We start from the raw sequence: 57,671 nt of genomic DNA on the forward strand, positions 1-57,671 counted from the left end.
GATCAGGCTAGCCAGCTCAGGATTTTCCATCAGCTTCTCGCTGATCTCGTTGACCCTCGCCGGGTCATGGCCTTTCTTCGGTGACACAGTAGTCATTATCGGTGACACTCCCTCTAGATCAGAGCCTCACACACAAACTTCCTGACACCCTCACCTACGGCAAGACCTGACTAGCCTAGCAACCAGCTAAAACATGTCCAAATCCCTGCTCAGAAGCATAGAGCTGAGGTGTAGGGTCGGCGCCATTCAGGGCCGACCGACCTCACTAGCCGCACCTGCTGGCTCACACACTCACCTGCACAGCTCCACAATCCCTCCTTGTAGTACTTTGATTAGGCTTACCTTGTTCATATAAGCTTGCTCCCGTTAAGATCATGTACTTTCACGCGTCAAGGAGGGATGCATGGCTATCTCTACCCCGCATGCGCAATCCCCTTCTCAATCACACCTGGGGTCTCGCGCGGACGCTACTGCGGACGCTTCTGCCAGCGCTCCATCAGGTAAAATCCCGCGTCGCCTCGTCGGCCTCGGCGTCCTTTTCCTCCTATTGCTCGCCAGCATCGTTGCCAGCATCGTGTTTGGATCACGGCAGATCCCTTTTGGAGAAGTGTCCGCCGTGTTCCGCGATCTCGGCACGGCGTTCGACCACGCGGAGGGGCTGAATGTGGATCAGCGCGTGATCGTCGAGCTCCGCATTCCCCGCACCCTGTTGGGCCTAGTCGCCGGTGCTGCCCTTGGCGCCTCCGGTGCATTGATCCAAGGGCACACGCGCAACCCTCTCGCGGACACGGGCATTCTCGGCATCAACTACGGTGCGTCCCTGGCCGTGGTTGCCAGCTTCTCCTTGCTGGGTGTGACGTCCGTGTGGGCTACCAGCATGTGGGCGTTCGGTGGGGCCATCGCTGCTACTGCGTTGGTGTTTAGTTTGGCGTCCATAGGAGGAGGACAGGCCAATCCAATGACGCTGGTCCTCGGCGGCGCGGCTTTGTCCGCGGTCCTCAGCGCCATCATCAGCGGTTTTATCCTCACTGACGATGCCAATCTGGATCGCATGCGCTTCTGGACCGTCGGCTCCATCGCGGGCCGGGATCTCACCGTGTTCTACGGCGTGCTGCCGTTTATCCTGGTGGGCCTCCTGCTGGCGTTCATCACGGCACCGCAGCTAAACCTCCTGAATCTGGGCGATGACATCGCCTCCGGACTGGGCATCAACACCCAGCGCGCCCGCCTGATTGGCATGGCTCTGATCGCACTGCTGGCCGGTGCCGCGACAGCTGCCGTCGGCCCCATCACCTTCATCGGCCTGGTGGTCCCGCACCTCGTGCGCGCCATCACGGGCCCTGATTACCGCTGGATCCTCCCTTACTCTGCCCTGACGGGTGCGGTGATGATGCTGTTCGCAGACGTGGTGGGCCGTCTGATCGCTCGTCCGGGCGAGTTGCAAGTAGGCATCATCCTCGCGTTCGTGGGCGCGCCGTTCTTCATCGCCCTTATTTATCGACGCCGGGTGGTGGCCATTTAATGAGTTCCCTCCTTGCCCGCCCTACCTCTTCCACTATCCCTGGGCGCCCGCCATTCCGCGTGGGCTCATTTTCTGTGGTCTGGCGCCCTCGCGCGTTGACGGTGTCTCTATTGCTGCTCGTGGCGATCGTCTTGCTAGCGGCGGTCTCCATCGGCCTGGGTGACTATGCTGTGTCCCCGGCTCGTGTGCTGGAGGTGCTGTTCACCGGCCAGGGCACCCGCATTGAGCGTCTGGTGGTTTTGGATTGGCGCATGCCTCGTGCGCTGACGGCCATTCTGGTGGGCTGTGCGCTGGGATTATCCGGAGCCCTCACTCAGTCCGTGACTCGCAATGCGCTGGCCAGCCCGGATATCTTGGGATTCACTACGGGCGCGTCCGCGGCCGCGGTCACCGTCATCACTCTGGGTGGTGGCGCTGGTGGTTTCCTCGGCTGGCTCAGCAGCATCGGCATTCCCTTGGCCGCGGTGCTTGGTGCGGCTGTCACCGCAACGGTGATGTGGGCTCTGGCGTGGAGGAGATCGACTGATTCCTTCCGGCTAGTGCTGTTCGGCATCATCATCTCTGCTCTGTTGACCTCGTATATCAACTTCCTGATGATCCGCACGGAGTTGCGCGATGCCGCGGCCGCGCAGTTCTGGCTTACTGGCTCCCTGAGCACTGCGGACTGGTCCAAGATGTGGCCCATCGCCATTGTTGTGTTGGTGTTTACACCGCTGCTGGCCTGGATTGGTCACCAACTTTTAGCCACCTTGCTGGGCTCGGATACTGCACGGGCTTTGGGACAAAACGTCCAGGGTGTGCAGGTGCTTCTGCTCGCCGCTGCCGTGGCTTTGGCAGCAGTGGCGGTCTCGGCCGCTGGCCCCATCGGGTTCGTCGCCTTCGTGGCCCCACAGGTGGCGCTGCGCTTGTGCAACTGCTCTGCACCACCGCTTCTGGCCTCTGCGCTGACCGGCGCTGCGCTACTCCTGCTGGCAGATATCAGCACCCAAACTCTTCTGCCCGTAGAGCTGCCGGTGGGCATTCTCACCTCGGCAATCGGCGGTGCGTTCCTTATTTATTTGCTGGTCCAACGGAATAGGTCAACCACGGCATGAGAAAAGATCCCACCCTGGAAGTTAGCAGTGCCGCGAACAAAGAAGGACACATGACTCAGAAGCACAGCATGAGCGCACGCGGCCTCGCCGTGGGCTACGGCGACCGGACGGTCATCGAAGGCTTGGACGTGGACTTTCCTCGCGGGCAGATCACCACAATCATCGGCCCCAATGGCTGCGGCAAATCCACGTTGTTGCGAGCCATGTCTCGTCTCCTTCCGGCGAATGAGGGCGAAGTGCTGTTAGACGGCGCCGATATCTCATCCATCAGGCGCAAGGACCTCGCACGGACCATCAGCGTGCTGCCACAAACCCCTACCGCCCCGGAGGGACTCAACGTGGCTGATCTCGTCTCGCGCGGTCGGCACCCACACCAATCGTGGATCCGTCAGTGGTCGTCCACGGACGAAGCCGAGGTGCACAAGGCGCTGGAAATGACTGGCTCGATGGGGCTGGCGGAGCGCACCCTGGATTCTCTGTCCGGAGGGCAGCGGCAGCGTGTGTGGATCTCCATGGTTCTTGCGCAGAACACGGACATCCTGTTCCTGGACGAGCCCACCACCTACCTGGATCTGGCCACGTCGGTAGAGATTTTGGAGCTGGTGCAGCGTCTACGCCGAGAGCTGGATCGGACTGTGGTGATGGTGCTGCACGATCTCAACTTGGCTGTACGCTACAGCGATAATCTCGTGGTGATGAAGGATGGACAGGTCCTCGCCACCGGGCGTCCCAGCGAGGTCATTACCCCAGAGCTACTGCTCGAGGCGTTTGCCCTCAACGCGCTAGTCATCGAGGATCCTGTCACCGGCGGTCCGCTGATCGTCCCCAAGTGACGATCAGGGCTTAGTCCTCCATCAGCTCCTGGGCGGGAGTCTTCTTGGACTTCCGCCAGTTGATCATCGCGGAAATCACCACCGGAGTCACAGACACCAGCACGATGACGATGGCGATCATGTCGATGCGATCCGCAATGCCCGGGATATCCCCCAGCAGCACGCCAATGCCGACCATGCTGACAATCCACAGCACTGCACCCGTGACGTTCCATCCCACGAACTTCTTGTACGGCATCTCCGCGGTACCAGCGGCCACGGGAATGTAGGTACGCACGATCGGGATGAAGCGCCCCAGTACCAGAGCCAACGGCCCGTACTTCAGGAAGAAAGCCTCGGCTTGTTCGAGGTGCTCGGTTATGAGGATCTTGGCGTCGGGCTTAAACAACTTGCGGCCAAAGCGGTGGCCGAGCCAGAAACCTACCTGGTCGCCCAAGAACGCCGCGACGATGGCCACGCCCACCAGAATCGGAACGTTCAAGCCCAGCTGATCGCGCAAGATTGCCGCGGTGACCAGCATGGAATCGCCGGGGAGGAACGGGAAGAGCACGCCGGATTCAATAAAGATAATCAGCGCAATGCCGCCGAGCGCCCAGCCGCCAAAGTTCTGGAGCAGGGTGGTGGCGTCCATGAGGTCGCTTAAGTGCACAGGGAATCCCTTGTAGAAAACAACTGGTCTATTCTTACCGCACGGGGTGTCTGCGGAAGATGTCCACTCCACCTCCGGCCCAGGGCTCTCGTGGTGTTTGTCCGCACAGCCGGGCGACCCTGCTGGCTTGTGGACTTGCCAAGGCCTGCGGCATCGCGAGCACCGCACACAACTACTGGTGGCAGATCCCACCTCCCTGCCTTCCATGCGCGCGATCCTAGAGTACCTCGCCACGCTCTATCCCGAACAGCTCGCTTCCACGCACGTCATCGCGGTCACCAGTACCGATTCCGATTCAGAGCCCCACCTGGAAGATTGGCGCAACCGTCTAAGCAGCCTCACCCGGATCTCCGCACCTTCTGACGGTTATGCGCAGGCCATCGCCGAGCATCTCGCCAACATTGACGTTGAGTCCTCGCGCAATCGACAGCACAAGCCCCACCCAGACGTGGACTATGTGTGGGTCGCCGGGGAGGGGGATTTCTGCAAGGTGGTGCGCTCCCACGCCATCAAGACTTGGCAGCTCAACAAGGACAACATCCTGTGGTGCCCTTATTGGTTCGTCGGCAAGGCTCGCCCCTAGCGTGCATCCGTTATCCCCGTGAGTGCCCGTCCCCTAGCCAGCAACAGCAAAACCGCCCCAGCACGTTCATGCGGGGCGGTTCGGCGGTTGATTCAGACTACTTCGTGGCGTCTGCCAACGGCTGCTCGATCTTGTCCAGCAGGTAGTTCAGGCTCAGCACGGTCTGCCATCCGAAGGCCTTTTCCAGGTCGCCTTCCAGGTAGACACTGTGTCCGTCCTTCACGGCGGGCAGCTTGCCCACGATCGGATCCTCGGTCACAGAAGCCTTGCTCTGCTTCGGAGAGTAAGACAGTTGATCCCACACCAGCACGTCAGAGTTGATCTGGTCTGCGTTTTCCTTGGAGACCTCACCGTAGAACTTGTCCTTGGTGATGCCCGCGTAGGCCGGGTTGATCTTGAATCCCAGCTCGGTGAAGAAGCGGCTACGCGGATCGCCCTCGGCAAAGACAGCCAGGCTCTCGTCGGAGACAGTGGCCACGCCGAGTTCCTTTTCGGCCCATTCTGGGTGGCGGCCCTTGAGCTCTGCGAACTTCTCCTTGACCTGCTCCACCTGGCGCTTTGCCTCTTCAGGCTTGCCCACGGCCTGCCCGATCTCTTCCGTGGTCACGTCCCATGGTTGCTGTAGTTCTTCGTATTCGCCCTTTTGTACGACGACAGGGGCGATCTCAGACAGCTTCTTGTACGTGTCTTCATCGATGTCCGAGTACACGGCCACGATGAGGTCTGGATTGTCCTTGGCGATGGCTTCCGCGTTGACTTCTGTGTCCTTGTCGATCCGAGGAGTGTCGCCCTCGATCTTGTCATTGGACCAGTTGCCCGCAGCCTGACCATCCGGGGTCATTCCGTCCCAGTACTTCACGGAGACAGGAGTAACTCCCAGCGCCAGCAGTGCGTCCTGATCCGTGTAGCCCAAGGAGACCACGCGCTGCGGGGCTTCCTTGATTTCGGTGGAGCCGTAGCGGTGCTCGATGGTGGTGGGGAATGCGCCCTGCTCGGCGTTGACTGCCTGGGAGTCCCCGGAATTTCCGGACTGGTCATCAGTCGAGCAAGCGGTCAGTGCCGCGCCCAAGGTCAGCACAGCAGCGGTGCTAACGAGAATCTTCTTGAGTGTCATTTTTCTCCGTTGTTACTGGTGACGGATTTCCGCGCGAGGCGTGGGCCGTACACAAAAGGGAAAGGTCAAACCTTTGGTTGGATATATCCAGCCCTATGTCCAAAGAATTCGGTGGCGGTCAGTTCCGAGTTGTCGTCGAGACGAACACGATCCAGAACAATCGCCGGCGCCGGCACGTTGGCACGGGGCGATCCACAGACCACCGCGATTCCTCCCTCGTGAGGGATGGTGACTCGGCCGGGGGTTCCGCCGAAGCGGCCCAGCGAGACGTGCGCGGAAAGCACGCGGACGCGCTGGCCTCGGAATTCAAAGTAAGCATTGGGGTACGGGTCGGACTGCGCCCTGACCAGCAAGGCGATATCTTCCGCAGGTTGGGTGAAATCTATGCGAGATTCCTGCTCGCCGCGCTTGTGGAAGTACGTAGCGCGGGTGGGATCTTGAGGTTGCGCAGTGGCGGTGCCTTGGGCGACGTCACTCAATGCGCGTTCCACGAGGGGCTCGATGAGGTCGATGGTCTTGGCCACGAGATCCGTGGTGGTGTCCTGCGGACCCACGGGGATCGCGCGCTGGGCAACGATGGGTCCGCCGTCCAGCACTTCATCCATCTCGTGCACAGTGACGCCCACGTGAGTTTCCCGGTTCAACAGCGCCCACAGGATGGGCGAAAATCCGGCGTACTCGGGCAGGAGACCATCGTGGACATTCAATGCGCCGTGCTTGGCCAGGCTGAAAACCTCGGGAGGAAGCCAGGTTCGCCAATTGTTGGCCACGATGATGTCTGGTGCAGCATCGCGCAACGCCTCAATGACGTCTTGACCCACGCGCTCAGTGACACACACCTGGAGCTCATGTTCGCTGGCGAGCTCCTCAACGGAGTCTGCCCACATTTGCTCATAAGGGTGATCGCTGGCAGGGTGCGTAACTACCAAAACTACTTCATGACCAGCATTGATGACCGCAGACAACGTCCGGTGCCCCCACGACTGATAGCCGAAAACAGCAACTCGCATGCAGGGGATGTTAGCTTAGGTTTACCTATGTAGTCAATGATGAAAGTGGCGCAATTTTCATGCCAGACTCCCCGGACGTGACCACCCTTCACCGAATCTCGGTGCCCGCGGATGCGGAAGCCCTCGTTTTCCCGGACCCCTACCGCTCGAACGTCGAGCTCACCGAATCGATGTCCACCGTCGATGTGCGCATCCCGGCGCACTCAGCAGTGACCTATAGCTTTCAATCCGGCGAGCTGAAATATCCCGATCCACATAACGCACACGGCGCAGGCCCACAGGCGAGCCTATTGAGCGGCGATTCTGTGGACCAGACACTCTGGCCGCCTCGCTCCCCAGAAGTCATCGCGGACTTGCCCGGCGCACGCCTGTCCATCGACCGGAAGGTATTCGGCAGGCGCTGCACCGCGCGCCTCGATGACCGCGGTGCGGATACCACCGTGGTGTTTTTGGATGGCGATGACTGGATCCATCTGCATGACCTCACGGGCGCACTGGACCGGGCAGTCACGGCAGGGCTTATCCCCCAGATCAACCGCGTCTTCCTGCCGGCAGCCAAAGACCGCAGCGAGGAGTACACCTCCCAAACATTCGCCAGCGCACTGGCCACCGAGCTTCCGCCGATCATCAACAGCAGCCACATAGTCCTGGTGGGGCAAAGCTTCGGCGGTCTCTCCGCCCTGCGCGCAGCTCTTACGGCTTCCACCGAAACCACGCCTGCAATCAAAGGAGCCATCGCCCAGTCCCCTGCCGTCTGGTGGTCCGCTGACCGTTCTGCAGAGCTCGCGGACACGCTCTCGGACGGGCCCGCAGGAGGCGACATTGCCGCACAGCTCACTGGCCCCTCACTCGAAAATCCTGCGGCTCACAGTGGCTCCGGTCTGGCACGCATCGTACTGACGTGCGGTGCAGAAGAGCCGCCCATGCAACGACACGTGGATGCAGTGGCCGATGCCCTGACACGCCGCGGCTTTCCCACCACCAATCACCGCACGCCCGGTGGCCACGACCCTGCGATGTGGCGCCACGGGATCATCCCGGCACTCGCCGAATTGCTGGGCTGAATCTACGAGCGCGCCTCCACAAACTCCGCCACGCGCTCGACTGTCCGCAGACCGTAGAATTCGCGCACGCCAACCTCCACTCCCAGCTCTCCACGCAGCAGTGCGCAGAGCTTGATGACCGCCATGGAGTGCCCACCCATGTCAAAGTAATCAGCATCCACCGGCACGTCCTCGGGCTCAATATCTAGCGATTCGGCAAACAGCTCCGCCGTGATCTCCTCGGTTTCGTTCGCCGGTTCGCGGCCCTTCTCCGTGATCCTTTCTCCCTCACCCAGTGCAGCAAGGTCGGTCTTTCCATTCGACGTCACCGGCAACTCATCCACGATCGACCATCGATCCGGGATCATGTAGCTGGGCAGTTCCTCGCGTAATGCATTACGCACGCCAGTCAGGAAACTCTGCCGCTCCCCCTGGTCCGCATCGCGCAGTTGTGGGGCCACGAGGTGACAGGCCAGGAGTGTGGCGTCGGATATACGAACAGGAACGGTCACGCAGTGGAGGATGCGGGGATCAACGCCGCGGGACACGGCGGCCGAGACGTCGCCGGGATCCACGCGGTGACCACGAATTTTCACCTGATCGTCGCTGCGTCCGAGGTACTCGAACATGCCATCCGCACGCACGCGGACGATGTCTCCCGTGCGATACATCCGCTCACCCGGGGCGCCCCACGGGCAGGCGACCATGGAGCTGGCGGTGCGCGCCGCGAGCCCATGATACTCCTGCGCTAAGCCGCTGCCCGCGAGGTAGAGCTCACCCGGCGCTCCTGTAGGAACGGGGCGCAACCACGGGTCCAAAACGAACGCCGCCGTGCGATCCACCGGCATTCCGATCACGGGCGTGGCGCTCTCATCCGTGCCAGCACCCAGGGCGTTGATGGTGTACTCGGTGGGTCCATAGAGGTTGTATCCGCGCACGTCATCGGCCTTTCGCAAGGTCTCCCACACGCCGTGCGAGACAGCCTCGCCGCCCAAGAGCACCAGCCGCGGGCGATGCGCGCCGGATTCCAGCATCCCCTCCGCGAGCAGCTGCTCGGCAACGGTCGGGGTGACGTTGATGACATCCACCTGATGCGCGCGAATGGCCTCAACCATGGCCGCAGCATCGCGTCGCAAATCCTCGGAGAAGATCCGCACCTCGTGGCCTTCCACCAGCCAAAACAGCTCTTCCCACGACATATCGAAGGCGAAGCTGATGGCATGCGCGATCCGCAACGTCCGCCCATCGGCAGCAGCTGGGGCGAAGATCTTGCGCCGGTGATTGTCCAGCATGTTGTGCAGCCCGCGATGCTTGATCACCACGCCCTTGGGCTTGCCGGTCGATCCGGAGGTGTACATCAGGTAGGCATCGTCCCCGGGCACCGCCGCAGGCGTGTGGGTGGTGGCGTGGGAATCGGCAGTGGTGACGTCGACGCAAGGAAGCGCACCGATCCGCTCCATGCGCTCCCGAGAACTCGAGTCCACCAGCGCGGCTGCGGGCTGGCTGTCCTCCACGAGGACCCGGAGCCGCCCATCGGGGTGCGTCAGATCAAGCGGCGCGTAGCGCACCCCTGCCCACAGGGCTCCCAGCAGAGCCACCACCGAATGCGCGGAGCGCTCCACCGCAATGGCGACAGTATCGCCGCTGGTCACGCCGCAATTCTTGATCTTTTCCGCAATGTCGGAACAGCGAGCAATCAGCTCACCGAACGTCCACTGCTGTGCGTCATCCGCTAGCGCGATGCGATCTGGGAAGCGCTGGGCGGTGTCCTTGAGCTCATCCGCAATGGTGCGGTCAATGCCTTCGGCCTTCTGCCAGGAAGCCATCTGCTCCGTCGTGCTTTGCGGGGAAGAATCCTCCGCTCGGGCTGGCGCCAACTGGGCCAGCTGAGCGAGCGGGACCTCTGGTGTGTCCACAAACGCGGTCAGGACTTCGGTCGCGGCCTTGAGCACGGAATGTGCGAGGGACTCGTCCACCACGTCGTGGCGGAATTCCAGCTTGATGCCCAGCTTCGGCCCCGGAGTGAATACCCAGGTCAGAGGGAAGTGCGTGGAATCTTCCGCGCGCTCCTCCACAACCCCGTGGCGTTCCCGAAGTTCCGCTGCTGCCTGCGGATCGAGGAAGTTCTGCACCACCACCATGGAATCGAACAGCGTGCCTACCCCCAGCTGCCGCTGGATGGCGCCGAGGTCCGCGGAATCGTGGTCCATATCCTCGATGCGCTGGCGATAAACATCCTGGACCAGTTCTTCTATGCTCTGGCCGGGCCGAGCTGTCACTCGCACTGGCACTGTGTTGAGCAGCACTCCCACCACATCAGACATGGCGGGGTCGCTCAAGGCATCGCGGCCACTGACAGACTGACCAAACACCACATCCGAATCCCCTGTGACAGCACCCAAGGCCACGGCCACGGCTGCGTTGACCACGGAGGTCAACGTCACGGCCTGCGCCCGGATCTTTTCCTGCAGTGCGCCGGTCAGCTGCTCGCTGACCTCGGCAAACACCTGGCGAGGCAACTCGCTACCAGCGTGCTCTGAAGAGATATCCGCGGCCTGCGGGGCAACGAGCGTGGACTGAGACAACGTCTCTAGGCGATGTACCCAATAGTCGCTATCTGCCTGCTCTTTGCGAGTGTCAACGGACTCGAGCAGGGCGTCAGCAATAGAACAACCGCGAGGAACCAACTCTCCCGCACCCTGCGTGCGGGCCTGGCCGGACCTCAACGTCAGCCTCTCGAGGAAGGTTTGCAGCATCACTGCACGCGACCAACCATCGACCAGAACCAGGTGGTAGGTAAGAAGCAGCGTGTCGCCAGGCTGTCCGTCACTTCGGCCGGTGACGATGGTTGCCTTCGCCAGCGGCACGGATGCGAGATCGATGCCCGCGCTGCGATCAGCGTGCATGATCGCCTCGAGATCCCCTTCGGTGGTCTCGACGGGGAGGTCAATGCCCTGTCCACTCCACGGCAAGTTCTGCACGGGTTGGCCGGAAGCATCGGTGTGGAACTCCGCGCCCATGGCTGGATGCACGGTCACTGTGTCCCGGAAGGCTTCCACCACGGCCTCGGCATCCAGTCTCCGGTCAAACGTCAACGCAGTCTGTGCAACGTAGGCACCCGGTGCTGCCACCTGTGACTGGAACCAGATTCCGCGCTGCAGCACGCTCAGCGGAGCGCGGCGTCCTGAGGATTGCTCGCGGCTGACGTGCTCCTGCAACTCGCGAGCAACCTCGCCGATGGCGCTGCGCAAACGCTCGGCGGAAATCACCGCATTCACCACGGACAGCTCCATGCTTACGGCCCGCTCGCTAGACCACACATCGGCCTCCACCAGGTAATCCGTCCACTGGCAGGCGGCATCGCCCGGCGCGTGGAGGACAGCGCCAGTCTCTCCCCGTCCGAGGTAGTTGACCAGGATCTGTGCCCCATGGGCCAGGGTTCGCTGCCCTTGCGGGTGTGTGTATCGCAGTGCCTGATAAGTGCGGCGGTCCGGGGCTGTGCCGTCCTCGTGGAGCGCGCGCATTTCCGCTGCGGCACGTGCTGCATCCGCTGGATCAGCCAACGGGATTTCCACCGGCGCGATGGTGGTAAACCATCCGAGGGTTCGACCATAGGAATGATCAGCCGGACGTCCGTGGCCTTCTACGTCCACGGCCCAGCTCCGCGCGTCCGTGCCCATTGTTCGAGCCACCGCGACGGTCACCAGTCCTGCCACGAGGTCCTGAACGTCCACACCCATCACGTCGGGTGCAACGCTCTGCAGGACCTGCGCGGTCTGTCCGTCAATGTTCACTTCGAGCGTGCTCACATGATCCGTACTCCACTGGTTCGAGTCCTCGACGGGCCGTGGCAGCGTAGCCAGTTCACTCCAGTGCAGGGCATCCTGAGCTGCTGCGGTGTGAGCATCGTGCAGTTCTTGCAGGCAAAGATCCTTGTAGCTCGCCTGCCCGGAGAGAATCCTGCGCCCTGCGAGCGCATCGCGCAGATCGTCTTCCAGAATCATCCAACTGGCGCTATCGATCACCGCGTGATGAGCAACGGCCTTGACGTACCCATCCACACACCCGAGCACCACGCTACGACCAGCAGCAATATCGATGTGATCGATCAATGCATCCACGTCCAAAGCCCGCACAACCATAGGGCCGTCTCCCTCGGCACCAACAAAGTGCGCGAACGCAGAACTGGTGTCCACGCGCGTACGAAGCATCGGATGTGCCTGCGCTACCTGCTGCAGGGCCTGTTCCAAGTCCTCCACAGCGACTGGCCCCAGATCCAAGCGGCGCGCCTGCACAAAGCGGTCGCTCATGCCTCTTTCCATCTGCCTGCGCAGCATCGCCGGGATGGGGAAAGCCCCCGAGATCTCCTGGTGCCCGTCCTTGGGCAGGGCTTCTTCCTGGCTCTGCCTTGTTTCCTGGATTTTCTGCTGGGTGGCCTGCGGCGTGACCCGCTCGGCAATCTTGCGTGGCGTGCGGCCCAAGAAGAAGTCCCGCGGAGTCACGTTGAGATCAGCGCGCGCCAGCGCGTGAGTAACGCGGATGGCAAGAATACTGTCTCCACCTAAGCGGAAGAAGTCCGAGTCCGGCTCCACCTCGGCGCGGTCCAAGCGAAGTGCATCAGCAATTGCCTGCGAGATCGCCTCCACCAGATCCGAGGTGCCCGAAGCCTCCTGAGCAGCAGGAATCTCACCCAGAAGGCCCAGGATCGCGCGCTCATCCCGCTTGCCATTGATGGTCTGCGGCACCTGCGTACTCACCGCGAATAGCTGCGGAACCATGTAGGCAGGGAGCGCGTCTCGGGCCGCTGCGGCAGCTCGGGAGGTGATCGCCTTTGCGTCGGCACGAGAATCCGTAATCAACAACGCACCCGGCACCTGGCCTTCGGGCAGATCGACGACCACCACGGTGGCCTCCCGCACACCGCTGACCTTCTCCAGCGCGCTCTCGATCTCCCCCAGCTCCACGCGATAACCGCGCAGCTGCACCTGCCTATCGGCGCGGCCCACGTAATCCAGATGACCGTTGTTCAGCACCTTTGCCATGTCATTGCTGCAGTACATCCGCGCGCCGCCGCCAACGAAAGGATCGGCCACGAAGCGGGAGGCCGTGGTAGAAGCAAGCCCCCAATAACCCGCGGTGACCTGCGGCCCGGCAACGTACATCATGCCGGTCTCTCCAGGCTGCACCGGCTGTAATTGCGCGTCCAGAACATAGGTACGCAACCCGTCCATCGGGCGGCCGATCGGGCTGCGGGCCTCCCCTGCATTCTCGGAGCATTCGTGTGCTGTGACGTGCACTGTCGTCTCCGTGATGCCATACATGTTGATAAACCGAACATTCGGATGAGCACTGCAGTAGGCAGCCTCTGCGCGGGCCTCCAAGGCCTCGCCGCCGAAGATCACCGTGCGCACCGCAGAGTCCTGCCCGAGGTGCGGCTCCAACGCGGCAAAGGCGGTTGGGGTCTGGCTCAGCACCGTGATGGCTTCGGCACGCAACACCTCTGCGGCATCCTCGGGCGAGCGCATCAGCGCATACGGCATCACCACGGCACGCCCGCCGGAGCTCAGCGCTGCCCACATCTCCCACACCGAAAAGTCAAAGGCGAAGCTGTGGCTGATCGACCACACGTCCTCCTGCGAAAACTCCACGTGGCTGCGAGCATTGCCCAGCATCGCGGTCACGTTGGCGTGTGTGACGGCCACGCCCTTCGGCCGCCCTGTGGAGCCGGAGGTGTAGATCACGTAGGCGATGTCATTGGCACGGGCCACGCTTGCCGACCGGCCCGCAGGCGGCTTCGCTTCCCCGCTCATCGTCTGTTCACTGACCACGAGGACGGGACAATCTACCAGCTCAGAGACCATTTTTTCCGCGCTGGGAGACACCAGCACGGCATCGGGCTGGCAATCCTCCAGGATCAATTCCACCCGCGCTTGCGGGGACAACGGATCCACGGGAACGTAGGTGCCGGCGGACATCGTGGTCGCCAGAATGGCCGCAACCTGCCACGCATCGCGCTCCATGAGCAGGGCTACTCTCGGGGTGTGGATGGCAACCTTCCGGTCCAGCACAGCGCGTATACGCTGAGCGGCGTCGTCTAGTTCTTCGTAGGTCCAATGCTCCGCAGCACCGTCTTCTCCGATGCTGGTCAGGGCGGGCCGGTCGCGGAAATGTTCGAAGCTGCGTCGCCACAAAGAAGGAAGCGTGTCCACACCAGATACCGCACCCAACGCCTCTGCAACCTCACCCACGGTCGCCACCGCACCGGATTCAGACAGCAAAGAATCCACACTCACCGCGAGCATCTGCGCGATCCTTTCGGCACGTACCTCGGTGATTCGCTGCGGATCGTAGATCAGGCGCAGTGGGTGCTCAGCGGAAGGGTTAACCACGACGGACAGGGGAAAGTGCGGCGCGCCATTGTTGCGCACGTCAGCAACCTGTAGTGGCGAGCCGGGGCAGCCCACGTCCTGTGGAGATAGCGGCACCTCCACCACCATCAACGTATCCAGCAGTTCGCTGGCGTTGGTTCCCAGGTCGCGGGCAATATCAGCCAGGCTGACGTGCTGCACATCGCGGACCTGATTGTTGTGATGGACCATGGCGTGCAGCATGCTGGTCACCGGCAGGGTGGGATCAGATTGCCCCGGCGCGACCACCGGGATGGTGTTGAGCTGCATGCCCACGGCATCGGCCACGCCAGGAACGGGAATGTCGCGGCCGGAAACGGAAGTGGCAAACACCACGTCAGCCCCAGGTTCGCAGCCCACCAAGGTGCGAAGGACCAGCCCCCACGCCGCGTGCACCACATCCGGCAGGCCCACACCCGCTGCCCGAGCACGCTCAGACAAGCCAACAGTCCGCGGATCGTCTACCAGCAACTCCCGGCGCTCGAGCGAACTCGAAGGATTAGGGCACAGCACCGTGGGGCGTACCTCGCGCATTTCCTCGCGCCAGACGGACATATCGGCTTCCGCGTCTCTGCGCGCCACCCATCGCACGCTGCCGGCCATTCCGGCGTCCGGGTCGTAGCGCGGGATCCGGGCATCGTCATCCCGGTAGATCTCCAGGAGATCCCGCAGCATGATGGGCACGGACCATCCGTCGGCGATCAGGTGATGCACCGTCTGGATCACGGCGATGTCCTGGCCACACACCGCACCATCGACACTGGTCGGGAGCACAACGGTCCATCGCATGAGCGGCTCGGGCGCGGCATCACCGGGCGGCTGCAAGGAGATTCCCCGCGAGATGTCGTCAGCGGCAATCTCCTCCGCACGCTGCGCGAGCCAACCCTCCAATCCAGCCTCAGCCAACTCAGCAGGCACCGTCACCTCCCGAAAGTCCACCCGCAGATGCTCGGCAATCCCCGGATCAATCACGGCAACCACATCGCCACCGTCAGTTTCCCAAGGGCGGGTGCTCAGTGCGGGGTGGCGTCGGATCAAATTACGCGCAGCGCGAGCGAATCGCTCCCGGTCAAACGGTTCGCTGCATTCCACCCGCAAGACCTGTTGCTCCACATACGAACTGGCCGATTCCTCGAATAGCGAGTGGAAGTACATGCCGTGCTGCAGCGGGGTCAGCGGCAGCACGTCCTGCAGCTCCGCGGAGCTCTGTGCAGTGATTCGTGCCAGGTCCGCAGAGTTCACGGTTGCGGGGGCAACGTCGCCCACGGACAACACGCCGTGATCGGCAAGCGCTGCCACCTCGCGCAATGCCACATCCCAGTGCGCGACCAATTCGTCGATCCGTTCGGGGGAGATCCTGCCGCGCGCCCAGGAGATCGTGGTGCGCAGGACGTATCCCTCGCCGGTGTCTTCGGCGATCGCGTTGAACTCCAGCTCGCGGACCAACGGCTGGTCCGGGTCGCGTTGCTCGCCGAGTTGGCCGGTGGAACCCGCGGGAGCGAAATCTTGTGCTCCTGCGGATACGCGCCCCAAGTAGTTGAACAGCACCTGTGCCTGCGGAGGGGTCTTCGCGGACTGATGCAACCAGGTGTGGGCCTGGTAAGGAACGCCGTTGCCGGGGATGGCCGCGAGCTGGTCTTTCACTGCATTGAGTGCCAGCGCTAGCGGCGCGATGTGGCCCTCGGTCGCCGCGGAAGCCTCCTGCACTGCCGCCCGGGTGGGGTCGATCAGCATGGGATATAGGCAGGTGAACCAGCCCACGGTGCGTGAGAGGTCCGCTTCCCTGCCCTGTGGCCCGGGTACGAATCGGGTTTCGCGGCCGTGCCCCTCCATCTCCACCAGGGTCCATGTTTGTTTGTTTCGACGCCAACGCGCCAACGCCACGCTCAATGCCGTAAGCAATACGGAATTCGCCCCCGTGCGGAAAGCGTGGGGCACCGCACCCAGTAATTCGTCCGTGATCTGCACTGATGCCTCATGTACCACGCTGCGCTCCTCACGGACTATGGGCGCTTTCTCGGGACTATCAGCAAGCGCTGGCACCTGCGGGTCCCGCAGAGGTTCATCCGCACTCGGCAATGGGGGCAGGGAACTATTGGCATCCTCCGCGAATTCGCCAGTATCAACGGCCTGTTGCAGCAGCTGCGTCCATCGGCGCAGGGACGTCCGCTCCGGCGCGAGCTGTTCCCCGCGATACGCCGCGGCGAGGTCCTCGCCGATAATGTTCCATGACACGCCATCGACCACCAGGTGATGCACCACCAGGCGCAATCTTCCGGGCACCAGCCCAGCCGCTACCACCACTCCGACTGCCGGATCCAGCAGTTCAGAAAGCGCAGCGATGTCCGTGGTGGGGTGGATCGCCACCGCTTCTTCGCCAGGACCCTCCGGGAGTTCCAGCCGCAAGGGATTCCGCTGCACACGGGCCCGCAGTGCAGGGTGCGCCTGCAGCACGTCAGCCACCATTCGCCCGGCCAGCTGCGCATCCACATCTTCTGGAACTGAAAACTCCACGGACTGAATGAAGCCGTCCACGTGATCAGTAATGGAATCGAACCAGCGCAGAATCGGCAGCGACTGCACCTCACCGGTTGGTTCATCGTCTGGATCCTGCACGAAGGTTCCGCGCTCTTCGGCGCACCGAGCCAGTTGCTGTGGAGTGCGCGCAGAGAAAATATCTCCCACACTCACCTCCACCCCGCGCCGTCCCAGAGCCGAGACCAGGGTGATGGCCCGCAGGCTATCGCCACCGATATCGAAGAAGTCCGTCTCCGCACCCACCGCGCTAACCCCCAATGCTTCAGCCATTGCCTCCGCGAGCAGAGCAACGGTTTCCCCGTCACGTTCAGCATCGGCCGGGGCATCAGTGAGCGAGCTCCAATCAGGTTCCGGCAGTGCCTTCCGATCCACTTTTCCGTTGGCCGTCCGCGGCAACTCATCCATGACGGTGATAATCGCGGGCACCATGTATTCGGGCAGTACCTCGGCACACCAACTACGGATCGCAGCACCCACGAGGCCCGCAGTCACCGTCACGTAGCCCAGCAGTCGCCCCTCCCGAGCAATCACGCTCGCCGCCTCCACATCTGGGTGTCCCACCAGCGCAGATTCCACGTCCTCTAACTCCAGACGCATGCCACGGATTTTCACCTGATTATCGGCCCGCCCCACGAATTCCAGCGAGCCGTCGTTGTGCCGGCGCACCAGGTCTCCCGTGCGGTACATCCGGGTTCCGTCCGACGCAAACACATCCGCAACAAAGCGGCTGGCCGTGAGTCCTGGGGCATTGATATACCCCTTGGCCAGCAGGAATCCGGCCACATAGAGTTCACCAATTTCTTGGTCTGGAACCACCCGCAGGTGCTCATCGAGCACATAGAGCCGACAGTTGGGATTGGCCACACCGATGCTCGTGTTGAGGCGATCCTCGTCGTCACGGTAGATGACGTGGGAGACACCGATGGTAGCTTCCGCTGGCCCGTACCCGTGGTACAGCGGGATGGCCAGCTGCTGGCGAAAGCGACGGAACAGCGCCTGGGTGAGCATCTCTCCGCCACACCAGACATGCCGCAATCTGTCTAATAGATTCGTGCCTTCGGCCTGTTTGAGCATGACGTCGAGAACACTCGAAACCAGATACGCAAACGTCACGCCCTCGCGATGGATGAGGCGGGCCAAGCGTTGGGGGTCTTGCTCCACGCCCGGCGCGGCCACCACCACGCGGCCCCCGCAAACCAGCGGCAGGAAGATCTCATTGATGGAGATATCAAAGGCCAGCGGTGCCTTGAACAGGGAGGCATCATCGCGGCCGAAGAACAGGATCTGATCGCGCTGCCAGAGCAAGCGCTCCACGATCGCACCGTGGCGGATCATTGCGCCCTTTGGGCGGCCGGTGCTGCCAGAGGTAAAGATGACGTACGCAACGCTGTCCGTGGACGGCGGGGTGAACAGCTCGCGGGTGGCATCGAGGTCGAATAGCGCGTCTTCGGTGAGCGCGCAGTTGTCCGGCGTGAGTACGAAGCTCAGGCTGGCATCGTGGGTGACGGATTCCCGGCGCGCCTGCGGCCACGAGGGGTCTAGCGGGACAAAACTGCCACCGGCGAGCAACGTGGCGACGATACCCACCACCATCTCCGCGCTGCGCGGCAGGGAGATTCCCACACTCTGACCAGCGTCAATACCGTGTTCCCGCAAATTTCGCGCTACAGCAGTTGCATGGGCGACGAGCTGCGCATAGGTCAGTCTGTGCCGGTCATCCACCACTGCGAGCGCATCCGGGGTCTCCTGCGCATGCTGCAGGAGCAGGCTAATCAGGTCCGGGCGATCGCGATCCTGATCCGTGTCATTCCATATGCGCTGCTGGGCGATCCGATCCTGTTCACTGCGGCCATGACCGATGACGGCGCCGCCATCTCGAGAAGCAAGCGTATCGCCAGAGGAAAACGGAGTGTGAGCAGACGATCGGGTGGGCACAAAGAGCCTTTCGGTTGATGGGAAAACAGGGAATCAGACGCGGATGGCGGACGTCGGGCTAGGTGTCAGCCAACCTCGCGCGGAGCACGGCTCGGGAAAATCAGCCTGCGATCAGGTGCGAAGAATCCCGATGTTGCTCGGAGCGGAGATCTTCATCCGCCGGCGCACGATGCGTGCGTTGCTGTCCCGTGATGGCCTCCACCAGTTCCCCGGAGCGGGTCGCGATGTTGGAGAGCAACGTGGAACCGAGTCCATGCGTGGCCTCAGTTGCTCCCTGCACGAAGAGTCCTGGCACGCGCTCGCCATTGAGCACGGCGCCGTAATCCCTAGTGACGGTGAATTCTTCACTGCCGTGACTATCAGCGTGAATCCCCGCAAGACCGCGAGATCGGAAGCCCGTGGCGCACACCACCACGTCAAAGTTTTCTGTCACCACGTCTCCGGTTACTCGGTGGCGAATGTCCACGTCGACGCTGCCGTCGGAACAATTACGCGCACCGAGCACCTCCGTGGTCCGGCGAATATCGAGCCGCTGACGCCCGGTGACGCTTTCCCGATACTGACGGTCGTGGAGCTCATCGAGGAGCTCAGATTCCACGCAGGCGTAATTGGTGTACCGGTGGCGGATCAACAGCTCGTTGCGGATCGCATCGGGCGCATGGAAGAAGTCATCAACGGCCTCCGGGTCGAACACCCGATTGGCGAAGGGGCTGTCATCGGCGGGGATGAAGCCGTAGCTGTTCAAGCTGCCCGTGACGGTATCGATATGCGGGCAATCGTGGAAGTACCGGATGGCCTCGGCTGCGGACTGGCCCGCGCCGATCACCAAAGCTCGGCGGATATCCCACCCACTGTTCAGCAGCTTCTTGGTGCGCGGGAGCAAATCGATGTTGTGGAAGATGCGCGAGGTGTCCAAGGAGCTGTCCTCTGCCCACGCAGGCATCTTGGCTTCCAGACCGCGGGCAACCACCACGTTGCGGCAGCGAATGGACTCCGACTGCTGAGCTCGCTGCCCTTCGGACTCACCGCTTCCTAACTTCCTGCGGACGTGCACCACAAAACGAGCTCCGTCTGCGGCCGGTTCCGGAAGCGTCTCGATGGACGTCACGGTGGTGTTGTACTGCGTGTCCACGGTGATGTGATCCGCGATCCATCGGAGGTAATCGGCGAATTCCACGCGTTCCGGGGTGAAGGTTTGGCGGTTAATGAAATCAATCAAGCGGTCGCTGTGATGCAAGTAGTTGATGAAGCTGAAGCGGCTCTGCGGATTGCGCACCGTAACCAGGTCTTTAAGGAAGCTGATCTGCATGTTGGATCCTTCGAGGAGCATGCCTGGGTGCCAGTTGAATTCCGGGCGGGCTTCCACAAAGAGTGCATCGAGTTCTGGAGCTTGCTCTTCGATAGCTACCGCGAGCCCGAGGTTTCCGGGGCCGATGCCGATCCCGACGATGTCGCGGACGGAATTTTCGTGGGTACTGCGCTCTGCGGATGTCTGAGCTTGACGATCGATGATGGTCACTATGGCCTCTCTGTAGGATGCGCCAACCAACTTCTTAGGGTAGGCAATGCAAAGGGTAGGCTAACCTATCTTCTATTGCTCAACAATCCCCTAGCGGGAATTGCTCACCCCGCGTCCGCAAACTCCCAGCTAGAGGCTTCACATCAACTACGTCCTCGGCTACCGACTGGAAGGCCCTCCCCACACACAGGACCACCGTGGTACGCCCGCGGCGAATATCTCTCACCGCACGCGCCACTTTCATGCCCGTCATTGAATCCACTGACGAGACCGGATCAACCATCACCAACATCTCCGGCTCAGCCAGTAGCGCTCGTGCCAATCCCAGCCGCTGCCGCTGACCACCGGAAAGATTGCGCGCACCTTCGGTCAGCTCGTGATCCAATACCCCGGCTGAATGAGCCGCCCCCGGCGCCAGTTCATCGAGCCCTAAGGCGTTAAGAATGTCTACTGCATCCTCCGCCCTGCCCTCTCCAGAGCTCCGCAGCACCGCCTGCCCCACTGTGTCCCCAAACAATGCCGGCTTCCGAGGCTCGGCAAGCACAGCGGAACGCACATCGTCTACCGAGATCTCGCAAATATCGCGCCCCCGGATCCACAGTTGTTGAGTTTGTGGCCTAGTCAGGGAGCCAAGCTCCATCGACTCCCCCGCGACCAACGCATCCACCAGAGCATCTGCCCATGCGGCTGAACAGTGCACCACCGTCAGTCGCCCCTCTGCGAACGCCACGGAAGCCTGCTCTGATCCCTCGACCTCGCCGTCTCCTTCGGCCTCACCGTCTCCACCGCGCATGGAAATGGCAGGCGTGCCAATCTGAGCAGATGGCACGCCCTGCCCCTCACGCAGCCGCTGAGCTTCCGCCACGCGCTGCAGCCTCCGAACGGAAGCCCTCGCCAATCCAATGAAGCGCGGCATTCTGCTGCACTGCCGCATCGGCTCCGCGATAAATTGTGACAGCGCCACCACGGTGACCAACTCCCCCAACGTCACATCGCCGGAAATGGTTCGATAGCCCGCGTACAGGCCCACCGCACTCAGCAACAGCACATTGCTGCCCATCGCCACGGCTTCATAACCTCCGCTGACCCACGCGAGCTTCCGAGCATCCGCACACGCCTCTTCAGATTTACGCGCATATCCACGGTAGGCCGGATGCGCGCCAGCCACTCCCGAGATCACCGGCAGCCCCTGCAGAATGTCGGTCATGCGCGCGGTCACTCGCGCGAGCAGAGTTTGTTGCCGCTCCGCGCGGCGTTCAATGATCTGAGACAGCCGGTGCAGGACTATCAACACCACCGCGCTGAGCACCAACACCACCACTCCCAGTGGCAGATCAATCAGCGCCAGAACAATCGTGCAGAAAATGGCTCCCACCAGCGCACTGATCCCCACCGGGACCACTTCGATGATGTCTACCGCCTGCACCACGTCTTCACCCACCACCGTGGGCAATTCCTGGCGAGGCAGACTGTCCGCATCGTCGGAATACCCACCATGGCTCACCACCTGCGAGGTGATGCCTGCCCGCAATTCACATACGTTCCGAGCCGACGTAGCCTGCAGTATCCGGAACCCTGTCTGCCAGCTCACAGACACCGTCGCCAGCGTAGCGCCTAAGGCTGCGATTCCACCCACCAGGTGCCACACATTCTCGCTAGCGATAAGACTGTGCGCCAACCATCCCAGTAACACCGCAATCATGGCTTCTGCCACGTGGTAGATGCTCAGCAACAAGCCACTCAGAGCCATCGCGCGAGAATTTTTTCTGACCAGCCCGCGCAGCGTCACCACCTTGTTGTCAGACACGCGCCTGCCTCCCCTGCTCATTCCAGGCGGTCCACATATCGGCATATGTTCCGTTTCTTGCTGCCAGCTCCTCGTGCGTACCTGTTTCCACCACGCGCCCGCGCTCCATCACCACCACGCTATCGGCGGAGGTTGCTTGGCTGAGCCGGTGCGCAATCACCATCGCCGTCCGTCCGCGGATCGCCGCGCGGGCAGCGTCCTCCAAGGACATCGAAAAGGCCTCGTGTGATTGCTGTGTTTCCTCGAGGTCACCGTCATCTTCGGCCGTTGATTCGTCAAGAATGACGACGCCAGCCCGAGACAATGCCACCCTGGCCAGCGCCAGACGCTGTGCCGCCACCGCATCTACGTGCAGGCCCCCTTCGCCCAGCATTGTGTCTAAGCCCTGCTTGTCGCCATGGGACAAGGATGTGCACCAATCTTCCGCACCGGTTCGGCGCAGCGCATCCCATATTTCTGCGTCGCTGGCACCTTCGGCTGCCAGCAGGAGATTATCGCGCAAACTCATCGCGAAGACGTAGTTTTCCTGGGAGGCAACGCAAAAGATCGAGCTTCTTTCTTGCGCACTCATTCCCACCACGTCGCACCCCCCAACGGTGATCACACCCGGCTCTGCCATCTCGAGGGTTCCAGAGACAATTTCCGCAACCGTGGACTTGCCAGCTCCCGATCCGCCGACCACGCATACCGTGCACCCCGCAGGGATGTGGAACGCCAAGTCATGCAAGATCTCTGGGCCATCCTCGTACCGATAATTCAGGCCCTTGACCTCTACAGCTGGACTCTGCCGATGCGAGGAGTAGTCATCAATCGGCTGTGGCGTATCCGCACCCGCGGAGCGAATGAGTCCCACGATGCGCCCCAAGGCCGCCCCGCTGCGCTGCAGTTCATCAAAGGTGAACAGAATCGTGCCGATCGGCACGAACTGACGGTGGAACAGAATCAACGCTGCCGAGATCTCGCCCACCGTCACCGCATCTTCGCGGAAGAGCAACCAGCCTACGACAGACAGGGCTGACAACCCCATGAACTCCGCGAAGTTCTCCCGCGCCACCAGCCCGGAAAACACACGAAACGCAGCGATTGATTCGTCCCGCGAAGCCTGCGCGTAGCGCCTGGTGAGACCTTGGCGGCTATCCACCAGCCGATGCGAACGAACCGAACGAATGCCCTCCATAGAACCTTGCAAGGAACCGATGACACCGGCTTCTAATTCGCGTTGGCGTCGATACAAAGGGGCAGAACGAGGAAGATACCATCGCAACCCCAGCGCATAGAACGGAATCCCGCACAGCCCCGCCAACGCGAGGCGCCAATCCAACCCCGCTATTCCAGCGCTGGCCACCACGACCATCACCAGCGCGCTGAGGGTCGATGGAACCGACTTGCGGGCACTGCTCACCAGCGCGGCGACATCCGCACCAACTCGGCCCAGCACCTCTCCCCGGCCCAGGGACTCCACCGTGGTGGAAGGCAGATTCAGCACCGCGGCGACGGCGCGCTCACGCAACTTCGCAACTACCTGGGCAATCGTCACACCCGTCAGCGCCTCCGCAAGGCCAGCGACAACGGCAGTACCAACACACGCCACGGCAGCCCACACAATCACCTTCAGCACGCCAGACTTGCCGTCACCGGCGGCTACCGCATCGATGACGCTGGCCAGCAGATAAATGGGCACCAGAGAGCAAGGCACCGGCGAAAGTGAACAGCACCGCACTAATTGCTGGAGTTGCGGTGCGACGGAGCAGGCGGCCAATCTCCGCAGCGGACTCACCAGGCGAAGCAGTGGGAAGTGCGGCACTCACTTAAGCGTGAGACTTTCCTGCCGGTTGCAAGGTGGTCCACTCGCGGTCGATGAACTCCATCGCCTCGTCCCGCGATACCCCGCCGTCTACGCCACGGGAAGGGTCTCCCAGAGCCACGGTCCATCCGTCTGGCACGGCGGCGAACGTAGGCCACAACGAGTACTGTCCCTCGTCGTTGATAAGGGCGAAGAAGCTGCCCTGTTCGTCATCAAACGGGTTGCTAGACAACATGCGCTCCTTGTCTCATGATGCGGAAATAACGGGTTTATGGGCTGCGTTGGCCAAAGTGGTGGCACAAGTGCAGCAAGCGTGAATTAACTTAGCGTAACCTAATATGCAGCTTTTGAGAAGGGGCGTGGATAGCAAAAGACCCGCCATAGGCGGTTGCCTACGGCGGGTATATAGTGCGAATTTCCACCTTACCACGACTGACTTACATCAGCACACCGGCAAAGACCGGAAAGTCTTAGAGAAAACTAGCGAGCCTTCTCTACGATGTCCAGGAGACGGAAGTGCTTGTCCTTGGACAGCGGGCGGGTCTCCTCGATGCGGACGCGGTCGCCGACACCGGCGAGGCCTTCCTCATCGTGAGCCTTCACGCGAGAGTTACGGCGCATGATCTTGCCGTACAGTGCGTGCTGCTTGCGGTCCTCCAGCTCGACGACGATGGTCTTAGCCATCTTGTCGGAGACCACGTAGCCGGTGCGGACCTTCTTCTGGCCCTTTTCCTTCTTGTTCACGTTAGCCTCACTCATGCTGCGTCACCACCAGGGTTGGTCGACAGCCCGAGCTCGCGCTCGCGCAGGACCGTGTAGATGCGAGCGATGTCCTTCTTGACAACGCCCAGACGACGGTTGTTGGTCAGCTGGCCGGTCGCCATCTGGAAGCGAAGGTTGAACAGCTCTTCCTTGCTCTCCTTCAGGCGGGTGGTCAGCTCCTCGTTGCTGAGCTCGCGGAGCTCAGAGGCTGGGATACCAGTAGCCATTAGAACTGATCCTCCTTCTTCACGATGCGCACCTTGCATGGCAGCTTCGCGCCGGCGCGGCGCAGAGCCTCCAACGCGGTCTGCTCATCTGGGTACGACATCTCGAACAGGATGCGGCCAGGCTTGACGTTGGCGACCCACTTCTCGACCGGGCCCTTACCGGAACCCATACGCACGCCAAGCGGCTTCTGGGTCAGCGGACGGTCCGGGAAGATGTTGATCCACACCTTGCCACCACGCTTGATGTGGCGGTTGATGGCAATACGTGCAGCCTCGATCTGACGGTTCGTGATGTAGGTCGGCTCCAGGGCCTGCAGGCCGTAGTCGCCGAAGGTCACACGGTTGCCGCCCTTGGACAAACCGCTACGGTTCGGGCGGTGCTGGCGGCGGAACTTAACGCGCTTGGGGATAAGCATTTGTTCTTAGCCCTCCTGCTTCTTCTCGGCGCGCTGGCGGCGTGCACCACCGCGGCGCGGGCGCTCACGGCGACCACCGCGGGACGGGCGCTCGTCGCGAGCGTTCATCAGGGACTCGCGGCGACCGCCGACGACGTCACCCTTGTAGATCCACACCTTGACGCCGATGCGGCCGAAGGTGGTGTGGGCCTCGTGGGTGCCGTAGTCGATCTCGGCACGGAGGGTGTGCAGCGGAACGCGACCCTCGTGGTAGCGCTCGGTGCGACCCATCTCCGCGCCGCCCAGGCGACCGGAGCAGACAACCTTGATGCCCTTGACCTGTGGCTGACGCATTGCACCCTGGATTGCCTTGCGCATAGCGCGGCGGAATGCAACACGGTTGACCAGCTGCTCGGCGATGGACTGAGCCACCAGCTGAGCGTTGGCATCAACGTTCTTGACTTCGAGGATGTTGAGCTGGACCTGCTTGCCGGTGAGCTTCTCGAGCTTGCCGCGGATGCGGTCAGCCTCGGAGCCACGACGGCCGATCACGATGCCCGGACGTGCGGTGTGGATGTCGACGCGCACACGGTCGTGCGTGCGCTCGATGACCACGTTCGCGATGCCGGCGCGCTCGAGGCCCTCGGAGAGGAACTCGCGGATCTTGATGTCTTCGGCAAGGTAGTCAGCGTACTGCTTGTCGGCGTACCAGCGGGACCGCCAATCGGAGGTGATACCCAGCCGGAGGCCGTGGGGTTGAATCTTCTGGCCCACTACTGAGCACTTCCCTTCTGGCTCTCGACTACCACGGTGATGTGGCTGCTGCGCTTACGGATGTGGAAAGCACGACCCTGAGCGCGCGGACGGAAACGACGCATGGTCGGGCCCTCGTCGGCGTATGCCTCGGAGATGACCAGGGTGCGCGGATCCAGACCAAAGTTGTTCTCTGCGTTAGCCGCTGCGGAGGCAACAACCTTGGCGACGTCCTCGGAAGCAGCCTGCGGGGCGTACTTCAGGATTGCCAGGGCGTCCTCGACGGACTTACCGCGGACCAGGTCGATCACGCGGCGTGCCTTCATCGGGCTGACGCGCACGAAACGCGCGGTGGCGCGTGCGGAATTCACAGTTTCAGTCATGATTATCGACGACCCTTCATGTCGTCCTTGACGTGACCCTTAAAGGTCTTCGTCGGTGCGAACTCGCCCAGCTTGTGACCAACCATCGAGTCATCGATGAACACCGGCACGTGCTTGCGGCCGTCGTGGACGGCGAAGGTGTGACCGATGAAGTCGGGCAAGATAGTCGAGCGGCGGGACCAGGTCTTGATGACCTGCTTGGTGCCCTTCTCGTTCTGAGCATCCACCTTGTTGAGGAGGTGCTCGTCAACGAATGGGCCCTTCTTAAGGCTGCGTGGCATTCTCTGCTACCTCCTCTTAGCGCTTCTTGTTGGGACGGCGACGGCGGACAATCATCTTGTCGCTCGGGCGGTTCGGGCGGCGGGTGCGGCCCTCCAGCTGACCCCATGGGGACACTGGGTGGCGGCCACCGGACGTGCGGCCCTCACCACCACCGTGCGGGTGGTCGACCGGGTTCATAGCAGCACCGCGGACGGTCGGGCGCCAGCCCTTCCAGCGCATGCGGCCGGCCTTGCCCCAGCGGATGTTGATCTGCTCCTGGTTACCGACCTCGCCGACGGTTGCACGGCAACGGATGTCGACGCGGCGGATCTCGGAGGACGGCATACGCAGGACTGCGTACTTGCCTTCCTTACCCAGCAGCTGGATCGAGGCACCAGCGGAGCGGGCCATCTTGGCGCCGCCGCCTGGCTTCAGCTCGACGCAGTGGATGGTGGTACCGGCCGGGATGTTACGCAGCGGCAGGTTGTTACCAACCTTGATGTCTGCGTTCGGGCCGGACTCGACCAGTGCGCCCTGCTTCAGGCCGCGCGGGGCGATGATGTAGCGCTTCTCGCCGTCGCGGTAGTGCAGCAGTGCAATGTTTGCGGTGCGGTTCGGGTCGTACTCGATGTGAGCGACCTTTGCGACCACGCCGTCCTTGTCGTTACGACGGAAGTCGATCACGCGGTAGCGACGCTTGTGGCCGCCACCCTTGTGACGGGTGGTGATGTGGCCGTGAACGTTGCGGCCACCGGTCTTCGACAGCGGGCGCAGCAGAGACTTCTCTGGAGTGGAGCGAGTGATCTCGCTGAACTCGGAGACGGAGCTCGCGCGGCGACCCGGCGTAGTCGGCTTGTACTTACGAATAGCCATACTTTTGCTTCCTCTTTACCTGTCGGTTTGCCGGCGCTTACGCGACGGTGCCACCGAAGATGTCGATCGGATCGCTGCCGGCGACCAGGGTCACCATGGCGCGCTTGGTGGCCTTGCGACGACCGTAGCCGTAGCGGGTGCGCTTGAGCTTGCCCTCACGGTTTGCGGTGTTGACGCTGGCGACCTTCACGCCGAAGATCTGCTCGACGGCAATCTTGATCTGGGTCTTGTTGGACGTTGGTGCGACGAGGAACGTGTACACGTTCTGCTCCATCAGGGCGTAAGACTTTTCAGACACGACCGGAGCGATGATGACGTCGCGAGGATCTACAACCTTGTTGCTCACTTAGCCTCCTCCTTCGTGTTCTGGTCCTCAGCCTTGTTGGCGCCGCTTGCGGCCTTGATGAAGGCGTCCAGTGCCTCGACAGAGAACACGACGTCGTCTGCGTGCAGAACGTCGTAGGTGTTCAGCTGGTCTGCCGGCAGTGCGTGCACGTTCGGCAGGTTGGCGACGGACTTGCGAGCGGTCAGGTCCTCACGGGTGAGGACGACCAGGATCTGCTTGCGCTCGGTCAGACGCTCCAGGAAGGAACGTGCAGACTTGGTGGATGGGATCTGGCCCGGCACGAGCTCTTCGATCACGTGGATGCGGGAGTGGCGTGCGCGGTCAGACAGGGCGCCGCGCAGTGCGGCAGCCTTCATCTTCTTCGGGGTGCGCTGGGAGTAGTCGCGCGGCTGCGGGCCGTGGACCGTGCCACCACCGGTGAAGTGTGGTGCGCGGATGGAGCCCTGGCGTGCGCGGCCGGTGCCCTTCTGGCGGAATGGCTTGCGGCCACCGCCACGGACCTCGCCGCGACCCTTGGTTGCGTGCGTGCCCTGGCGCTTCGCTGCGAGCTGAGCGGTAACGACCTGGTGCATCAGCGCGACGGACGCCTCAACATCGAAGATGGATGCTGGGAGCTCTACGCTGCCGTTGGTCTTACCATCAGCGGTATGTACATCAAGCTTCAGATTGCTCATGCTTTAGCACCGCCCTTCACTGCGGTCTTGACAACGACGATGCCGCCGTTGATACCCGGAACTGCGCCCTTGATGAGCAGCAGGTTGGAATCGGTATCGACCTTGGCAACCTTCAGGTTCTGCATGGTCACGCGGTTGTTGCCCATGCGACCTGCCATGCGCTTGCCCTTGAAGACGCGCCCCGGGGTAGCGGCTCCACCGATACCACCGACGCGACGGTGCGCTGCCTGGTTACCGTGTGCTGCACCCTGGCCAGCAAAGCCGTGGCGCTTCATGCCGCCGGCGAAGCCGTGACCCTTGGAGGTGCCGGTGACGTCCACGAAGTCGACCTCGTTGAAGATCTCGACGGTTACGTCCTGGCCAACCTCGTAGCCGGAAGCATCCGCGACGCGGATCTCGGCGACGTGGCGACGAGGGGTAACGCCGGCCTTCTTGAAGTGGCCAGACTCAGGCTTGTTGACCTTACGTGGGTCGATCTCACCGAATGCGATCTGGACGGCCTCGTAGCCGTCGATGTCCTTGGTGCGCACCTGGGTTACGACACAAGGCCCAGCCTCGACGACGGTGACCGGTACGACGCGGTTCTCGTCATCGAAGATCTGGGTCATGCCGAGCTTCTTGCCCAGGATGCCCTTGATCTCAATATCACTCATAGTTTTGTTCTCCGCTGCCTTTAAGCTGCTGTATTCAGACTCGACTCAGGCTTACTGAATGTTGACGTCGACGCTTGCCGGAAGGTCGATGCGCATGAGGGCATCAACGGTCTTCGGGGTTGGGTCGAGAATGTCGATCAGGCGCTTGTGAGTACGCATCTCGAAGTGCTCGCGCGAGTCCTTGTACTTGTGCGGCGAACGGATGACGCAGTAAACGTTCTTTTCAGTTGGCAACGGCACCGGGCCGACTACACGGGCGCCGGTACGAGTGACCGTCTCAACAATCTTCTTGGCAGAAGCGTCGATTGCCTCGTGATCGTAGGCCTTGAGCCTGATGCGGATCTTCTGTCCCGCCACGCTTGTCCTCTTCCTCAGCGTGCCCACGTTCTCGACCTGCTGTCGAGCTTGTGAGCGAACACGCTTCTTTTCTTGTCTTAACGCTGTCCGGCCGTGGGGCCTGGTCCAGACGCCAGTTTGCTCAGTGTCTTCTCTGTTCACTTCGTTGCACCGGTTGGGGTGGTAAACGATCGCGTTTGCGTTGTTCACAAAGCACACACTGTGTGTTGGAAGAGACCCTCCCCGCGTGGGGACTAGTGCTCATGCGCCTAAATACTGCTGGTTATCTGCAGTTGTGGACGCAGAGGAGGCAAAAGGTTCTTTCCTTATGCTTACTGCCGCTGTTCATTTACCATGTCCCACTCCGGCACCCGCGGTCGGGCGTGTCGCCGTTCCCGCGCGAAGTACCGCACAGCAGAGTTATCCCCCACTGTGTTGGTTCATGCTCGCTTCACCATCAGCACCTTCTTGGCTGGGCGTTTTATCCTGATCAGTTCCGGTTAGGCTTAATCAAGCACGCATGGCCTCATGTGCCGTGTTAAAGCAACGTCAAGTATTCAACCACATCGAACGCGCGAGGCCAAATTTATTTTTCTGAGCCCGCGGTGGCTCGTTCACGGTGGGCCGCGCACGACGGGAGCTTTAACACAGCATGTGCAACACGCATTAGAATCGCCACATAGTTTTCTCGTAGAGGTTTCAGGCGTGATCGTTGCTGACACCTCATATATAAGGAGGGCAAAACAGTGAGCGATTCTATGGATCCCCGTCGGCGCCACTCGGGCCCGAGGCGATCCCCGCTGCCCGCCCCACGTTCCCCGCAGTCCGACGAGGGCGGCCCGCAACCGCCGACCTACCGGCGCGCGAACACACCGGCGCCGGAGCGGGAGGCAGGGCAACGATCAACGCACAGCCCTCGCTCCGCAGATCACGGCGCGGCTCAAGGCCCTCACCCGCGCCCACGCCCTCGTGCGCAGCAGCCTCGCGGCAGTCGACCCATTCCGGAAGGTGAGCAACGCCCCCGCTCGCAGGGTGGGTCCCAGCGCCGCCGCCCGCTTCCACAGGGAGAGGCCAATACCCTCCGTTCACGCCAGGGCCAACCACAGCGCCGTCCCCGCCCCCAGGCATCAGAAGGGGGCCGCCCCACTCCGCCGGGCCAGCGCCGTCCACGTCCGCAGGGCGAACCCCAGCGTCCCCGCCCGCAAGGCGAACTCCAACGCCGCCGGCCGCAAGTTCCCGCTGACGGGCAACCGGGCGCTCGCCGCCCGCGTCACCCGCGCCCTGCCGGGGAGCAACCTCGTTACCGCAGGGATGACCAGCCCGTAGGCTCGGCTCCTCGTCGGCGCACCGCGACGTCCAGTAGCCCTGACCATGAGCACCGCGGCCCTCGGCAGGGTCGCACCCTTGGCCCGGAGATGACCGCTGTGCAGCAGCGCCGCGCCCGCCGGGATGAAAAGAGAGCTCAGCACCGGCGGCCAGAACCGCAGCTTGGCTCTGCCTGGCGGGAGACCTCTTCGCGCGATGGCAAGAAGAAGCCACTGTGGTTGAAACTCGGCGCCGCCGCATTGGCCCTGGTGCTCGTGTTTGCGCTCTGGCCCTCGGGCAAGTTCTCCCCTCCGGAGGACTTGGAGAATAACGAAGTAGTCGCAGAGCAGTCGCCTCCCATCGACCCCTCCCCTGTGATCGAGATGTACGTACCCGCATTGAAGATGCACGCCACCTTCGAGGAGGGTCCGTGCCGCGTGAAGGACGGCGCGATCAATCCAGACACGATGGACAAGGCCTGCACCTATACCTCGGAGGACAAGCCCTACTCCCTACCCGGCACCAACGCCAAGGACATCGTGGTCATTACGGGCCACACCGGCGCGGGCGTCCCAGCCGTATTTAACGACCTCTACGACGGCGCGAAGGATAAGCACAAGGTCAGCATCGGCGACAAGCTCTACCTGCGCACCCAGGCCTCCGGCGATACCTGGCTCGTATACTCCGCGACCGACCTCCACGACCCGGAGAAGCAAGGACTCTCACAAAGCCCTGAGATTTGGGGCGAGGGCCCCATGCCGGGCCGACTCCTGACGATCAGCTGCATTCAGCCCGCGAACCTGCTCGCCCCAGCGGTTCGCAATGCGGTGGTGGGCTGGCAGTTCCAGGGCACATCCACAACAGTGGACAAGGGTGCGGAGGAGCAAACACCCCAAGAAGCGGAGTAATGACAAGCTGAGAATTTCACCCCTTTTTGAGGGTTTTTCTCATTGGGAGTGCAAAATTTGTTGCGGGAGTTAAGAAAGCGCTTATAGTTGACTTTGTTGATGCCGCCCCCGATGTTTGGCATTACGCAACACCAATTTCTTTCAAGGAGAGATCATGAAGCGTTTTCCACGCACTCTGACCGCAGCCGTCATGGCTGGCGCCCTGGCAGTCGGTGGCGCAACCGTCGCACAGGCACAGGTTCCTGCTCCCGCTACCGCCGAGGTCGATGGAGTCACCTACTTCCTGCAGCCCAACGGTCGCTACTACAACCCTGACCTTGACGCCTACCTGACCGATGAACAGGCCGCTGAAGTCAAGAAGGCACACGAAAAGGCTAACGCGGGCGAGGATGCTTCGGGCGAGGACGGGAAGACCGAGGGCGACAAGTCCGAGGACGGGAAGACCGAGGACGGGAAGACCGAGGACGAGGATCCGGCTGGCGATGACAACCAGGACATCCCGGCACCGGCTACCAAGCAGGACTCCGAGGGCAACACCTGGTACCAGCACAAGGACGGCGAGATCTACGTCAAGGACCGCAACGACTGGAACGCCCCAGTCACCGACGAGCTCCGCAACGCCTACTACGAGGCTTTCCCAGACGCTAAGCCGGAGAACCCGGGCAGCTCCGACTCCGACAAAAAGAAGCTGGCTTGGCTGGCTCTGCCGGCAGCCCTGATCATCGGTGGCATCGTATGGCACCTGATGAAGGACGGCAAGACCTACACCCCGGACGAGTCCCGCAAGAACCAGGACCCAACCGCTGAGGAGAAGGCTGCTTCCGACAAGATGCTCGGCGAGAACAAGGACGAGGTCGTCGCACAGGGCGGTCAGCTGGCTGAGGGCGCTCAGGGTGCAGACCCCGCAGCTACCGACCGTGGTATCGCTGCTGAGACCGGCTCCAACGCTGCTGCCCGCGGCCTGGCTGCACTCGCAGTCGTCGCAATGGTTGCCGCTGGCGCTTTCGCAGCTTCCCGCAAGCTGTTCGCCTAATCACGGCATCAACGATTAACGGCCCCTCATCCGCCGAGCATCACGCTCTAGGCACTACGGGCAGTTAACCACCCCGGCTCACCCCCTCCCCCGAAAACGGCGGAGGGGGTGGGCTTTTCTATGCCCACGCGAGCCAACAACTGCGATAACCTGAAAGGCATTGCGCGCACAAACCGAGAAGGAACGGCAGCGTCAGAGCCAGCCCGGCAGCGCCAGCACCCTACAAGGGCACAGGACACCCGAGCAGGGCACCCAACCACCAAGGAGAGGCTTCCATGGCCAACCAGGCCCGCAACACCGGCGGCAACCAGAGCTTCCGCAAGAACCCGGAATACGTCAAGGCACGCCGCGCCATCGTCCGCGAGCACCACCCGGACCACGGCGGGAGCAACGAAGCCCTTATCGCCGAGCTCAAGAAGCTTGACGAGCGTTGGGAGCGCAAGACCGCGTTCAGCGCAGCCTTGCGGGAACAGTTCCAGGAGCACCGCCCCTCCTTCATCGACCCGAAGGCGGCGGAACAGGCGATCCAGTTTGCCGAGCGCTACGCGGACCCCGTCGTCTCCACCGCGGACTACCTCGTCGAGCGCGGAGAGAAGGGCAGCAAATGGCTCAAGGAGAAAGGCCAAGGCCTCTACGAGTCCAAGGTCCCACCCAAGGTGAAGAAGAAGGTCGAGAAGACCGCCCAGGACGTCCTCGACCGCGCCACAAAGCGCTTCAAGAACGGCAACTAAGCCCAAGAGGGGCTCTCGCCCCCGCTCCCCGGCCAGCGCAGCAGCCAGTTGCCCAGCCGCGAGGAATGGCAGCGGCAAGTTAACCCCCTGTCAGAACAGCCCAACAAGGTGGATGCGCGCCGGTCGCGGGTGGAGGCGGGCGACCCGGTACTTGTGCACCGTCATGTTTACCCGGGGGTATCTTTCACTACCCCTCCTCACCAATCCCCTAAAGATAGGTTAGCCTAACCTTGTCCATATAGGTTCGTTTTACACCATCTTGAGGAGATGATTGTGATCGCTAAAAATTCCCGCCGAATAACATCGGTGGGCATCGCCCTGGGAATGTTCAGTATCGGACTGGGGCCTGTGCTCGTCCCCATCGCCGGGGCTCAAACTGAGCAGACAGCCCTTCCGGCATCCGAGACCACCGAGAGTGGCAACGGCAGCTTGGACTGGGCATTGCGCGACTCCTTCCTGCGCTATTCCCTGGGGGCAACCAACGTCACTGACGGTGCCACCAAGATCTATTCCAACGGCACCGACAAGCCTTCGTCCGAAAGCGACACCGTTGAGCAGCACTACAGGTTCAACCTGAAGAAAGCGACCTTCGAGGAAGCGAGCCAGACCACCCGTGCCGAGTTTGAGGGACGGGTTGAATACTTCAAGTACTGCGAGGGCAAGCCTGCGCAGCGCGGTAACTGCGCACTGGAGTTGACGATCAAGGACCCCACCATTGTGCTGAGCCCAGACGGCTCGCATGTGGAAGCGGACGTGCGTTCCAAGCAATACCCGAGTGGCAAGATTTTCGAGAAGGACGATGCCAAGATCGCCCAGGCTTGGACCAAGACGGCCAAGTTTGAACAAAAGGGCGGGAAGAGTTCTTGGGAGGGCATCAATACTTCGCTGACAGAAGACGGTGTGCACACCTTCTCTGGTTTCTATGATCTGGGTGGCCCGCTGGCGCCACTAAGTTTCGAATACGAGGGCGAAGGCGGGCGCCCTGGGAACGACTCAGCACCATTGACCATTGGAGATCGCTTCCGTTCCAACCAGGAGGTTGGCCCAAACCGTATGCTGGGTCTGCGGGACTATGTAGCCCTGGCAACCCGCGTGAGTTCCGAAAGCAAAACCGCAGTTGAACTCTTCGATCCTAAGACGATGCAGGCAATCGGCGCCCCCCTCGAAGCCCCATTGCGGTACGACGAAAGTCTGCTGTACACCGAGGGGGCAGACAACAACATCTATTGGGTAGAGGGCAAGTCTTTGAAGGCCGCCACGGCCTCTGCGCAGGGATGGTCTACGCCCGTAACGCTTCACGACAACGTGGGTGCCGAGCCCACAGGCATTGCGTACGACGCTGCGAATGATCGTGTGGGAGTGATCGCCCGTGGCACCACCGACGATGACTCGACGCTAACCTGGGTGACTTCGACAGGAAAGGCCGACACTGCGAAGTTGACTCCGGCCCAGGACGTCGTAGCTGCACACAACCCGGAGACCAAGCTTTACGGCAATGGCCACAACCGAGATCTCTACGGCGAGGCTGGGACCTTCGCTCTGGCAAGCAGTATGAACGTGATGTCGGATGGCAACATTCTTTACCTGCCAGCGGCTGCAGTGAGCCTGGCGAACAATGAAACCTACCGCGTGCCGCCAGTGTTGATTAAGCCTGACGGTACTGCCAAGCTGGCCGAAGGTGGCACGCACTTGGGCACCATCGCCGATGGTGCTACCTATGCAACCCGCATGTCCACCGACGGAACCAACGTCGCATTCTTTAGCCATGACTCGTCTCGACCAGGGATGCAGTTCTTCCGCTATGAAGACGGTGCGCTTAGTCCGCAGTCCGACCGTGGCCCAGTTGGCGATCTGCAAAAAGTTTCGGACATTGCCTTCGTCGATGGCCAGGCTTTGGTGACGAGCGAATCAAAGTCGAAGCTGAGTTGGGTAGACCCGGCGACACGGACTGAAACTGAGAGCATCAACCTGCCAAACCAGAAGGATACGGCCGGCAAGCATCGGAACCTCCTGGAATGGAAGAACAAGGTGTTCGCTTACTCTATTGAGACGGACAACTCTACCTATCTTGAACACGCAGTAATCCTGCGTCTGGATTCCACTGATCCGAAGCAGGGAGACCACACTGACCAGGTAGAGCCAGCGGCGCCTGAAGAGCCGGGAACGGAACCAGAAGGTCAGCCAGGCTCTGAACAGGAGAAGCCGGACGCGGACACCAAGCCCGGCGAAGACACCAAGCCCGACGAGGACACGAAGCCGCAAGATGGCAACCAGTCGGACGAGCCGGATACCCCCGGGGATTCCAAGCCAGGGGGAGAAGGAAAGAAACCAAAGAGCGTGTGGGAACGCATCACCGGATTCTTCTCGACTGGCTTTGAGTGGATCGCGAAGATCTTCGACTGGCTATTCTCGCTGCTGCGCCTACCGTTCCTCGGTTCATAGCTAAGAGGCAGTAGGGATAGGAAAAGAGCCCCGGATTCCGAAGAATCCGGGGCTCTTTTAGCCTTAGACCGCTTAGCGCCGGAGCGCTAGGCGATGATCAGCGAAGTAATCTTGATGATTACTTGTTGATCTTGGTCACACGACCAGCACCAACGGTGCGGCCACCCTCACGGATAGCGAAGCGCAGACCCTCGTCCATTGCGACCGGCTGGATCAGCTTGACGCTCATCTCAACGTTGTCGCCCGGCATAACCATGTCGGTGCCCTCTGGCAGGGTAACGACACCGGTGACGTCGGTGGTACGGAAGTAGAACTGCGGACGGTAGTTGTCGAAGAACGGGGTGTGACGGCCGCCCTCGTCCTTGGACAGGACGTAGACGGAGCCCTCGAACTCGGTGTGCGGGGTGTAAGCGCCCGGCTTAGCGATGATCTGGCCGCGCTCGACGTCCTCACGCTTCAGACCACGCAGCAGCAGTGCAGCGTTGTCGCCAGCCTCTGCGGTGTCCAGCAGCTTGTTGAACATCTCGATGGAGGTGACGGTGGTCTTGGTGGACTTCTCGCGGATGCCCAGGATCTCGACCTCGTCGTTCAGGTTCAGGACGCCACGCTCAACACGGCCGGTAACGACGGTGCCGCGACCGGTAATGGTGAAGATGTCCTCAACCGGCATCAGGAACGGCTTGTCGGTCTCGCGCTCCGGGTCCGGGATGGACTCGTCGCAAGCCTTCATGAGCTCGAGGATGGAGTCGACCCACTTCTGATCGCCGTCCAGGGCGCCCAGTGCGGAGATCGGGACGACCGGAGCCTCCTCGTCGTAGTCCTGCTCAGCCAGAAGCTCGCGGACCTCCATCTCGACGAGCTCGAGGAGCTCCTCATCGTCAACCATGTCGCACTTGTTCAGTGCAACGAGGATGTACGGAACGCCAACCTGGCGAGCCAGCAGAACGTGCTCACGGGTCTGCGGCATCGGGCCATCGGTTGCAGCAACAACCAGGATGGCGCCGTCCATCTGAGCAGCACCGGTGATCATGTTCTTGATGTAGTCAGCGTGGCCCGGGGCATCGACGTGTGCGTAGTGACGCTTCTCAGTCTCGTACTCGACGTGAGAAATGTTAATCGTGATGCCGCGCTCCTTCTCCTCCGGCGCCTTGTCGATGGCGTCGTAGGCGAAGGCCTTGTTCTGCTCTGGGTAGGTGTCGTGCAGAACCTTGGTGATCGCAGCAGTCGTGGTGGTCTTACCGTGGTCAACGTGACCGATGGTACCGATGTTTACGTGCGGCTTTGTGCGCTCGAACTTTGCCTTCGCCACTTAGTGTCCTCCTGGACTTCTCGGTGGCTACGACTCTCGCAGCCACATTGATTTACTTCTCCGGTTCACCATTTTACCTCTTAAAGGCAGGTAGCTGACAAACCGAAATTTATTATGCCGATTACATACTGTCCTGAAATCAGCAACCAGACGCGCTGGCGCTTGATCTCAGCCACCCTGAAGAACTCTTAAGGCTCTCCAAGTGGGTAACGGCCAGCACACCGCATCATACTCAAATGTGAAGTACTTTAAAAACTTCGATGGTGCGACGTGCAAGCCCCTACCCCACCCCGCAGGTGCGGGGTTGGTGTTTGCCCAGGTTTCGCACGGTTCCACTGGCGTGGATCGCAACCCAGGCGGGCTTGAAGGTGTAGAACCTCGATGCCGGGAGGCTAGCTAGCGGTACCAGCTAGCCCACCCGCCTCGGGAACTACTTGCCGGTGCGCTCGGCGATGATCTCCTCAGCCACGTTCTGAGGAACCTCAGCGTAGGAGTCGAAGATCATGGAGTAGTTGGCGCGGCCCTGGGTCTTGGAACGCAGGTCGCCAACGTAGCCGAACATCTGGGACAGCGGGACGCGGGCCTTAACGACCTTCGCGCCGGAGCGGTCCTCCATGGAGGACACGGAGCCACGGCGGGAGTTGACGTCACCGATGACCTCACCCATGTACTCCTCAGGGGTGATGATCTCAACGGCCATCATCGGCTCCAGCAGAACCGGCTTAGCCTTCGCCACGGCCTCCTTGAGAGCCATGGAACCAGCCAGCTTGAAGGCCATCTCGGAGGAGTCAACCTCGTGGTAAGCACCGTCCAGCAGGGTGGCCTTGATGTTCACCAGCGGGAAGCCAGCGAGGTAGCCGTACTGCATGGCGTCCTGGATACCCTGGTCGACCGACGGGATGTACTCCTTCGGAATACGGCCACCGGTGACCTCGTCGATGAACTCGTAGGTCTCCTCGGAGCCCTCCTCCGGCTCCAGCGGCTCCAGAGCGATGATGACGCGAGCGAACTGACCGGAACCACCGGTCTGCTTCTTGTGCGTGTACTCGAGCTTCTCGACCGGCTTCTTGATGGTCTCGCGGTAAGCAACCTGCGGAGCACCAACGTTTGCCTCGACCTTGAACTCGCGCTTCATGCGGTCCACCAGGACGTCGAGGTGCAGCTCGCCCATACCGCCGATGACGGTCTGGCCGGTCTCCTCGTCCAGCTTCACGGTGAAGGTCGGGTCCTCCTCCGCCAGCTTCTGGATGGCGGTGCCCAGCTTCTCCTGGTCAGACTTGGTCTTCGGCTCGATGGCCACCTCGATGACCGGGTCCGGGAAGTCCATGTCCTCGAGAACGACCGGGTTAGCGGCGTCGGACAGGGTGTCACCGGTGGAGGTGTCCTTCAGGCCGATGAAGGCGTAGATGTGACCAGCGGATGCGCGGTCAACCGGCTGCTCCTTGTTGGAGTGCATCTGGAACAGCTTGCCGACGCGCTCCGGCTTGTCCTTGGTGGAGTTGACGATCTTGTCGCCGGTCTCCACGGAGCCGGAGTAGACGCGGACGTAGGTCAGCTTGCCGAAGAACGGGTGAACAGCGACCTTGAACGCCAGCGCGGAGAACGGCTCGTCGCGGGACGGCTTGCGGTTGCGCTCAACCTCGCGGTCCTTCGGGTCGAAGCCCTTGATCGAGCCGACGTCCATCGGGTTCGGCAGGTAGTCGATGATGGCGTCCAGGATCGGCTGGATGCCCTTGTTCTTGTAGGCGGTACCACAGAAGACCGGGTATGCCTCACCGTTGATGGTGAGCTGACGGATCTGCTTCTTGATCTCGTCGACGGTGATCTCCTCGCCGGCGAAGTAGCGCTCCATGAGCTCTTCGTCAGACTCCGCGACAGCCTCGATCAGCTTCTCGCGGTACTCCTCAGCCTTCTCCTGCAGGTCGGCCGGGATCTCCTCGATGGTCGGCTCGGTGCCTGCAGCAACGACGCCTGGCCACATCAGGGCCTTCATCTGCAGCAGGTCGACAACACCCTCGAAGTTGTCCTCAGCGCCGATCGGCAGCTCCATGACCAGCGGCTTCGCGCCGAGGCGGTCGATGATGGTCTGCACGGTGTGGTAGAAGTCCGCACCCAGCTTGTCCATCTTGTTGACGAAGCAGATGCGCGGGACGTCGTACTTATCAGCCTGGCGCCAGACCTGCTCAGACTGCGGCTCAACGCCTTCCTTCGCGTCGAAGACAGCAACAGCGCCGTCCAGGACACGCAGGGAACGCTCGACCTCAACGGTGAAGTCGACGTGACCCGGGGTATCGATCAGGTTGATCTGGTTGTCGTTCCAGAAGCAGGTCGTCGCGGCGGACGTAATCGTGATGCCGCGCTCCTTCTCCTGGTCCATCCAGTCCATCGTGGATGCACCGTCGTGGGTCTCGCCCACCTTACGGTTGATACCCGTGTAGAAGAGGATGCGTTCGGTGGTGGTGGTCTTACCGGCATCGATGTGGGCCATGATGCCGATGTTGCGGACCTTCTTCAGGTCGGTCAGTGCTTCGAGTGCCACTGGTTAAAAACTCCGCTCAATCGTTGTCGAGCGGCCCGGACCTTAAGGTTGTTGGTCGCATAAGGCCTAGCGAGCCGCATTGGTCTGTTCAGGTTCTATTTTGCCATTTTTATGGCCGTCTGGAGTAGGGGGAGTTTTCCCTCCCCCGCTACTCCCGCCTGGGCTAGCCGCAGCGACCGCGGCCAGCCGGTCAAGCGACTACCAGCGGTAGTGAGCGAAGGCGCGGTTAGCCTCAGCCATCTTGTGGATGTCCTCGCGACGCTTCACGGAAGCGCCCAGGCCGTTGGAGGCATCGAGGATCTCGTTGGCGAGACGCTCAACCATGGAGTTCTCGCGACGCTGGCGGCTGAAGGTGACGAGCCAACGCAGTGCCAGGGTGGTGGAACGGCCCGGACGGACGTCGACCGGGACCTGGTAGGTCGCGCCACCGACGCGGCGGGAGCGAACCTCGAGGGCCGGCTTGACGTTGTCGAGAGCCTTCTTCAGGGTCAGGACCGGGTCGGTGCCGGTCTTCTCGCGGCACTGCTCGAGGGCACCGTAGACGATGCGCTCAGCGGTGGACTTCTTGCCGTCGATCAGGATCTTGTTGACCAGCTGGGAGACGAGGACGTCGCCGTACACCGGGTCCTTGACGAGTGGGCGCTGTGCTACTGGACCTTTACGTGGCATGGCTTACTTCTCCTTCTTGACGCCGTAGCGGGAACGTGCCTGCTTACGGTCCTTGACACCCTGGGTATCCAGAGCGCCACGGACGATCTTGTAGCGAACACCCGGGAGGTCCTTCACACGACCACCGCGGACGAGCACCATGGAGTGCTCCTGGAGGTTGTGGCCCTCACCTGGGATGTAAGCGGAGACCTCGATGCCGGAGGTCAGGCGGACACGGGCGACCTTACGCAGAGCCGAGTTCGGCTTCTTCGGGGTGGTGGTGTACACGCGGGTGCACACGCCACGACGCTGCGGGGAGCCCTTCAGGCCGGCGGTCGCAACCTTGCCCGGCTTATCGTGGCGACCCTTGCGGATCAGCTGCTGAATAGTTGGCATAGATAGACTTTCTTCTTTGGGTTTTAAACTTGCAGAAGCCTCGGTATGTCGTGAACCCCCTGGCGGGGCACCCACTTGCCGAACTGAGCGAAAACACCCTTGAACAGCAAAAAATGGGGGCTCTTTCCGGGGCCACTACCGTTTTGTATCACTCCGCGCACTCGGCACGAAGATCCCTGTATTAAGCACCCTCTGCCGTTTACCATTCGGTACGCGCCATCGGAGCAATACAATCTACGCGGGTCAGATTACTCCAGTGGCTACCGAAAACCAAATGCACCCGGAGGTACTTTCGGGCGTGACCCCAGGCGCACGTACCGGCAGGCGGCCGCGAGTGGCCCTAGCTGGCGCTAACAGTCCCCAGCCCAGCCTCACTCCCCCGCCGTGTTGCCGCCTTTCCCCCTAACCGTGAGCTAGTTACTGCAGCTCTGTGGAATATCCTTCTTGCCGCTCTTCCACTGCTTGAGCGCATCCTTCACCGCGCCGGCGTAGAGCTTCGCGCCCTTTTCGCCCGGGTGGATGCCGTCGACGAAGTCGTCGTTCTCCTTCGCTGCCTCGCACCAGTTCGCGAGGTAAACGTTCGGGGTCTTCTTCGCCTCCGCGATGAGCTCCTCGTTGGCGTGCGCCATCCAGTCACGGTCACCGTAGGGCATCACGTAGATAATGACGCGATCCTTGCCCACGGCCTCCCGGATCTTCTTCAGCATCTCCGGGTCCCCCGCGCCGTCGGAGGGGCCATTGGTGCCCAGGCCGAGCACCACGAACTCGCGCAGCGTTCCGGCGTCCGCCATCTGCTGCAGGATCGGCAGCGCCGCGATGTAGTGCCTGCTCTGTGCTGCGTCCACGGTCGCGCCCGGGAACTTCTCCTGCAACGCGTCCACGGAGGCCAGCATCACGGAGTCACCGACCATGCTGATCTTGTTGCCGGAAGGCATCTTGCGATCCTCGACCGGGATCTTGCTGCCATCCTTCGGGACGGGCGGGGTGGTCTTAGCTGCTTCCTCGTTGGCCTTCTGCAGGCGCTCGGACTTTTCCTTCAGGTCCTTTTCCAGGCTCGACTCCGAAGGAGCGGTGGCCAGCCCGCAGGCGGTCAGCGCCCCCACGAGGACGACGGCGAATCCGACACTCAGTTTGCGCATCACTCCACCACTAAACCAGCCCTTGATCGTCTTGCGGTAACCGTGGCGCCGGAACGGGGTTTCGATGTGATTAAAGCTCCACTCGGAGATCGCGGCGGTGAGTACCACAGCCACGATGCCGATGAGCCAGTCGGGCGCCTTGGGGGCCAGCACCGGCAGAACCATCACGATCGGCCAGTGCCACAGGTAGATGGAGAAGGAGCGGTGCCCCAGCCAGCGGAGCACCCGGATATTCATCCACTCGTCGATGGCGTTATCGCCGCGCGCCAGCCCCATCACGACTACAGAGGTCAACAGGCTGGCGATGACCAGCCCGCCACGGTAGGTGAACGCACTTTCCGCGTGCACGGTCATCATCATCGCCACGAGCCCCACGAAGGCCAGGGCAGGGACCCAGTCCGCGAGCAGCTGGTGCTTGAACCAGTTGAGGCGGCGCGGATGCGAGTCCGCGACCCGGGAACGCACCGGGGAGGTCAGCAGGAGTGCGACCAGCGAACCGAGCAGCAGACCAAAAGCGTGAGTATCCGTGCCGTAGTAGACCCGCGACGGGTCCTGCTGCGGATCGAAGATCACCGCCATCGCGACCATGGAGGCGACGGCCAACACCGCCGTCAGCACCGCCATGCGCGGGCGGAAGCGAGTCGCGTTGCGCCGCACGGCGAGCAGCACCAACCAGACCAGAATCGGCCAGATCAGGTAGTACTGCTCCTCGATCGCCAGCGACCAATAGTGTGCAGTGACCTGGATATCCGACTTCGCGAAATAGGACTCAGCGTTCGCGATCTGCACCCAGTTATTAACGAAGAACGCGGTACCGAAAAACTGGGCGCGCAGCTTCACCGCAAGATCGCCGCCGATCGTCCCCACCACGGCCGTCGTCATGATGAGAACGAACAGGGCCAACGGGGCGATGCGCCGCAGGCGTCGCCTCCAGAAGACCCGGAAGCTCACGCCCTGGGTGAGGGCGACCTCGCGCAGCAGAATCGACGTGATCAGGAAGCCGGAGAGCACGAAGAAGACGTCCACGCCCATGAACCCGCCGGGCAGGAGATCGCCGAAGAAGTGGTACAGCACCACGGCTGCCACCGCGACCCCTCGCAGCCCGTCGAGACCCGCGATCTGACGAATTCGGACGTGCACTTCTACTCCCTCCGGCTCACATTGCCACCACGTGAGATTAGCACCACAGGCGGGCAACATCGCAGCCGAAGAGGGGGCTTTAGGACCATGTTCAGTTAACGCCCAGCTCACCTTCCCGTCGCAGACAGGCAAGAGGGGTGGCGAGCCATGACGGGAGCACTGCGGAACCACTTCGACACCCCAATGAGGCCAAGATCACGCTCTCACTACACGTGCGCATCAAACACACCACACGCACAAGTAGGCACTACATATGGGCATTATAGACACGTCACCATCTATATATTGCGCTTCCATTGCTTGCGGGGCCCGGAATTCCACGTATGTTATTTGGCACCAGCCGGGGTGGAACCCCACCCGCCACGGCTCATCCCCACCCCGACGAGAGGAGCCTCCATGTCCGCACCCAGCATTCGATCCTCAGCCCGCCGCACAGACCACACCCGCAACGCGCAGCGGCGAGTCGCCGTCGACCCCACCGAAACAGTCGAGGAGTACCTGCACCGCCAAGACTGGCGCATCAACGCCAACGCAAACCAGGACTACTCAATCGGCGGGCTCATCCTCAACGCCTCCGGCAAGGTCGCCGCAAACTACTGGCTGGACGAGATCTTCGCCCCCGAGGCTGGCGCCGCCCACCGCTCCGGCGATATCCACATCCACGACCTCGACAGCCTCACCGGCTACTGCGCCGGCTGGTCCCTGCGCCAACTCCTCGAAGAAGGCTTCGGCGGCGTCCCGGGCGCGATCTCTTCCCATCCGCCCCGCCACCTCTCCAGCGCCTGCGGCCAGGCCGTCAACTTCCTCGGCACCCTACAAAACGAGTGGGCCGGCGCCCAGGCGTTCTCCAGCTTCGACACCTACATGGCCCCCTTCGTCCGCCTGGATAGCCTCAGCTTCGAGGAAGTCAAGCAGTGCCTGCAGGAATTCATCTATAACCTCAACGTGCCCTCCCGCTGGGGCACCCAAACCCCCTTCACCAACCTCACCTTCGACTGGACCTGCCCCGCCGACCTCGCAGAACAGAACCCACTCATCGGGGGCGAGCCCGTGGACTTCACCTACGGCGAACTCCAAGCAGAGATGGACATAATTAACCGGGCCTTCCTGGAGGTCATGAGCGCCGGGGATGCCGATGGCCGCCCGTTCACCTTTCCCATCCCCACCTACAACATCACCCCGGACTTCGACTGGCACAGCGCCAACGCCGCCCTGCTTTTCGATATGACCGCCAAGTACGGGCTGCCGTACTTCCAGAGCTTCCTCAACTCGGATCTCGACCCGGGCATGGTGCGCTCCATGTGCTGCCGCCTGCAGCTGGACCTCCGCGAACTCATGAAGCGCGGCAATGGCCTTTTTGGCTCCTCCGAGCTGACCGGCTCTATTGGCGTCGTCACGATCAACTGCGCACGGCTCGGCTACCTGCACCACGGCGACGAAGCAGCGCTCTTCGCGGCAGTCGACGAACTCGTGGATCTCGCGGTCGACACGCTGGAGCGGCGACGGCAGTTCGTCGCCGAGAACATGGAACGGGGACTCTACCCCTACACCAGCCGCTGGCTACCCAGCCTGAACAACCACTTCTCGACCATCGGCGTGAACGGCTGCAACGAGATGGTCCGCAACTTCACCGGCGGGGACCGGGACATCACCGACCACGAGGGCCACGCGCTCGTCGCCCGGCTGCTCGACCACCTCAACGACCGGCTCGTCGAAGCGCAGGAGGCCACCGGCAACCTCTACAACCTGGAAGCCACCCCGGCTGAAGGCGCGACCTACCGCTTCGCCCGCGAGGACCGCGCACGCTACCCGGAAATCCTGCAGGCAGGCACCTCAGAGCAGCCGTATTACACCAACTCCTCGCAGCTGCCCGTGGCGCACACCCCGGACCCCTTCGCTGCACTGGCTGAACAGGAGGAGCTGCAGAAGAAGTACACCGGCGGCACCGTGCTCCACCTCTACATGGGAGCCGCGATGAGCTCCGGGGAGGCCTGCGCGACCCTGGTGCGCCGGGCACTGGAGAGCTTCGAGCTGCCGTACCTGACGGTCACCCCGACGTTTTCGGTGTGCCCGCAGCACGGATACCTGTCCGGCGAGCACCCACAGTGCCCCAGCTGTGGCACCGATACCGAGGTGTGGACGCGTGTGATGGGATACTTCCGCCCGACGAGCAGCTTCAACACCGGCAAGCGCGGCGAGTTCAGCGAGCGGGAGTACTTCCGTGAGGCTGTGGCGATGCAGGTTGGCGAGTTCTCGCCGTCCGCGGTTGGAGCCCGACCGCATGCGTAGTTCCGCCGCTTTTCAGGACGCCAACCGCTTGGCCTTGGCAGGGCTGATTCCCTTTTCCGCTACTGACTGGCCAGGAAAACTGACGGCGACCGTGTTCACCCAGGGTTGCCCGCTGCGCTGCGTGTACTGCCACAATGCGCAGCTGCAGGAATTCCCGGTGGTGGGCGGAGGCGAGCCTGCTGCAGATTTGGGCGGGGCTGGCGATGGCTCGGGTGGGGCTCGCGGAGCCGAGGGGCGACCGCTCTTCTCGGATGCCCTGGAGCTCATGGAGCGGCGCCGAGGGATGCTGGATGGTTTGGTGATCTCTGGTGGTGAGCCACTGGCGGCGGCCGGGCTGGCCGCAGCGCTTGCGGCCACGAAGGTTGCCGGCTTCCCGGTGGGCTTGCACACGAGCGGGTACGCGCCCGCGCGGCTACGCGCCTTGCTGGCCACGGAGGAAACACGACCGGATTGGATCGGGCTGGACGTTAAAGCGCTCCCCCGTCATGCCGCTGCGGTCACGGGGCTGGCGCCGCGGGCCGCGGAGCGAATGTGGGATTCGCTACGGGTAGCCGCCGCCGCGGCAGAGCAGTACGGCGTGGAACTGCAGATGCGCACCACACTGTGGCCGGGCTCGGTGATCGAGCAGCACCTTGAGGAGCTACAGGGCGAGGTCGCAAGGCTCGGGCACGAGCTACACCTGCAGTGGGCCCGGAACGTCGATGACGCCGGGCGCTACGTGGCCTAACGGGGCTTCTTGCCGAAGGTCTTGGTGAAATTCAGGCCCGGGATGCCGGTCTGGATGCGGATCATCTGCTGCCCATTGGCCTTCTGGGTGATGCGGGCCGGACCCAGCTTGTAGGAGCCGCCCACCCCACCACTAGAGACGTTGATGCGACCGTTGCGGCCTACCTTCTTGGACTCACGAAAAAAGATTCCCATGGGGCAAGATTCTAGCGTCTACATCTTCGTCCGACTCAACGGTGAATAATCTACGGCCCCCTCACCTTCCTGTGAGGGAAAACCGGCAGCCGTGTCCGCACTGCGCGCTACAGTCTCCCCCATGATGACCACAACCCGTATTGGAAACGCCCAGCCAACCTCAGGACGCACAACTTTGCACCGTTCGCCGCGTGCCGTCGCGATCGTCGCACCGTTGCTCGCAGCCGGCCTACTCTCCGGCTGCAGTTCCGAGGACACCCCCAACGCCTCACAGCCCTCGACTCCAACCAGCACCACTGCATCCGAATCCTCGACCACGGCAAACACCGCTCCCGAAACCTCGAGTAGCTCGAGGAAGCCACAGCCGACCGACGCCGAAAAACCTCCCGTTCAGGACAGAAGCACTGCTTCGGCACGGCCTCAGAGCGCGGGAGAATCGGAGGGTGAGGCGTCCCCGGTAGCAGGAAAGCCGACCCCGAACGCCGCACCCGCGGATACGCAGCCTGGGGATTATTGCGGGCAGGTAAAAACTCGTGATTTCTCGCAGCCCAGCGAGCCGGTGGTGAACCAGAAGGTATACGCAGTCACCGCCGGCACGGATTGCGCTGCGGGGTTGGAAGCAATGCAGGGGTACGCGAACGGCATGCCTTATGACGCTTATAACCACGGCAACGCCCAGATCGTGAAGATTCCCGGTGGCAATTGCTCAGCTCCGACGGCTGCGAGAGCTCAAGAAACTAATACGTCGATGAGCTGCGCGGGCGACTTCGGTGAGGTGAAGGTGCCACAGCACGGTTAGGGATCGGACAAGGCTTGCAGCCACGCCCAGTACCCCACAGAGGGCCCTTTTCTGCAGCTAAAGCCGAATATTGCAGACGGAGTCCACAGCTCGCTGCGCAAGATCCATGGGTATCCGCGAAGCGCGCGACTCAACTATCCTCTTAGCCATGAACGACGATGCCCTCCGTTGCGATGACAATGACCGCAACCGCGCCCAAGCTCTCCTCCACGATGCCCTTGGCCGCGGCCAGATCAGCATCGCGGAGTTCGACGAGCGAGTGCAGCAGTGCATCGTCGCCCAGACCCGAGGCGAGCTGCTCGTGCCGCTGACAGATCTTTTCCTCGACCCGCGCGCGGCACTCTACGGCCACCCGTCGGCCCCTACTGCCTCGACGAGCCCGAGCCCTGCCACGCAGCGGCCTGCGCCCAAAAATAATGGGCAAAGCTTCTGGGAAAAGCTCACTAATTTCAACCGCCCGTCGGTGCCCACGCGGCCCCCGGAAGAGGTCGCATATTTCGCCAACCAGATGGTCACTGGCGAAAACCTACCCAACCGCAGGGTGCAAGCAACCCTCTCCAACCGTCGGCTCCACCACTGGACCGTGCCCGCCTATCAAGAAATCCGAGCCCATGGGGGCAACGTGACCGTAGATCTTATGTCCGCACGTCTCGCATCCCACCACACCACCTTCGATGTCGCCGGTGCTCTCGGGACGATCGAGGTTCTTGTTCCGGAGGGAATCCGGGTCACCGTCGACGCCGACGGGGCACTCGGGAACACGATTTTCAAGGTCGCCCGCGGTGCTGTGCCACCGGAGCAGCTCCCCGCAAACGCCCCGACGCTGCACATCACCGGCTCCAATGCCTTCGGAAACATCAGAATCCGCATCCTCCGGCTGGATTAGCTACGAGTCGGGGGTCTCAACCGCCCCCATCACTCGCCACCACCCCACCGATCGCTTCCCTCCCCTCCCCCGCGCACAGCAAAAGGCCTCAGGGTTCTAAAACCCTGAGGCCTTAAACCTCTAGGCCAAAGCCTAGAAACCCTAAGCCTTAGTGCAGGCCGAGGTCATCCAGCGGGACGGACGCGCCGGTGAACTCACCGTAGCCCTCGTCACCGTAGAAACCGTCACCGAAGGTCGACGGCAGCGTGAACGCCGCAGCACGAGCCTCCTCGGTCGGCTGGACCTGGATGTTGCGGTAGCGGGCGATACCCGTACCAGCCGGGATCAGCTTACCGATGATCACGTTCTCCTTGAGACCGATGAGCTTATCGGAACGCTTGTTGATCGCAGCGTCCGTCAGCACGCGAGTGGTCTCCTGGAAGGAGGCGGCGGACAGCCAGGACTCGGTTGCCAGGGAAGCCTTGGTGATACCCATGATCTCGGCGCGAACCTCGACCGGGCGGCCACCAGTCTTCACGGCCTCCTTCGACGCAGCAACCGCATCGGAGTGATCCACCAGGGAGCCCGGCAGGTACTCCGTGGAACCGGAGTCGATGACCGTCACGCGGCGCAGCATCTGGCGCACGATGATCTCGATGTGCTTGTCGTGGATAGCCACACCCTGATCGCGGTACACCTTCTGCACCTCGTTGATCAGGTGCTGCTGCACGCCACGGCGACCCATCACGCGGAGCACCTCGTGCGGATCCGCAGCGCCCTTCAGCAGCTGCTGGCCCATCTTCACGTGGTCACCGTCGCGGAGCGGACGCTCCACGCCGCCGGTACCCAGCGTTGCCAGGCCCTGACGCTTCGACAGCTTCTCGTACACAACCTCCTCGGAACCATCGTCCGGGATGATCGTGAGGGTGAAGAACGCGTCGTCGTCCTCGATCTTGATCTTGCCGTCCACGGAAGCGATCGGGGACTTCGCCTTCGGAACACGAGCCTCGAACAGCTCCTGAACACGCGGCAGACCACCCGTAATATCGCCACCAACACCACCGAGGTGGAAGGTACGCATCGTCAGCTGAGTACCCGGCTCACCAATGGACTGGGCAGCCACGATACCGACAGCCTCGCCGATCTCGACCTTCTTACCCGTCGCCATGGACTTGCCGTAGCAGGTGGAGCACACGCCGGTGGCGGTGCCACAGGTCATGACGGAGCGGGCCTTGACGGTCTCCACACCAGCCTTGACCAGCTCGGCCAGCTCCAGCTCGCCGATGATCGCACCGGCCTCGCAGACAACCTCGCCGTTCGCGCCGATGGCGTCGGCGGCCAGGAAGCGGCCCAGCACGGAGGTCTCGACGAAGTCCGCGCGAGCGAACTCGCCGGTCTTCTCGCCGTTGGCGTCCAGCACCGGGGTGCAGACGTCCAGAACAACGCCCTGCTTGGTGCCACAGTCGTCCTCGCGGACGATGACGTCCTGCGCGACGTCCACCAGACGACGGGTGAGGTAACCGGAGTCAGCGGTACGCAGTGCCGTATCCGCCAGACCCTTACGGGAACCGTGGGAGTTGTTGAAGTACTCGAGCACGGACAGGCCCTCACGGAAGGAGGTCTTCACCGGGCGGGTGATGTAGTCACCGCGGGAGTTCGTGACCATGCCCTTCATGCCGGCCAGGGTCCAGATCTGGCGCATGTTACCGGCAGCACCGGACTTCACGATCATCGGGATCGGGTTGTCATCCGGGTAGAGCTTCTCCACCGACTCACCGACGAAGTCCGTTGCTTCCTTCCACAGGTCAACCAGGGACTGGTAGCGCTCGGACTCGTTGATCTTGCCTCGGGCCAGCTTCTTCTCGATGCGCTGTGCCTTGGCCTCGTACTCGTCGAGGATCTCCTGCTTATTCGGCAGAACCAGCACGTCGTGCATGGTGATGGTCACACCGGAGCGGGTTGCCCAGTAGAAGCCAGCGTCCTTCAGCTTGTCCACCGTCTGCGCGACGGTGATCATCGGGTACTTCGCTGCCAGGTCGTTAATGACGACGGCCTGGTTCTTCTTGTCCATCACGCCTTCGACGTACGGGTAGTTCCACGGCAGCAGCTCGTTGAACTGCACGCGGCCCAGGGTGGTCTCGGCGGTCCAGGTCTGGCCCTTCTGCCAACCATCCGGGAACTGCTCCGCCTCAACCTCAGCCGGCGGGCGAAGGTGGTCGATGCGGACGTGGATCGGGGCCTGCAGGCCGAGCACACCACGGTCGTAGGCCATGATGGCCTCCGCCAGGGAGGTGTACACGCCAGTTGCCGGGCCCTGCTCGGTGGCCTCGGTGAAGGCACCCTGGCCGCCGAACTCCTCCTTGCCCTTGATCAGGGTCAGGTAGTACAGGCCGGTGACCATGTCCAGACGCGGCATAGCCAGCGGCTTACCGGAGGCCGGGGACAGGATGTTGTTGGAAGCCAGCATCAGGATGCGGGCCTCAGCCTGGGCCTCGTCGGACAGCGGCAGGTGGACTGCCATCTGGTCACCATCGAAGTCCGCGTTGAAGGCCTCACAAGCCAGCGGGTGCAGCTGAATAGCCTTACCCTCAATCAGCACGGGCTCGAAGGCCTGGATACCCAGGCGGTGCAGCGTTGGTGCACGGTTCAGCATCACCGGGTGCTCGGCGATGGCCTCTTCCAGAACGTCCCAGACCTCTGGGCGCTGGCGCTCAACCATGCGCTTCGCGGACTTGATGTTCTGCGCGTAGGACTTCTCCACCAGGCGCTTCATCACGAAAGGCTTGAACAGTTCCAGGGCCATCAGCTTCGGCAGACCACACTGGTGCAGCTTCAGCTGCGGACCAACGATAATCACCGAACGGCCGGAGTAGTCCACACGCTTACCCAGCAGGTTCTGGCGGAAGCGGCCCTGCTTACCCTTCAGCAGGTCGGAGAGGGACTTCAGCGGACGGTTGCCCGGGCCGGTGACCGGACGGCCGCGACGGCCGTTGTCGAACAGCGCGTCCACGGACTCCTGCAGCATGCGCTTCTCGTTGTTCACGATGATCTCAGGTGCACCGAGATCCAGCATGCGCTTCAGGCGGTTGTTGCGGTTGATGACGCGACGGTACAGGTCGTTGAGGTCGGAGGTCGCGAAGCGGCCACCGTCCAGCTGAACCATCGGACGCAGCTCCGGCGGGATGACCGGGATGCAGTCCAGGACCATGCCGGCCGGGTCGTTGCCGGAGCGCAGGAACGCAGCGACGACCTTCAGGCGCTTGAGGGCGCGCAGCTTGCGCTGGCCCTTGCCGTCGCGGATGACCTCACGCAGGGACTCGGCCTCGGCCTCGAGGTCGAAGTTGCGGATCAGGGTCTGGATAGCCTCCGCGCCCATGCCGCCGGTGAAGTAATCCTCGTAGCGGTCGAGCAGCTCCTCGTAGAGCGTCTCGTCCGCGATCATCTGCTTCGGGGCGAGCTTGACGAAGGTGTTCCAGATCTCGTCGAGGCGCTCCACCTCGCGCTCAGCGCGCTCACGGATGTGGCGCATCTCGCGGTCAGCGGCGTTCTGCACCTTCTTCTTGGCGTCGGCCTTCGCGCCGGCAGCCTCGAGCTCCGCGAGGTCCTCCTCGAGAGTCTTGGCACGGTCGGCCAGGTCCGCGTCGCGGTCCTGCTCGACCTCCTTCTTCTCGAGCAGCATCTCTGCCTCGAGGGTCGTCTGGTCGCTGTGACGAGCCTCCTCATCGACAGAGGTGATGATGTTGGCCGCGAAGTAGATGATCTTCTCGAGATCCTTCGGGGCCAGATCCAGCAGGTAGCCGAGGCGGGACGGAACGCCCTTGAAGTACCAAATGTGGGTCACCGGAGCGGCCAGCTCGATGTGGCCCATGCGCTCACGGCGAACCTTGGACTTGGTCACCTCGACGCCACAGCGCTCACAGATGATGCCCTTGTAGCGGACACGCTTGTACTTACCGCAGGAGCACTCCCAGTCGCGGGTCGGCCCGAAAATGCGCTCGCAGAACAGACCGTCCTTCTCTGGCTTGAGGGTGCGGTAGTTGATCGTCTCGGGCTTCTTTACCTCGCCGCGCGACCAGCGACGGATGTCATCGGCCGTGGCCAGGCCAATGCGTAGTTCGTCGAAGAAGTTGACGTCCAGCACGTGGACTTCCTTTCCCCTCCAAGAATGTGGAGGGCCATTGTGGGTGAACCTAGGTCAGAATCTGAAAGTGTGCGAAGCCTTGAGCGTTAGCCAACGTCGATGTCGGCGTCTGGACGCTCATCGCGCTGCAGGTTAATACCCAGCGCTGCGTTTGCGGACTCAAGCTCGTCGTCATCATCGGAGGACAGCTCCATCGGGGTGCCGTCCGCGGCCAGAACCTCAAGGTTCAGGCACAGGGACTGCAGCTCCTTGAGGAGGACCTTGAAGGACTCTGGGATACCCGGATCCGGGATGTTCTCGCCCTTCACGATCGCCTCGTAGACCTTCACGCGGCCCACCACGTCATCGGACTTGATGGTCAGAAGCTCCTGCAGGGTGTAGGCGGCACCGTATGCCTGCATTGCCCACACCTCCATCTCGCCGAAGCGCTGGCCACCGAACTGGGCCTTACCACCCAGCGGCTGCTGGGTAATCATGGAGTAAGGACCGGTGGAACGGGCGTGAATCTTCTCATCGACCAGGTGGTGCAGCTTCAGCATGTACATGTAGCCCACGGAGATCGGGTGCTCGTATGGCTCACCAGTACGGCCGTCGATCAGCTGCGCCTTACCGAAGTCATCCACCAGGCGGATACCGTCGCGGTTCGGGCGCGAGGAGCGCAGCAGACCGGACAGCTCGGCGTTGGACGCACCGTCGAACACCGGGGTGGAGGTCAGGGAGTCGGCCGGAACGTCGTAGAGATCCTCCGGCAGCGTCTCCAGCATGGCCTTGATCTTCGGGTCGTCGGAGTTGGTGTCGACCTGCCAACCGGCCTTCGCCAGCCAGCCCAGGTGCACCTCCAAGACCTGACCAATGTTCATACGACGCGGCACACCGTGGGTGTTCAGGATGATGTCCACCGGGGTACCGTCCGGCAGGAACGGCATATCCTCCTGCGGCAGGATCTTGCCGACGACACCCTTGTTGCCGTGGCGGCCGGCGAGCTTATCGCCGTCCTGGATCTTGCGCTTCTGGGCGACGTAGACGCGGACCATCTCGTTGACACCAGCGGCGAGGTCGTCGTCGTCCTCACGGGAGAAGACGCGCACGCCGATGACCTTGCCGGTCTCACCGTGCGGGACCTTCATGGAGGTATCGCGAACCTCGCGGGCCTTCTCACCGAAGATGGCGCGCAGCAGGCGCTCCTCCGGGGTCAGCTCCGTCTCACCCTTCGGGGTGACCTTACCGACGAGGATGTCACCGTCGCGGACGTCCGCACCGATGCGGACGATACCGCGCTCGTCCAGGTCAGCAAGGACGTCCTCGCCGACGTTCGGGATGTCGCGGGTGATCTCCTCCGGGCCCAGCTTGGTGTCGCGGGCGTCGATCTCGTACTCCTCGATGTGGATCGAGGTCAGCACGTCCTCCTCAACCATGCGCTGGGAGAGGATGATCGCATCCTCGTAGTTGTGACCCTCCCACGGCATGAAGGCGACGAGCAGGTTCTTGCCCAGCGCCATCTCACCGTTATCGGTGCCCGGGCCGTCGGCGATGACCTGGCCGGCCTCGACGCGGTCGCCCTGGTTAACCAGCGGCTTCTGGTTGTAGCTGGTGCCCTGGTTGGTGCGCTCGAACTTGCGCAGCATGAAGGTATCGCGGATGCCCTCATCGTCCATGATGGTGATGTAGTCAGCGGAGACGTACTCCACCACACCAGCCTTCGGGGCGATGATCAGGTCACCGGCGTCGTAGGCAGCGCGCTGCTCGATACCGGTACCGACGTACGGGGCCTCGGCGCGCAGCAGTGGCACAGCCTGACGCTGCATGTTCGCACCCATGAGGGCACGGTTGGCGTCGTCGTGCTCCAGGAACGGAATCATCGCGGTTGCGACGGAGACCATCTGGCGCGGGGAGACGTCCATGTAATCCACCTGGCTTGCCGGGACGACCTCCACGTCGCCGCCGCGCAGACGGACCTCAATCTGGTCCTCGGTGAACTTCATGTCCGCATCGAAAGGCGTATTCGCCTGAGCGATGACGTGACGGTCCTCTTCGTCAGCGGTGAAGTACTCGACCTCGTCGGTGATCTTGCCATCGACGACGCGACGGTACGGCGTCTCGATGAAACCGAACGGGTTCACGCGAGCGTAGGAAGACAGGGAACCGATCAGACCAATGTTCGGGCCCTCCGGGGTCTCAATCGGGCACATGCGGCCGTAGTGAGACGGGTGAACGTCGCGGACCTCGAGGCCAGCACGCTCACGGGACAGACCACCCGGACCCAGCGCAGACAGGCGGCGCTTGTGGGTCAGGCCGGACAGGGAGTTGTTCTGGTCCATGAACTGGGACAGCTGCGAGGTACCGAAGAACTCGCGGATCGCTGCCGAGACCGGACGCACGTTGATCAGGGAGGTCGGGGTGATGGACTCGGCGTCCTGCGTGGTCATGCGCTCGCGGACGACGCGCTCCATGCGGGACAGACCAACCCGGACCTGGTTCTGGATCAGCTCGCCGACCGTACGCAGGCGGCGGTTACCGAAGTGGTCGATGTCGTCGACCTCGATCGGGATCTCCACGCCCTCCGGGGAGGTCATGGTGCGCTCGCCAGCGTGCAGGCGGACGAGGTACTCGATCGTGGTGAGGATGTCTTCCTCGGTCAGGGTCATGGTGCCGTCGGTGTCGCCACCGAGGCCGAGCTTGCGGTTGACCTTGTAGCGGCCGACCTTCGCCAGGTCGTAGCGCTTCGGGCGGAAGAAGGAGTTCTCCAGCAGGGCCTGCGCGGAGTCGCGGGTCGGGGACTCGCCTGGACGCTGCTTGCGGTAGATCTCCAGCAGTGCCTCGTCCGTGTTCTCGACGCCATCCTTCTCGAGGGTGGACATCATGATCTCGGAGAAGCCGAAGCGGTCGGTGATCTCCTGGGTGGTCAGGCCGAGGGCCTTCAGCAGGACGGTCACCGGCTGGCGGCGCTTACGGTCGATGCGGACGCCGACGGTGTCGCGCTTATCGACGTCGAACTCCAGCCATGCACCGCGGGACGGGATGACCTTCACGCCGTGCAGCGGGCGCTCGGTGGAGGTGTCGATCGACTCATCGAAGTACACGCCCGGGGAGCGGACCAGCTGGGAGACGACGACACGCTCGGTGCCGTTGATGATGAAGGTGCCCTTGTCGGTCATCATCGGGAAATCGCCGATGAAGACGGTCTGGGACTTAATTTCGCCGGACTGGGCGTTGGTGAACTCCGCGGTCACGTACAGCGGTGCCGCGTAGTTGATGTCCTTTTCCTTGGCCTCGTCGATGGAGGTCTTCATGTCGTCGAAGCGTGGCTCCGAGAGCGTGAGGGACATGTTTTCCGAATAATCCTCAATGGGGGACAGCTCTTCGAGAATGTCCTCCAGTCCGCTCGTGACGCGGACTCCCTCCCCAGCCTCGGCCTGCATGCGGGCGCGCCACTCCGGGGCGCCGACGAGCCAGGCGAAGGACTCTCGTTGGAGGTCAAGAAGGCCTGGAACCTCGATCGGGGCGTCGATCTTCGCGAAAGAGTAGCGAGTCGAAGCTCCGGGGATTCCGGCCACTGAACTTGTCTGGCGGGAGACTGCCAAGATGGGTCCTTCCAGCACTAAGCGTTTCTCCTCGCCTGGGTGGAGCCAGGCTGGGAAACGGTTGCGTGAGCGTACGATTTTTCGTGGTGGTCTATATCGGTGGTGTGATTCCGAACGCCAGATAAGCAGGAATGCCTAAAGGACCTTGTCAAATCCGCTTTTCCGCAGTCTGCGACTGCTGGAGGGAAGCTCATTGCCAAGGCCGATTGTTGGTGAGATCATCATCTCTCAACTCGCCTGCCCACAAGGGTTCAGAATTTAACCAGCGCAACGAACTACCATATAGTAGATGCCCCCAAATGTCCACCCCCATGGACACCGAACAGGCCGATAGTATCTGTCCGCTTCGACGGGCGCAAAATTACACGCTTGTAGCCCGGCGCTTCCGTTCCCGGCGCAGCGCCACGACGAGTGCGGCGAGCAGCAGAATCACACCGGCCCAGAATACCCCGCGGCCCCACTTTTCCGTGGAGCGCTTTCCGCCGAGCTCGTCCGCCTGGTCCAGCATCTGACGCTCATTGGCCTCGGTCGTGCGGCCTTCAAAGGTCAGCAGGGGCTCCACCGCCTTCCCTTCGGCGTTGCGGTATTCGTCCTGGATGTGTTCCTCGATGCCGACGATCATGCCGGACTCCGGCTCCACCGCCAGCTCGCGCCAGCCACCGTGATACAGCTCCGCACGGTCGCCGTCCTTGACGATGGCATTGCGGATGCCGCTGTAGTGGGAGCTGACCTTTTCCGCCGGAATCTCCTGACGGAAGAGGTAGATCTCCTTCTCCTCACCGCTAGAGGTTTCCCGACGCTCAGTGCCCCGGAACTCCGCCGGGTAGGCATGACGGGCGGTCCAGTCGAAGTACTCGTAGCTCTGCTGCTGGGTATCCACCGGGAACTTCGCCCAGGAGCCCTCCATCTCCACAGACTTCGGCGGGGTCGCCGGGGAATCCGCGACCTTGGCCTCCCCCACGGCTTCACCGTTCATCCGGTTCAGCCGGTAGCTATAGACCTGCGCGTCCAGCAGGGACTCCAGATCGTCCTTCACATTGGTGCGGGCGTTGGAGACGCCGACGCGCACCGTCGCCTCCTCCTCCGTGGCCGGCTGGCCCAGTTGCATGTTGAACTGGCGAGCCACCGGCGCCTGGATGGGCTCATCCTTCCCCACGCCCAAGTACCCCGGACCCACGGTTGCGTCCTCGTCCTCCAAGGTGAAGGTGGTGTGCTGCAGGCTCAGTGGCACCGGCCGCTCCTCGGGGAAGAGCCGTGGCAGGAGCACGCCCGCCACGATCATGGCGCTGGCCAGGCCGAGCACAAACACAGCAACGATACGGGACTTCGAGTTCATGCTGAACATGCTACAACAGCCCGCAGACACGCTGTTCCCTTTAAAAAGTAGCGCTGGGCAGCAATAGAAAAACCGCCCCGGCAAGGCGAACCTTGCGGGGCGGTGAATCACGCGGCCGCTGTGCGCGGCAACTGGATTACTTGAGGGAGACCTTTGCGCCGGCCTCTTCCAGCTTAGTCTTAGCTGCCTCAGCGTCCTCCTTGGAAGCGCCCTCGAGCAGAGCCTTCGGAGCAGCCTCAACGAGCTCCTTAGCCTCCTTCAGGCCCAGGCCGGAGACGACCTCGCGGACGACCTTAATGACGCCGATCTTCTTAGCGCCTGCGTCCTCCAGGACGACGTCGAACTCGTCCTTCTCCTCAGCAGCAGCGCCGCCCTCAGCGCCACCAGCAGCTGCAACAGCAGCAACCGGAGCAGCAGCGGTGACGTCGAAGGTCTCCTCGAACAGCTTGACGAACTCAGAGAGCTCGATCAGGGTCATCTCCTTGAAGGCATCCAGCAGCTCTTCGTTGGTGAACTTAGCCATAATAGGCATCCTTTCGTGTTGTGCCGCCTGGGCAATCGGCCCTGCGGCGAAGTGTTTTTAAAAGTTTTTACTGTGGTGGACCGGCCTGTGGTCCAGCGCGGTGGC

Annotated in this window: 43 protein-coding genes; 14 read left to right on the forward strand and 29 right to left on the reverse strand. The window is 62.3% G+C overall.

Annotated elements, in window-relative coordinates; translation table 11 throughout:
* Positions 1 to 403: 403 nt before the first annotated feature.
* From QP413_RS02735 to QP413_RS02745, 3 genes are read left to right on the forward strand one after another with little or no spacing between them, the layout of a single operon-like run.
* The gene (locus tag QP413_RS02735) at positions 404 to 1,522 is read left to right on the forward strand and encodes an iron ABC transporter permease (RefSeq protein WP_284780494.1); all 1,119 of its coding nucleotides are present in this window, start codon (positions 404 to 406) and stop codon (positions 1,520 to 1,522) included.
* On the forward strand, positions 1,522 to 2,616 hold the full coding sequence (locus tag QP413_RS02740; protein WP_284780496.1) for an iron chelate uptake ABC transporter family permease subunit: 1,095 nt from the start codon (positions 1,522 to 1,524) through the stop codon (positions 2,614 to 2,616). The genes QP413_RS02735 and QP413_RS02740 overlap by 1 nt, the downstream gene beginning before the upstream one ends.
* A gap of 50 nt (positions 2,617 to 2,666) precedes the next feature.
* Entirely contained in the window at positions 2,667 to 3,449 is a 783-nt protein-coding gene (locus tag QP413_RS02745; protein WP_019176090.1) for an ABC transporter ATP-binding protein, read from the forward strand.
* Between the two features lie 10 nt (positions 3,450 to 3,459).
* Here QP413_RS02745 and QP413_RS02750 read toward each other — a convergent pair whose 3' ends face one another.
* Complete coding sequence (locus tag QP413_RS02750) at positions 3,460 to 4,098, reverse strand: DedA family protein (RefSeq protein WP_005325329.1); 639 nt, start codon at positions 4,096 to 4,098, stop codon at positions 3,460 to 3,462.
* A 46-nt stretch (positions 4,099 to 4,144) separates the two neighbouring features.
* Between QP413_RS02750 and QP413_RS02755 the strand changes: the two genes are divergently transcribed.
* The gene (locus QP413_RS02755) at positions 4,145 to 4,681 is read left to right on the forward strand and encodes a siderophore-interacting protein (protein WP_284780498.1); all 537 of its coding nucleotides are present in this window, start codon (positions 4,145 to 4,147) and stop codon (positions 4,679 to 4,681) included.
* Between the two features lie 97 nt (positions 4,682 to 4,778).
* Here the strand turns inward: QP413_RS02755 and QP413_RS02760 are convergent, their stop codons facing one another.
* Entirely contained in the window at positions 4,779 to 5,795 is a 1,017-nt protein-coding gene (locus QP413_RS02760) for an iron-siderophore ABC transporter substrate-binding protein (protein ID WP_005291893.1), read from the reverse strand.
* A gap of 65 nt (positions 5,796 to 5,860) precedes the next feature.
* The gene (locus tag QP413_RS02765) at positions 5,861 to 6,805 is read right to left on the reverse strand and encodes a methionyl-tRNA formyltransferase (RefSeq protein ID WP_041628451.1); all 945 of its coding nucleotides are present in this window, start codon (positions 6,803 to 6,805) and stop codon (positions 5,861 to 5,863) included.
* A 59-nt stretch (positions 6,806 to 6,864) separates the two neighbouring features.
* Between QP413_RS02765 and QP413_RS02770 the strand changes: the two genes are divergently transcribed.
* A complete protein-coding gene (locus QP413_RS02770) occupies positions 6,865 to 7,869 on the forward strand; it encodes an esterase family protein (RefSeq protein WP_005325324.1) in 1,005 nt (334 codons plus the stop codon).
* A 2-nt stretch (positions 7,870 to 7,871) separates the two neighbouring features.
* On the opposite strand, the gene QP413_RS02775 is transcribed toward QP413_RS02770, so the two are convergent.
* The 16 genes from QP413_RS02775 to rpsJ all read right to left on the reverse strand — a co-directional run bounded on the left by QP413_RS02775 (position 7,872) and on the right by rpsJ (position 29,542).
* Positions 7,872 to 18,728, reverse strand: coding sequence for a non-ribosomal peptide synthetase (locus QP413_RS02775; protein WP_284780499.1), 10,857 nt, complete (start codon positions 18,726 to 18,728; stop codon positions 7,872 to 7,874).
* 100 nt (positions 18,729 to 18,828) lie between these two features.
* Positions 18,829 to 20,247, reverse strand: coding sequence for a lysine N(6)-hydroxylase/L-ornithine N(5)-oxygenase family protein (locus QP413_RS02780; RefSeq protein ID WP_012359586.1), 1,419 nt, complete (start codon positions 20,245 to 20,247; stop codon positions 18,829 to 18,831).
* A gap of 79 nt (positions 20,248 to 20,326) precedes the next feature.
* Positions 20,327 to 22,054, reverse strand: coding sequence for an ABC transporter ATP-binding protein (locus QP413_RS02785; protein ID WP_284780500.1), 1,728 nt, complete (start codon positions 22,052 to 22,054; stop codon positions 20,327 to 20,329).
* Entirely contained in the window at positions 22,047 to 23,735 is a 1,689-nt protein-coding gene (locus QP413_RS02790; protein WP_284780501.1) for an ABC transporter ATP-binding protein, read from the reverse strand. Before QP413_RS02790 ends, QP413_RS02785 begins: the two co-directional genes overlap by 8 nt.
* Before the next feature lie 127 nt (positions 23,736 to 23,862).
* Positions 23,863 to 24,090 carry an MbtH family protein gene (locus QP413_RS02795; protein WP_011274127.1) on the reverse strand — a complete coding sequence of 76 codons (228 nt, stop codon included), beginning with the start codon at positions 24,088 to 24,090 and terminating at the stop codon, positions 23,863 to 23,865.
* Between the two features lie 248 nt (positions 24,091 to 24,338).
* A complete protein-coding gene (gene rpsQ / locus QP413_RS02800) occupies positions 24,339 to 24,617 on the reverse strand; it encodes a 30S ribosomal protein S17 (protein WP_012359584.1) in 279 nt (92 codons plus the stop codon).
* A complete protein-coding gene (gene rpmC, locus QP413_RS02805; RefSeq protein WP_015381236.1) occupies positions 24,614 to 24,847 on the reverse strand; it encodes a 50S ribosomal protein L29 in 234 nt (77 codons plus the stop codon). The genes rpsQ and rpmC overlap by 4 nt, the downstream gene beginning before the upstream one ends.
* The gene (gene rplP, locus QP413_RS02810) at positions 24,847 to 25,263 is read right to left on the reverse strand and encodes a 50S ribosomal protein L16 (protein ID WP_284780504.1); all 417 of its coding nucleotides are present in this window, start codon (positions 25,261 to 25,263) and stop codon (positions 24,847 to 24,849) included. The genes rpmC and rplP overlap by 1 nt, the downstream gene beginning before the upstream one ends.
* Positions 25,264 to 25,269: 6 nt before the next feature.
* Complete coding sequence (rpsC, locus tag QP413_RS02815; protein ID WP_012359581.1) at positions 25,270 to 26,016, reverse strand: 30S ribosomal protein S3; 747 nt, start codon at positions 26,014 to 26,016, stop codon at positions 25,270 to 25,272.
* Positions 26,016 to 26,378 carry a 50S ribosomal protein L22 gene (gene rplV, locus QP413_RS02820; protein ID WP_012359580.1) on the reverse strand — a complete coding sequence of 121 codons (363 nt, stop codon included), beginning with the start codon at positions 26,376 to 26,378 and terminating at the stop codon, positions 26,016 to 26,018. Before rplV ends, rpsC begins: the two co-directional genes overlap by 1 nt.
* A gap of 2 nt (positions 26,379 to 26,380) precedes the next feature.
* Positions 26,381 to 26,659, reverse strand: a complete 279-nt coding sequence (rpsS, locus tag QP413_RS02825; protein WP_012359579.1) for a 30S ribosomal protein S19 — start codon at positions 26,657 to 26,659, stop codon at positions 26,381 to 26,383.
* Positions 26,660 to 26,675: 16 nt separating this feature from the next.
* Positions 26,676 to 27,512, reverse strand: a complete 837-nt coding sequence (gene rplB, locus QP413_RS02830; protein ID WP_012359578.1) for a 50S ribosomal protein L2 — start codon at positions 27,510 to 27,512, stop codon at positions 26,676 to 26,678.
* 37 nt (positions 27,513 to 27,549) lie between these two features.
* Entirely contained in the window at positions 27,550 to 27,858 is a 309-nt protein-coding gene (gene rplW, locus QP413_RS02835; protein WP_070758468.1) for a 50S ribosomal protein L23, read from the reverse strand.
* Positions 27,855 to 28,532 carry a 50S ribosomal protein L4 gene (gene rplD / locus QP413_RS02840; protein ID WP_012359576.1) on the reverse strand — a complete coding sequence of 226 codons (678 nt, stop codon included), beginning with the start codon at positions 28,530 to 28,532 and terminating at the stop codon, positions 27,855 to 27,857. The genes rplW and rplD overlap by 4 nt, the downstream gene beginning before the upstream one ends.
* Positions 28,529 to 29,185, reverse strand: coding sequence for a 50S ribosomal protein L3 (rplC, locus tag QP413_RS02845; RefSeq protein ID WP_012359575.1), 657 nt, complete (start codon positions 29,183 to 29,185; stop codon positions 28,529 to 28,531). The genes rplD and rplC overlap by 4 nt, the downstream gene beginning before the upstream one ends.
* Before the next feature lie 51 nt (positions 29,186 to 29,236).
* A complete protein-coding gene (rpsJ, locus tag QP413_RS02850) occupies positions 29,237 to 29,542 on the reverse strand; it encodes a 30S ribosomal protein S10 (RefSeq protein ID WP_010120790.1) in 306 nt (101 codons plus the stop codon).
* Between the two features lie 987 nt (positions 29,543 to 30,529).
* Between rpsJ and QP413_RS02855 the strand changes: the two genes are divergently transcribed.
* From QP413_RS02855 to QP413_RS02875, 5 genes are all read left to right on the forward strand, one after another.
* Positions 30,530 to 30,847: a hypothetical protein gene (locus QP413_RS02855; protein ID WP_284780506.1), complete on the forward strand. Its 318-nt coding sequence runs from the start codon at positions 30,530 to 30,532 to the stop codon at positions 30,845 to 30,847.
* A gap of 89 nt (positions 30,848 to 30,936) precedes the next feature.
* Positions 30,937 to 31,734, forward strand: a complete 798-nt coding sequence (locus QP413_RS02860; protein ID WP_284780508.1) for a hypothetical protein — start codon at positions 30,937 to 30,939, stop codon at positions 31,732 to 31,734.
* Between the two features lie 154 nt (positions 31,735 to 31,888).
* A complete protein-coding gene (locus QP413_RS02865) occupies positions 31,889 to 32,767 on the forward strand; it encodes a hypothetical protein (RefSeq protein WP_284780510.1) in 879 nt (292 codons plus the stop codon).
* Positions 32,768 to 33,042: 275 nt separating this feature from the next.
* A complete protein-coding gene (locus tag QP413_RS02870; protein WP_284780511.1) occupies positions 33,043 to 33,498 on the forward strand; it encodes a hypothetical protein in 456 nt (151 codons plus the stop codon).
* A 267-nt stretch (positions 33,499 to 33,765) separates the two neighbouring features.
* A complete protein-coding gene (locus QP413_RS02875; RefSeq protein WP_284780512.1) occupies positions 33,766 to 35,940 on the forward strand; it encodes an HtaA domain-containing protein in 2,175 nt (724 codons plus the stop codon).
* Between the two features lie 118 nt (positions 35,941 to 36,058).
* Here QP413_RS02875 and tuf read toward each other — a convergent pair whose 3' ends face one another.
* The 5 genes from tuf to QP413_RS02900 form a co-directional block, all read right to left on the reverse strand.
* Positions 36,059 to 37,249 carry an elongation factor Tu gene (tuf, locus tag QP413_RS02880; RefSeq protein WP_012359571.1) on the reverse strand — a complete coding sequence of 397 codons (1,191 nt, stop codon included), beginning with the start codon at positions 37,247 to 37,249 and terminating at the stop codon, positions 36,059 to 36,061.
* A 430-nt stretch (positions 37,250 to 37,679) separates the two neighbouring features.
* Positions 37,680 to 39,788 (reverse strand): elongation factor G, encoded by a 2,109-nt coding sequence (fusA, locus tag QP413_RS02885; protein ID WP_284780514.1) that lies wholly within the window; start codon positions 39,786 to 39,788, stop codon positions 37,680 to 37,682.
* Positions 39,789 to 39,986: 198 nt separating this feature from the next.
* The gene (gene rpsG, locus QP413_RS02890) at positions 39,987 to 40,457 is read right to left on the reverse strand and encodes a 30S ribosomal protein S7 (RefSeq protein WP_070758475.1); all 471 of its coding nucleotides are present in this window, start codon (positions 40,455 to 40,457) and stop codon (positions 39,987 to 39,989) included.
* A gap of 3 nt (positions 40,458 to 40,460) precedes the next feature.
* Entirely contained in the window at positions 40,461 to 40,832 is a 372-nt protein-coding gene (gene rpsL, locus QP413_RS02895) for a 30S ribosomal protein S12 (RefSeq protein WP_070758476.1), read from the reverse strand.
* 413 nt (positions 40,833 to 41,245) lie between these two features.
* Positions 41,246 to 43,111 carry an acyltransferase family protein gene (locus QP413_RS02900; RefSeq protein WP_284780516.1) on the reverse strand — a complete coding sequence of 622 codons (1,866 nt, stop codon included), beginning with the start codon at positions 43,109 to 43,111 and terminating at the stop codon, positions 41,246 to 41,248.
* Positions 43,112 to 43,507: 396 nt separating this feature from the next.
* Here QP413_RS02900 and QP413_RS02905 point away from each other — a divergent pair, with 396 nt between their 5' ends.
* The gene (locus tag QP413_RS02905; protein WP_284780518.1) at positions 43,508 to 45,400 is read left to right on the forward strand and encodes a ribonucleoside triphosphate reductase; all 1,893 of its coding nucleotides are present in this window, start codon (positions 43,508 to 43,510) and stop codon (positions 45,398 to 45,400) included.
* Positions 45,393 to 46,127, forward strand: coding sequence for a radical SAM protein (locus QP413_RS02910; protein ID WP_284780519.1), 735 nt, complete (start codon positions 45,393 to 45,395; stop codon positions 46,125 to 46,127). Before QP413_RS02905 ends, QP413_RS02910 begins: the two co-directional genes overlap by 8 nt.
* Here QP413_RS02910 and QP413_RS02915 read toward each other — a convergent pair.
* Positions 46,124 to 46,321 carry a DUF4236 domain-containing protein gene (locus tag QP413_RS02915; protein WP_012359564.1) on the reverse strand — a complete coding sequence of 66 codons (198 nt, stop codon included), beginning with the start codon at positions 46,319 to 46,321 and terminating at the stop codon, positions 46,124 to 46,126. The genes QP413_RS02910 and QP413_RS02915 overlap by 4 nt on opposite strands.
* A gap of 562 nt (positions 46,322 to 46,883) precedes the next feature.
* Here QP413_RS02915 and QP413_RS02920 point away from each other — a divergent pair.
* Together QP413_RS02920 and QP413_RS02925 are read left to right on the forward strand one after the other, a co-directional pair.
* Positions 46,884 to 47,120: a hypothetical protein gene (locus tag QP413_RS02920; RefSeq protein ID WP_149122000.1), complete on the forward strand. Its 237-nt coding sequence runs from the start codon at positions 46,884 to 46,886 to the stop codon at positions 47,118 to 47,120.
* Between the two features lie 148 nt (positions 47,121 to 47,268).
* The gene (locus QP413_RS02925; protein WP_284780523.1) at positions 47,269 to 48,006 is read left to right on the forward strand and encodes a DUF1707 domain-containing protein; all 738 of its coding nucleotides are present in this window, start codon (positions 47,269 to 47,271) and stop codon (positions 48,004 to 48,006) included.
* Between the two features lie 148 nt (positions 48,007 to 48,154).
* Here QP413_RS02925 and QP413_RS02930 read toward each other — a convergent pair whose 3' ends face one another.
* From QP413_RS02930 to rplL, 4 genes are all read right to left on the reverse strand, one after another.
* A complete protein-coding gene (locus QP413_RS02930) occupies positions 48,155 to 52,126 on the reverse strand; it encodes a DNA-directed RNA polymerase subunit beta' (RefSeq protein WP_284780524.1) in 3,972 nt (1,323 codons plus the stop codon).
* 86 nt (positions 52,127 to 52,212) lie between these two features.
* Positions 52,213 to 55,725, reverse strand: coding sequence for a DNA-directed RNA polymerase subunit beta (locus tag QP413_RS02935; RefSeq protein ID WP_284780525.1), 3,513 nt, complete (start codon positions 55,723 to 55,725; stop codon positions 52,213 to 52,215).
* A gap of 343 nt (positions 55,726 to 56,068) precedes the next feature.
* Positions 56,069 to 57,043, reverse strand: coding sequence for a DUF3068 domain-containing protein (locus tag QP413_RS02940; RefSeq protein WP_284780526.1), 975 nt, complete (start codon positions 57,041 to 57,043; stop codon positions 56,069 to 56,071).
* A gap of 136 nt (positions 57,044 to 57,179) precedes the next feature.
* Complete coding sequence (rplL, locus tag QP413_RS02945) at positions 57,180 to 57,566, reverse strand: 50S ribosomal protein L7/L12 (RefSeq protein ID WP_070761056.1); 387 nt, start codon at positions 57,564 to 57,566, stop codon at positions 57,180 to 57,182.
* Between the last annotated feature and the right edge of the window lie 105 nt (positions 57,567 to 57,671).

It is taken from the genome of Corynebacterium sp. UMB4614, from assembly GCF_030217065.1.
Classification (GTDB): domain Bacteria; phylum Actinomycetota; class Actinomycetes; order Mycobacteriales; family Mycobacteriaceae; genus Corynebacterium.

Coding starts and splice junctions, on each gene's coding strand:
- QP413_RS02735 (WP_284780494.1), top strand. CDS start 404: ATGGCTATCTCTACCCCGCATGCGCAATCCCCTTCTCAATCACACCTG.
- QP413_RS02740 (WP_284780496.1), top strand. CDS start 1,522: ATGAGTTCCCTCCTTGCCCGCCCTACCTCTTCCACTATCCCTGGGCGC.
- QP413_RS02745 (WP_019176090.1), top strand. CDS start 2,667: ATGACTCAGAAGCACAGCATGAGCGCACGCGGCCTCGCCGTGGGCTAC.
- QP413_RS02760 (WP_005291893.1), bottom strand. CDS start 5,795: ATGACACTCAAGAAGATTCTCGTTAGCACCGCTGCTGTGCTGACCTTG.
- QP413_RS02765 (WP_041628451.1), bottom strand. CDS start 6,805: ATGCGAGTTGCTGTTTTCGGCTATCAGTCGTGGGGGCACCGGACGTTG.
- QP413_RS02770 (WP_005325324.1), top strand. CDS start 6,865: ATGCCAGACTCCCCGGACGTGACCACCCTTCACCGAATCTCGGTGCCC.
- rpsQ (WP_012359584.1), bottom strand. CDS start 24,617: ATGAGTGAGGCTAACGTGAACAAGAAGGAAAAGGGCCAGAAGAAGGTC.
- rpmC (WP_015381236.1), bottom strand. CDS start 24,847: ATGGCTACTGGTATCCCAGCCTCTGAGCTCCGCGAGCTCAGCAACGAG.
- rplP (WP_284780504.1), bottom strand. CDS start 25,263: ATGCTTATCCCCAAGCGCGTTAAGTTCCGCCGCCAGCACCGCCCGAAC.
- rplV (WP_012359580.1), bottom strand. CDS start 26,378: ATGACTGAAACTGTGAATTCCGCACGCGCCACCGCGCGTTTCGTGCGC.
- rpsS (WP_012359579.1), bottom strand. CDS start 26,659: ATGCCACGCAGCCTTAAGAAGGGCCCATTCGTTGACGAGCACCTCCTC.
- rplB (WP_012359578.1), bottom strand. CDS start 27,512: ATGGCTATTCGTAAGTACAAGCCGACTACGCCGGGTCGCCGCGCGAGC.
- rplD (WP_012359576.1), bottom strand. CDS start 28,532: ATGAGCAATCTGAAGCTTGATGTACATACCGCTGATGGTAAGACCAAC.
- rplC (WP_012359575.1), bottom strand. CDS start 29,185: ATGAGTGATATTGAGATCAAGGGCATCCTGGGCAAGAAGCTCGGCATG.
- QP413_RS02860 (WP_284780508.1), top strand. CDS start 30,937: ATGACCGCTGTGCAGCAGCGCCGCGCCCGCCGGGATGAAAAGAGAGCT.
- QP413_RS02865 (WP_284780510.1), top strand. CDS start 31,889: ATGAAGCGTTTTCCACGCACTCTGACCGCAGCCGTCATGGCTGGCGCC.
- QP413_RS02870 (WP_284780511.1), top strand. CDS start 33,043: ATGGCCAACCAGGCCCGCAACACCGGCGGCAACCAGAGCTTCCGCAAG.
- QP413_RS02875 (WP_284780512.1), top strand. CDS start 33,766: ATGATTGTGATCGCTAAAAATTCCCGCCGAATAACATCGGTGGGCATC.
- rpsG (WP_070758475.1), bottom strand. CDS start 40,457: ATGCCACGTAAAGGTCCAGTAGCACAGCGCCCACTCGTCAAGGACCCG.
- rpsL (WP_070758476.1), bottom strand. CDS start 40,832: ATGCCAACTATTCAGCAGCTGATCCGCAAGGGTCGCCACGATAAGCCG.
- QP413_RS02905 (WP_284780518.1), top strand. CDS start 43,508: ATGTCCGCACCCAGCATTCGATCCTCAGCCCGCCGCACAGACCACACC.
- QP413_RS02910 (WP_284780519.1), top strand. CDS start 45,393: ATGCGTAGTTCCGCCGCTTTTCAGGACGCCAACCGCTTGGCCTTGGCA.
- QP413_RS02915 (WP_012359564.1), bottom strand. CDS start 46,321: ATGGGAATCTTTTTTCGTGAGTCCAAGAAGGTAGGCCGCAACGGTCGC.
- QP413_RS02925 (WP_284780523.1), top strand. CDS start 47,269: ATGAACGACGATGCCCTCCGTTGCGATGACAATGACCGCAACCGCGCC.
- QP413_RS02940 (WP_284780526.1), bottom strand. CDS start 57,043: ATGAACTCGAAGTCCCGTATCGTTGCTGTGTTTGTGCTCGGCCTGGCC.
- rplL (WP_070761056.1), bottom strand. CDS start 57,566: ATGGCTAAGTTCACCAACGAAGAGCTGCTGGATGCCTTCAAGGAGATG.